This window comes from Arthrobacter sp. Leaf337 (genome assembly GCF_001423745.1).
In the GTDB taxonomy this organism is placed as follows: Bacteria; Actinomycetota; Actinomycetes; order Actinomycetales; family Micrococcaceae; genus Arthrobacter.
The window spans coordinates 57,672-115,342 of record NZ_LMPC01000005.1 but is presented as its reverse complement, the minus strand read 5'-3'; the positions used below and the strand labels follow the sequence as shown (position 1 = coordinate 115,342).

The window sequence follows — 57,671 nt, the reverse complement described above, 5'->3', positions numbered from 1 at the left end:
GTAGCCTCGGATCGTGGAGGACCAGCTGCTCTGGCGCCAGACATTCTTGCCCGCATCGTTGCGTCCAGAGCCACCGAATTCAGCATCGCTAGCTCACGGTTCACCACAGTATCTGCCGCCGCCGCCCCCGCAGAAAGTGGCCTCCACACAAATGGCCTCAATGATGAGGCCCATAGTCCTCTGGATGATTTGTTGCGTTGGGATGACTCCATGGAACCCGAGGCGCTCCCGAACCTGCAACGGGCCAAGGACTTAGCCGAGCAATGCGCGATGATGGACTACCTCACCCTCGAACAACTCGACCAACTCTCTGATGACGTTGCCCGGCGAATCCACCATCCGTTCGGTCTGACGGAAACTGATGGACATGCCGCCATGCTCACCGCCTTCTATCTGTACACAGGAGAGGCTCCATACGCGGCCATGCAGCAAGCTTGGACATACGCGAGCGCATCCGACGCTGCCCAGCATTTCCGGTCTAGCAGGTACGGGCCGTTGATGGACACTCTCCAGTCGGCTCTGGTCAAAGCAATACAGAAAAGCCCTGTGCGTTGGATGGGAAGGGTGGATGTGCGGCCGTCGGTCATGGATATGTTGCGGCTCCTGGCCGCAACAGTCTTCACCGCTCGCACAGAAAGCCCTCAAGAGCCGGTGTGGCCCAAGGGTTTGCTGGATGCAGTTCTTCATCGCTATGGGGTCAGCGACGAAGATGTTCCCGGCGCGGCCAGGCTGTTGGAGGGATCTTTCTCCCTCGAGCGTTCTCTTGCCGGGGAAATACAATGGTGGGAACCTTCGCAGAAATGGAACACAGTCGGTTGCCGCGTCTTGGAGCGCGTCGCCACGTTTGACTACAACATGACTGGCGGGGATCTGGAGGACCTCAGAGCGCGGGCCAGTTACGTCCTCCCCGCCCAAAGGCTCTCTGAGCTACGCGACAACCTTGTTCGGGCCGAAACAGAGTTTCCCCAGACTGTCCGAGAGGGAAAGAACCGGAGTCAATTCACGCATGGATCTGTCGAAGAAACCAACGCGTGGCTATGGAAATTCGGTCATCTGCAAGCAACCACATTCTTCAAGAAATTCAAGAACGAGAGAGAGAACGCTCACCGAGGGGTACGGGGCCTCGAAGGTGAACGAAACGGCACAGGCGTCAAGGCAGTTCCTACACCCCGTCAAAGGTCTGGAAAACTCCAAACACCGAACAACTGGTTCGTCCTCGCAACCAGCACATACGCAACCAGCATGCTGAGTAAAAGCAGTGGGTCATCAGCGAGCGCTCATCCAGGCATGAGCGCTGCTGAAACACGATCGGCAGCGGCCTCATTGCTAAACATCCTCGGTTACGCGAAAAACTACCCAGCCACGAGGCCTGATCCCAAGCAAGAGATACCTGAATGGATCAATGAACGGGTGGAAGAGTTCAATGCCCTCGAAGAGGACATCGAACAAGTCATTGACCCCTACGAAACGAATGTGATGGCCATCCTGTTGGAAGTTGCCGTCCGGCTTAGCATCGAAGAGGAGGCCGATGAATGACCACCGACCAGACGCAGGTACTGAGTCTCGAATCCAATCTTGACGCCTTCCGTGTGCAATGCTTTGAGCCTGGGGCCGCGCCCACCGTCAGCATCAGCGCCGGTGACAACATCACCGTCGAAATCGACATCACACGCCCCAGTGCGCCTGTGTCCGTCTCGGTCCACGACACCTATGCTGCCGCCGGCAGCCTCTACGAAATCTTCGGCGCCCCAACCGGCAGGGAGCTCATCCGACGAGCCAGGATACTAGCCGATGGCGATAACCAAGAAGGGCAAGCGAGTCCACCTCTTACGTTCACACCCGGCTCCGCCTGGAACGGTCTCCTAGCTGCCGCCTATCAGCAATGGACCCTTTACTGGAATCCTCTGCCGCTGGACAAGTCTCTGAACGCCCTCGACATCGTGGCCGCTGGCCACCTTAATCGTGCCTTCGATGGGGCCGAGACTGCGCGCCTCAACGCAGCTGAAGCGCTTCCGGCTGCTCGTGCTCTTCAGCGACTGTTGGACGCCGGCCTCATCGACGAAATTGCACTCAGCCCGGTGCGTGCAGCGCTCGACGCCCTTGATGAAATCCTTCCAACTGGAACGCCAGGAGGGGAAGACCCATACACTCTGCCTTTGCCCCTGTCCGAAATGGACCGGGACGCTATCCTCTACAACACCTCGGCGACATCAGCCATACAGGTCCCGGGTTTACTGCTGATCGGGTCCCCAGACTGGCGTCTCACCGGGCACGGTGAAGCGTCCACCGCAGAAGACACGATCCGCGTTGTTACGCACGCCCGCAACCCGCACGCCATTACTGTCACCGTTCCCACCCAAAGAACAACAGCAACTGATCCAACGGCCCACTACCATGCCATCGTCACAGAGCCGCACACCGGATCGTTGATCGCCCACGTCCCGCTCAAACCAGCCTCCGGAGACATCCTCGCCGGCCACAGTCTCCCCGCACGAGCAATTAGGCCAACCGATTATGTCGACATCCGTCACCGTGACATTCCCGGCTACCCGGAGCCGAGTCCCGAACAACGCCACATCGATCGCACCAAACGTGTTTCGGCCCGGAATCACATCCAGGACCGTCTCACGCTCAACCTTGTCAAGGGAGCACTGCCGGCCACTCTCACGGAACTAGCCCACGCCGGACGTCTCCTTATTCTCGAGGAAGCCCGAATCGACGACCTCGACCTCGCTTGGTTCAGGCTGGAGGCTTCGGATTCCATCGCGGTCAGAAGCAGGGGCGAGGTACGTCGCATCTTCAAGGCCAAAGATCCAGCCACACGTACTTCATTTACGATGATGTTGTTGCCCGACGGGCTCTGGCTGGTGGTCATCAGTCCTGGACCGCGCGTTAATTCCGCTGTACTCCGCTGGGAAACCAGATGGAGTACAGGTGAGATCACACGTCATGAATGCGCTTTGGACGAAACTGACTCAGTGAGGATCGTTGCTCCTATACTGGACGCCACGCCTGTCATGATCAGATCTGTCGATGAGTAGCCGTAGTTGCCTCGAAGGAAGGTGGATCCGGTGAGGTCAGCTGATATCCAACTTGCTAAGAGTCCTCGTCCCGGTCTGGCGCACCTTTGTGACGACCTTGGTCTTCAGCGGAGGTCTTTTGCCCTGAACGCAGTCCTCGAACGGGCAGCCCTCTACGCGTACGCGGATAAGAGGCTAGTGTTTGGGACTCAGCACATATTTGAGTCGATGCTAAACGCGGCGGACGAAGAACAATCACGTTTTCTTCCCACGGTCCACGCTTGTGGAATGGACCTGTCCTTTTTCAGTTTCAAAGGAGACGTAAACCGTCACGAGGCGTCGGAGCTTCAATTAGGGGAGCAGGAGCGATACCTGAAACCAGACCACGGCGCCAGTCGCGTTCTGCGTCTGGCCAAAACCCTCGCGTCCAAGTCAGGTGAACCGGCCATCGACACTGTGCATGTTTTCCGGGCAATGCTGGAGGACAAGGGTCATGGTGGGAGCAAGGAACTGAATCATTGGATGGATTCATCGAACGTTACACAGTCAGCGCTGATCGCCAGTTCACGTCGGCTGAACGCATGGCAGTGTTCCCTCGATACCTTGCCCATGACACAGCTGGGTCACGCTGGTCTACAGCGTGGCTTCCCTCCCCTGGCTATAAACGTCGGCGGTAAGACCGTAGACACAAAACGGATAGCCAAACAACGCCGCTTGGGCATCCTTGGCGGTGGATTTACACCTAAACTCGAACTCTTCACGCCGCTCGGTTTGGATGTCACCCGTTGGTACGTCCTCAGCCAGTGTTTTCAATTCTTCATCGGCATCGTACTTGTTCTCGGGGTAGTTGAAATTATTCGCAGCGGCCATCCATGGTGGGTGATTTTTGGCCTGATTCTCGCTGTTTGGGACACCACTTCGACTCACTGGAGTGTTACCTGGATATTCCGTTTAATCAGCTTGGTGGTTCTCTTTCTAGGCGGCCTGTATCCGTGGCTAGGTTTGGTTGCTGTTGTTCCCTGTTACTTTGCGCTAAATACGTGGCTGACTATTTTGATCCAGCGCAGAGAGACGAGAAATCCCGACTACGACCGCGAACTGATGGCCGAAGACCGATTGTGGGCGGCCTTAGGGTCTTTCCCAAGCAAGTCCCAGTAGGGGCAAAGGCATGCCGGGAGATCTACCTACAGATGTGGACATAGCTCTGCCAAACAGCCGGCGTGATCATTGCACCTCTTCTTTGATCGTCCAACGCCCTGAGCTGGGCATCGCGTAATGCCTCTGCTGGTTCTGCCGCGATCGTCATTCGCGTCGTGACCTCGTGGTCAAAGTCTGATGTTTCCTCGATGTCAGGCAATTCGAAAAGGGTGCAGATTACATCGTGGGCGCCAGCGAGAAGTACTCCGATGGCAAGGCCAAACCACTCGAATTGGCGATCCACGCCCTTCGTGTCGGTTGCTGTAACCCTGACACCGAGGCTGGAACAACCTGCTAGAACTACCCTTGAGGGCATGGGAAATTGTGCCGTGCCGTCTTCATCCCGTCGGAGCAGCTCACGCATTGTTAGACGTTCACCGTTGGCCAGCATTAGCCCAGAGCTCGCGGGCTCGAACAGCTCTCCCTGATGAACGTGTCCAGCGAAGTAGGCGGTGGCCGGACCTGTGATCGACTGAAGAAGTTCCTTTAGAACTTCCTGGTTTACGTAGCCGCGTCGGCGCTTGCGGGCATACGGCGGAAATCGTGCAGCATATGTCAGCCGGTCTTTGGGTGGAGTGTCCCTTGTCTCGTTGGGCGTGACGACCGCCAGTGACAACGGATATAGGGAGGAAAGCGACATCGGTGCATCGCGCCATGTGCTGGCCACCGCAGCGAAGGACGGCACATAGGAAATGAGTGCCCGCTCCACAAATCGCACGGACGATTTCGTGTCTAGCGGGAAGGCAGCGATTGGCAGGCTGGAGAGCCTTCCGCCCAAGCCGACAATTACGCGGAGAGGGTTCTCGCGTGTGCGGGCAAGAAGTTTTTCCCGAAGTTCGTCCGGGATCAGGGTCTTTGCTGCTTCCCCAAGAAGCAGATACTCATCCGTCTCATACTCGGGCGTCGCTTCTGTGACTGCACTCTTCTCGAAGAGAGGACTAGCTGCCTTACGTAGAGCAAATTTCTCTGCCCCCTCCGTTGAGGCTCTGTTGGGGATCGACTTCAACAGACGATCGACTGGGCGGGCAATGTCTTGGGTGGGGAAACGGTCGTAGTGGAACATGCCGTCACTTTCAAGGATGAACCACTGGAACCAGTCGCCGCATTCAATGCCTCCCCAGTAGATTTCCGAGGACGATGACCGGAAGTTGATCGCCCTTCGGAGTGGAAGGGGCTCAGTTGAGGCATCTGACACCCATGATGAATGCGCGACAGTGATGGAGGGGGCGGCATCCAGTAAGTCGGCCTTCTGTGCGTCCTTTGGTGCTGCAGCCAAGGTCCCGAGCAGGACGTCAAATATGTCAGCCGTGGCTGTGCCGGCGGCATCTCGGACCCGGGGTACAGCCTGGGCCTTTGCAGCTTCTATCAGTTCGACAAGCAGAAAGCATCGGCTGTCGGGGGAAACTTCCAGCCACGCCAGGTCGAAAGCCAGTGCGAAGGCCCTGCTTTGAATGAGTTCCCAGCTCCCGCGCCAAGCGGACGTGGGTAACTGGTAGCGGATACTTTGCATAGCTCGCAGTGAAGACAGGATGTAGGCCTGAGCATGCTTTGAGTCTCCGGCAAGGTGCAGAGCCCGCGCCATAGACAACTCGGCCAAGCACCTGGGAATGACGTATGTGCCCCCAACGAGCGACTGGACGGCTGACGTAAGCAGATCTGTAGCCCGTTCAATGTCGGATCGCGGGTCCACTTCCTTGACGTATTGGGCACTGAGCAGTTGTGGACCTGTACCAGTCTCATTAGCGTCGAGGAGGATGTTTGCTAGGAAGATCTGGCGTTCTGCGTGCTCGTCTTCACGCATGACGTCTCGATGACCTTCCATCCACATCGCCAAGGCTCTGGCCGTATCGCCTGCGTCAGACAACTCGCCCATGCCTACTCTGAGGCGGAGAAGCCATACTTCAGTCTCGTGAAGACGGGAAAGATCTGATGTCCTAATCGCCCTCCACCGATATTCAGCAATCATCTTTTGCAGATGGGCGTTATCGATCTCTAGAGCCATGGATAGGCGGATCCGAAGTGTCTCAGCGCGCCGCAGCCAGACCGCATCCGCCCTCCGGGAAAGTTTTGACTCAACCGCGTCGAGAAGTCGCAGGGCTTCTTCGGGGCGGCCAAGCGCAACCAGCACTTCAGCCCCTTGAAGACGGATCCATCCGTGGATACGCCGCCTACGCGTCTGTTGGCTCAGGGCCACTTCTAAGAGCTGCAGTGCCTCAGTGGAGTGCCCCGTGCGGGCGGCGACAAGTGCACGACAGATGGCAATGATGCCCGCACAATCCGTCGGTAGAATGCGTACACGGTCCAGAAAAAGGCTTGCAGAACTTGGATCATCGCCGATTGCTTTGTCAACGCCTATGAGAAAGTCAGTCAGGTGACGCTTTGCTAGGAGGCCGGCCACTCGGGAGATGCCCAGGAAGGTCATTGACCCCCTCATTGAGGAGAAGTTCATAAGCAGAAGGACCGTCCCCAGGCCCTTAGCCGTGAGGCCCGCCAGAACCGCGAGCGCTAGGGCCCAAACGCTTGAGTAGCCAAGAACGATGCTCAACACTGCGCTGGGTATTCCGATGGTGACCGGTGCTTGGAAGAAGGACCTGGCGGCCTTGTTTCGCGCGCTTGCCCGGAGACTGGCAACTGTTAGACCGCCGAATAGTGCAGGAATTATGCCCACCCCAATGGACAGGGCCACGAGAGTCGTCAGTGAGGAGGAGAAGCTTCGAACAATGAGGGGGTGCCACAGCATCCAGGCCACAAAAATTCGGTCTTGGTCAACAAGCCACTCTCCTGGGCTAGTTGAAGTCGAGCGAAGTGTTTTCATTCGCTTTCGTTGTGCCCACCAATCTGAGAGCAACAGGAATACATGGAGTCGTGGATGCGCGTTGCTGGTGGCGATGTTCAATATGTCAGACAGCAGCACAGGCGTCTCTACCGACCGATCATGCACTAGCGAATCTTCTTGAACCTGAATCGTGGGACTGTCAGGCACAAGTACCTACATTCCAGATTCGGTGAGTTTCGGTCCGAACCAAGCCGCCTTTTCGACGTCGTCCCCGATGTACTCAGCCCCGTAGGGGAAGTAGACAAACACCGGACTAAAGTATTCCGATAGCTCCCCCTTCGCAGGGTTTGGAAGCCGTTCGACGGCCAGCAGCTCCCGGACGTCAGTGGTAACCACGTCTGGCAGTTCAAGACGGAGATGGTGGGCAGCCATGCGCCGGACAATCGTCTGAGCCAAGGAACCTGAATCAAACGTCTTCTCGAACGTCAGCTCAACGTCGTGGAACCAGACACCCCCGTCCCCGTCGTCCATCGATTCCTGGAATTTCAGCTCCAACGTGCATTCATTGAGCAGGCTCTGCTTCGGCCTGAAACCTACCGACGTGATCCAGGGGAATCGAAGGTGGCCCACAATTTGGTGTCCCGCTGCCGGTGGTTTGTTCTGAACCAGGGCAACACGGGACTCCGTCACGAACATCTGAAAATGAAAAAGCCTATACACGGTCTCGCGATTACGCAGGGCCCGTCCAATGGCCTCAAAGGACTCCATATTGCCCGGAAATGCCGTCGTGTACTGGATATTGGCCCGTACTGGGAATGGACCGAGAACATCACCGTCTTCAGGTGAAGTCCATAGGCTCCCGTCAGCCCTGAGAGTCGGCCACTTCCGGTCGTAGTACTTTCCCTCGTTGCCATGCTCCCGGTCATTAAGTACTACGAAATATTGATCGTTTGCCATCACATGCCCCCATGCTCAAGGAACTACTGTATTTAGGAAGAGTGTATTTCAGGATTTCGACTACAAGCCCGAATCCACCAAACATGTCAGAACAACTGTGAATCTCAGCGCCACGAGGCCGTACGTCCTGACTGGGCTCATTTGGTTAGTGCGTGAGTTTGGCTGCGGATGGCATCGAGGACGGCTGGCTGTTCGGTGGCGACGTCGGAGGCGAATGTCTGGCGTGACGTGAACACGTCGCCAACGCATTGAACAGGACCCGCGAATCCGTTCCCACCACGCGTCCCGGGCCGCGGCGCCCGGAAGACGCGTCCGTGCCGCCGCCCTGCGGCGCAGTCAGCATTGCTCCCGCAGCATATCCAGCGATGCATCACGAGTCGCGGTCAGAGAATTCCCCTCTACTCAGGACCGGGCGATTCCAGCAGGAATCGTGATCGGAGGCTGGCCTGCAGTGTCGACTTCATCTCGCTCATTGCGGCTTCGATCGCTAGTTGTGGATCAATCATCGAGTCAGGATCACGGTCATAGACGACACCGGCAACCCGCCCTGCAGCCCAGCGCATCGCGGTGAAGTAGACCCGGCTGCTCTCATCCCACAGTCGTACCCAGGCCTCTGCGTCAAGGCCGGTGGAATGCGCCATGCGGACCCAGAGCAACCGCCCTGACATAAGCCGGAAAACATGGTCGGAGTGCGGGCCGTCCTCCGGTTGGAACGCGAGGTCGGAAAGCAACGACCGAGAGACAGTACTGTCCGCTCGTGCCCAACGAAACATACGCTTCGGCCAGTCACCTGCCCGCTCAGGCACATCTATGTTTTCCCACGGGTCAGCACGGATCTCTCTCAGAATTGATAGTGCGCCCTCGGCCGAAATCCGATCCTCGATGGGTGACAGTGCAGCCACGAGATCCGCAGAGTCCGGCCGGCCGGCCGCGGCCAACACGGCCGGGAGCAGCGTCCTCGTCAGCCAGTCGAGAACAGCGAACCCGGCTTCCCTCGGTGTCCGGGGGGGCGCCTGCGGCGGCCCTTCCCCCCAAACGGCCGGTCGCCAAAAGGAACGGACCAGTTCGTCGCGCAGCGGTGGGAGGACCAGCTCCTGGAGGGCATTGACGACGATGTCCCCCGGTTGAGGCGACCAGTCCCTTGACTCGCTCACAGCGGAAAGCAGGAGACCGGCCTCATTCGTGTTCCCTGTTGCGGCGGTGTGGAGCATCTCCCGCCTCATCGCCCTGCACCACGCCCCCATGGCCGAATGGGTCTCAGTCCATTGGTAACGGTAGGTTTTCCATTCCGAATCCAGATATGACACAGCGGAGCGCATCTCCGCCCGCCCCCGCCTAACAAGAACCTCGAAACGGAATTCGCCTTCTTCGACCAAGCCGTTCGTCAAACACCACTGCGCCGCCAGCTCCGCAGCCTCATCCGATCCCTCGGACGCGGCCTTACGGAACCACACGCCCGATTCCAGCTCGCCTTTATCCTGCAGCAGCGCCGCCAAACCGATCATGGCCTCGGCCCGGTGGGGCCACTGGTCCCGTCCGCCATTCCGGAGCGCGGACCTCAACACTTCCTCAACACCATTAAGGTCACCTTGGCCCTTCAAGCGGCGGCTCACCGATAGTGCCGCACCGGCGTCACCAGCCAGCGCCGAAACCCGCTCGCGTTCCCAATCGTCGGCATCTCCGGCGCCGAAAACCAGGTCCAGTTCCCAGTCCTCGGCACCAGCAGCCTTCGCCGCAGCCCGTTCGCGGTGCCGATCCTCGGCATCCCTCTTATCGAGCCGGGCAGGTGGCCTCCTCGATTCGGCCCGCACCCTACGTTCCTCGTTCTCGCGCAGCACCGACTGCAGGTGGAACGCCGCGTCCGCGTCCGCTGCCTCAAGACATCGGACAGCGAAGTCCCAGTCACCAGCAACGGCCTTCACCGCCGCCAACCGCACAGATGCCTCTGCGTCGCCCGCCGACGCCTGGCGTTCAAGCGCTTCGAATATCTCTGAATCCTCCACCGTTTCCCCCTGGGTTTCTGACGTGAACCTACCACCACAACCAATCTTGTTTAGCCCAACCGACGCACCACCTCCCTCGACGCACGATAGGAGTGGGACCAGGAACAGACGAGCCTGAGTGGTCTGGGCCGGCCTATTTTGGGGACGGTGGATGCTCGGCTTGCCCCGGTCTCCCGATCCACCGCCGTGCTTTGTCTAGGTCGGCGGTTGTCAGGCCATGCTGAGGCTGCGTGGTGACCAGCAAGAGCGGGAAGCGAGATGAAGCCGCCAGCTCGTGCGCATCTCGTCCGTGGACGTCGTCAATCCACACGACCATTACGACGTCGTCGGGAGATTCTGCGATGAATCGTGTGACCCACCGGGACAGCTGCCGCAGCTTAGGAGTCTCTGCGGCCGGATCACCGGATCCAAGCGGCATCCTCAGAGTAGTCCCTGCGATTCCCGTCTGCTGTTCGAGTTGCTCAGTCACGGATAAGCTGCAGCTCGTCCCCCATACGATTGTTCCCAATGTCGACGCCTCCGCGAGCAAGACCCGACGGTCATTGGGTAGTAACACTATGTGCTCTTGCTCGATGCTGTCCCACTTCCTCACGGGATTGAGCACTCCATCGACATCCATGAGAATAAGCACCTGCCTTCGCTCCATGGCCCGACCCTAACAGGGGGGCGGAACGTTTGGTCCCGCTATCGCTAGGGCAAATCTCGTCGCCCAATTCCCCCGCAGGCACTTTCCCCAGGAACCATCCGGGCAGGCCGCCCCCGACCGCAGCACCAGGGCCGACTGGCGGACTTAGTTCGGCGGGCTTGTCCTAGGTTCGGCGCCGCGCCCGGGCGCTGACGGCACGCCGTGACTTTTCTGTGGACGGCCGTCCCCCGCGCATCCACAACGAGCAACTGCTGCGGCACGGCCTCTGTGTAGATCGTGTGCACGGCCAAATCCTGGGCTTCCAGCCCGTCGCCCCGTTGTCCGACCTGTACCCCTACGATGGTCTCCCCCACGGAGAGGAGGGCAGGAGAATCATGGACGAACAACCGCGGCCACGCGCCAGCAGCTGGCAGATCGCCGGCGTCTGGATCTCCGCCGCTGCCCTGCTGATTGCTGCCGCCAGGGCAGCCATCGATCTATGGCAACTGCTCAGGTGAAGGCCCAGGCCGACCGCCCCTGCGAGGAGGCGGGCGTAGGGTGATTCCGGGAGGCTAGGAACAACAGGACTGGGGTCGGGGGTTATGCAGCTCACCATTCGGATTTACAGAGGCGTGAAACCGTTGGTGCCCTCGATGAAGTCCGATGTAGAGGGGTAGCCTGTGCCGTCGGCGGCAATGGTAAGTTCTTCGGCCGTTTTGGTCTCCACGGCGCTGCCGGCGACGATCTCGGTACCGGAAAACTTGACGCCGTCGGCCGGCGCGGAGTCCGTGGCCGACTGTTCGATGTTACCGGCGCCTGTTTCCGTTCCGTTCTCAGATGCCGGCTGGTTGAAATCGAATGTTTTCAGAAGGGGATTATCCGGCATCGGGATCTCGTCGTAGTTTCCGCCGGTACCCGAGGTGACGATATCCGCCTGCCCGTCGCCGTTACCGTCGAAGTAAGAGGTGGTCGTGCCGTTCGGATCGACGTGCTCGGTGTAGTTCGTCTGTCCGCTGCCGGTGAGGTCAATCGACACCGTATCAATGACCCTGTCCCCGTCCGTGTCTGCCGTGAAAGCGCCTGTCTCACCGTCAAGGGCCTCAAGCATCGGGGACGCATAACTTTGATCAACGGTCCCATCTATCGCACCGGGCCGAGGAGATACTCCTTCGCTGTCGGCCGGCATATCCAGGAACTCTTCCATGACTGCTCCAGAGATAGTCTTTTGTTAGTGGAGTCTCAGCAAACGTGAGTAATAACCGTGATATGCCCCCCTGACTATGTCAATCCTTTTTGGCCCCGGCAGGACGGTTATGTCTGGCCCCACCAAAAGTCCTCAAGCTCTGTTCCTGGACGAACCAGCGGAGTCACTGAGCCATAGGAGATGCAGGTAGCGGATCCCCGACACGTGTTGGTTAGAGAAGCGGACCTGCATGTCCGGCGACAAGCAGCCAGCCCTCTTCTTCATGAACCCATACTTGCGTCATAGGCATGCGGTAGGGCAGTGGCCCAAGCCCGCGCCACCAGGGACGAGGTGCGCCGGCTTATCGGTGGAGCCGGACCTCGTCGGCAGCTCATTGACTTGGAAGCGCAGGCCGGGGCCTGATCAGGCGGCGAGGGCGTAAGAACCAGACCGATATCGGGCGCGGATCGGTATTTCCAAGGTGTATCAAATGCAGCGCTATTGGTGATCGATTCGACGCATGAATCGGTCGAAGGGTGTACCGGAGGCGTGCCTTCTCTGGGCGGCGCAGTCCGCAGCAAGTGGGCAAAGCGTTACTAAAATCAGTCCTAGATCTCCTCGCGTCAACAACGCCGCTTCCATTCTCCGGACCACGAACTACCGGAATTGAGCCGAACCCGTAAGCTAACGTCATGACCGCGTCGAGCTTTCTTTTCCAGGACCGATCTTGGCGAACAATAGTGATCCCTTGGGGCACAGACTTCAACTCACGCTTGCGAAGTGCCGTCGCGGACGCGCCCCCTGAAATAGCTAATCCGGCAATCCCTTCGGAACTTGATAGATACCGGATCACGAACGATAGTTCGCTTAGCCTCCTGGACTCGCGTCAGGTCGAGCCGAACGGTCTGTTGCCCTTCCACATCTGCGCCACGGCGTTCCGAAGTTGGGCTCCCGCCGAGGAGGAACTCCTCGACTACCAGCGGCAGTGGATAACGCATCCCGAGGCCACCTTGGAATTTCGGCTAGTCGATAATTACCTTTACGCTCTCATCTGCGTTTACCAATTCAATCTGGCGAACCTCTCTCTGGTTGACGAGTCGAGCGACTTCTCCATGCTCCAAGGTGCCCTGTCGAGCATCCAGAGGGTCCGTGGCCTACTCCAGCAGGCGGTCCCATTCGAGGCGTCCCTAAGGGATGACCTCAACGGCTTTCCTTGCCCGACCGAGCAGGTTCGCAACGCCGTCGAGCGCGCCACCGCCACCCACGCCGCAAAGATATCAATACCGCCCTTTCCTCGGCTACCGCCCACTGCTCGGCTGCATCAATCTGCATCTCCTCTGGATAATTAAGTCCTATTCGGTTCAGTGGTCGTAGGCCGTCAGTGAGCGTTTTCGGGGGTTCGTTGGTTTCCGGCTGTGTCCATGGCGGTTCGGCGCACGAGCAGCCGGTCGGCCAAGCTCCAGAGCACGTAGGCGGGGCCGCTACAGTTGTCCAGTGAGACCCAGTGCACCAACCCCGACATGCACTATTGGTTTTGGCTGCCCATCGTTGTTACGTCGTCGGTGACGAGGCACGTAAGAACTGCCATGTCCCCGATCACCGTGATATCCGCCTGCTCAAGGGTTTGGGCGTGCCACGTGTTCTGGCCTTCTATGTTGGACCGAAGGTACGTCTCCCGATTGAACTGGTCTCCTTTATGGGATGTCCAGCAAAACTTGGGGTGCAAAAGCCGACTTAGCGTTTCTCCGTCACGTCGCGCCAGGGCATCTGCGCGCTTTAGTGCAGCACTCAACACTTCGTGATCGGTCATTGGTCCAGTCTGTCAGTTATTGCTGAACGCTGAACATCTGCCGCAGTGTCGAGTGCCCATACTTTCCCCAGGACGGTCGTAACCATGATCGACCGATTAGCTCGCGCTCTGTTGGGCGATGGTGTGGGCGAGCCGGTAGGAGTCCGTGCCGGTTTCGATGATCGTGCCATTGAAGGTCAGCCGGTCCACGATCGCGGCGCACAGGCGTGGGTCGCTGAAAGTTTTGGTCCAGCCGGAGAATGACTCGTTCGATGCGATTGCGATGGAATTCTTCTCCTCTCGTTCGGTCAGGACCTGGAACAGGAGTTCGGCGCCCCGGCGGTCCAGTTCCATGTAGCCAAGCTCGTCGATGCAAAGCAGGTCCACGCGGCCGTAGCGGGCGATGGTCTTGGCCAGGACCTTTTCATCGGCGGCTTCGACGAGTTCGTTTACGAGCCGGGTAGCGAGGGTGTACTTAACCCGATAACCCTTCTCCGCGGCGGCAGTACCGAGTCCGATGAGCAGGTGGGATTTGCCGGTTCCGGAGTCCCCAATCAGGCAGAGGGGTTGTCCTTTGCGGATCCATTCCCCGGTGGCCAAAGTGTGCATGGTGGCGGAATTGATGTTCGGGTTTGCATCGAAATCAAAGTCCCCGAGCCACTTATCCCGGGGAAAGTTCGCAGCTTTCACACGGCGGATGGACGAGCGCCGGTCCCGGTCGTCGCACTCCGCCAGCAACAGCTCGGCCAGAAATCCCTGGTAGGAGAGTTGTTCCTTCCCGGCGACGGTGAGGGCTTCGTCCAGAACCCCACGGATGGTGGGCAAGCGCAGCCGGCGGCAGGCCTGGTCCACGGCGGCAACCGCTGCCTGTTCGGTCAGGCCGCGGCGCCGGCGCAGAGTCGGGGTGATGGTGGTCGTCGGTGCGGTGGGGCTCATGAGATGTTCTCCTTCGACGCGGTTCCTGCAGGGTGTTCGGAACGTTTGGCCAGCAGCTCGTCATAGGCACTGACCGAGGGCAGGGGCCGGGCGTCAGGCGGGAGCCCGGCAATGACGGCGGCGGGGTCCATCAGCCGGCGCTGGGTGAGACTGACAACCCGTTGCACTTTCAATTCGCCGTGAGCACCGGGATGACAGTCGGAACTGGCCCCACCCCATGAAGATGCCGCGGCGTGTCTGCGGGCTTCGACCGCGACGACGTCGGCACTGACAGCACCCACCCCCAGCGCCGCAGTGATGCCTGCATGGATGTCTCCTGCGTCCATCGAGCGGTGCAGCAGCAGGACGTCGATGAGTTCACGGGTCCCCTCGGCGTCACCGTTGACCCGGCGAGAGGCAGCCCAGAAGGCCTCATGCGCGCTGGTGAACGCACCAGACTCCCGCGCCCTGGCCAAAGCAGTGGAGCCGGGAAGGGCGCCGGGTTTGGTCTTGAGTACTTCGAGATAGTGATCCAACTGGACCGATTGCCCGGACCGGGCAGCGACCCGCTGATGCCTGGCGGCCACGGTGCGGCCGTCGAAGACCACGAGCTCGGACGCCCGCAACGAGACCCGGACCCTCCGGCCGATGAGCCGGGCCGGGACGGAGTACTTCACCATCCGGACCGTGACCATCGAAGACCTATCAACTCGGGGTGTTAGCACCAGACCTGGATCAAATTCCCCCGCCGGCAACGAGGCCAAGAACGGCCGTTCAATCTCGAAGTCCTGACCGATGGTGCGGATCCTGTCATTGATCCGCCGGTGATCGTCCTGGGCTTCCCATCCCCGGATGCGGTCATTGAGCTCATCCAGGGAACCAACGACTGGCATGGGCGAGAGTCTGTTGCGCCGGAACCAGCCCACCTCGCCTTCAACTCCGCCCTTTGCATGGGCGCCTGCGATGCCAGGCTGGCAATAAAAGGGATCGAAGCCGTAGAACGAACGGAACAACACCCACCGGTCGTTCTCATGGCGCTGCCGGCCTTGCCCGAACACCACAGCGGTGACCGCGCTGGTGAGATTGTCGTATCGGATGTGTTTAGTCGGGATGCCGCCAAGAACGTTGAAGGCCTCGATGTGGCCCTCGAGAAAGGCTTCCTGGGCCTGAGTCGGGTAAATCCGGTGAATGGCTCTGCCCGAATGCGACAGCCGGAAGATGAACATGTGGCACTTCGTCTTCACCCCGTTCAGCACGACATAGACCTCGCCGAAGTCCACCTCGGCTTCGGCGCCCGGCGCGTGTTCCTGAGGAACAAACACCTCAACGCGGCGTCCGGCCTCCACATCAATCTGGGCCCGACGGACCCTTACGTAATCACGCACCGTGGAATACGAGAGCTCCTGCGCACCGTGCTCTTCGATGAGCCGGGCCAAAATCCTTCGTGCGGTATGACGCTGCTTCCGCGGAGCCGTTGTATCCTCGATCAGCATCGCGTCGATCGCGCCCTTGAACGGCTCCAGCCTCCAGGACACCCCTTGTCTCTGTTTGCGCTCCGGAGGGGCAGCTGAATCCAGTGCCTGCCTCACAGTTCTTCTGTGGACTCCGTACCGGGCGGCCAACGCACGAACCGACAGGCCCTCAACCCGGGCGTCCCTTCGGATCCGCGCGAACAACTCCACTCTCGACTCCATTCAGACCAGCCTTCCGCCGCATCCATCCACTGATGAATCCAACGTTGAAGGTGGGGCCACAAATAACCGTCACAAGGTGCCCGGCGAGTCATGAAGTGGGGCCAGATATATCCGTCCTACCGGGGCCATCCAAATCTGTCACAGCCACCCCCCACAGATGGCACGTCAACAGCCTTTAATTTGCTCGGACGGTGCCGTGTAGACCAGGCGCAAATCACGGGACATTTCGTCCCAGTACTGCCTGGCCGCGTAGCGGAAGGTGTTGCGGATCAGGTGCACGATGCAGGTCTGGACCACCGCCAGCGCCCAGACCGTGTTGATGGCCTCGGGGAGTCCCTTGAGCCCGTCGCAGACGGTGATGCAGACGCCCTCCACGCCGCGGTTCTTGATTTCTGTCAGCACTGAAAGCCAGAACTTCGCCCCTTCACCGCCGTCCCCGGCCCACAGCGTTCGCCGTTGACGCTGACGCTGACGCCGATAGCGACGTAGACCGGCCGGTTGGTGACCTGCCCGTCACGGACCTTGACATAGATCGCGTCGATGAACATCACCGGGTAGACCCGGTCCAGGGGCCGGGTCTGCCATTCGGTCATCTCCCCGATGACCTTCTCCGTGATGCGCGAAATGGTGTCTTTGGAGACTCTGGCGCCGAACACCTCCGCGAAGTGGGCCGCGATCTCCCCGGTTGTGAACCCTTTTGCACTCAGTGACAACACGATCTCTTCAACACCGGTCAGCCGGCGCTGCCGCTTGCGCACGATCTGCGGATCGAATGTTGAGCCGGTGTCCCGCGGCACATCGAGCTCCACGGGACCGATCTCGGTCAGCACGGTTTTCGTGCGGGTGCCGTTGCGGGAGTTCCCGCGCCCGGACACGTCGTGCTTTTCGTATCCGAGGTGTTCGTCCATTTCCCCTTCCAACGCGGTCTCCAGAACGTTTTTCGTCAGCCGGTTCAACAGCCCGTCCGGACCGACGAGGTCGATGCCCTGTTCCCTGGCCTGGGCCAGGAGCTGCTGCGCTAACTCTTGCTGATCCACATCAGTCGCCATGGGATCCATAGTTCCGCTCATGATCAGTCCTCCGCCAGGCAACGCCCGGAGTCTCAGGCCAACCCCGAATCCACCGTTATTCAGACACTCCCCATGGGGACTCCAAGGGTTGTGCAGTCACCCTCTAGCGGAGGAAGATGAACTCCACGCAGTAACGATTGTGTACACCGAGCCCCGACGGAATCCGAACACTGGAGAAATGCCAGTCAGAGTTCTATGGCCCTCTGCCGAGGTTTCTGCATTGTGCCAGATCAATTCTCGATGCTGTCTTTGGGAGATCGGGGGAGCGGTAAGTGACCGATTACATTCTGACGCTTCGGGCACACGATGACGCGGCCGGGGATGATCCGCCGATAACACTGCGCGAGCTTGGCAGGGCCGATCCTATCGCAACCCACGACAGCGGCTTCGACACTACTAAGCCGTTCCTCGAGGATGGCGTCCCCATCGACCTTGCCTCATGCCTCACGGCAGCTGGTCTGCTGAACAAACCACGAAACGAGTTCGTGGGCACAAGTCTTTGGGAACGGATCACCCCAGGCGAAATAGGGTGCAAACTGAAACCGCATCCCACCAACTCACGACTCTATCTAGATCTTCGCTCGCATGCCCTTGCCGCGTACCCGTGGGAGCTACTGCGTCACTCCGTCTGGGTTTTGTCTACTGACACGCGGATGTGTATCGGTCAGCCTGGTCGATCCGCGAAAGAGTATTCAGGCGACCCGCCCGCGATGGATCATCCCTTGCGCGTACTCGTCGTTATGGGCAACGACCCCGCCGACAAAAAGATCCAGGCTGAAGAGGAATTGGTCGCGATTGAAGCGGCAGCCCAGACCAAGAACGACGAGGTTCTCCTACGAGCTCTGATACGCCCCACCCCCGCTGACATCGAGGAAGCTCTCCTGAAATTCCGTCCGCATGTTCTCCACTTCATTGGCCACGGCGTACGGCCGGCCGCGAACGTCGAGCCGGAAATCTATGTTTACGGCACTCTCACTCGTCAGAACGAAGCCTGGGGGGCCGACCGGATCCGGGGCGTATTCAGGCAGATGCCCCCGAGGCTTGTCGTGCTCAACGCTTGTCTGACCGGGGACGCGCCGACGGCCTCTACATCGTTGGTTGAGGCCTTCCTTGATGCCGGCTGCATAGCGGTCATTGCCATGATGGGTGAGATAAGGGGCGATTCATCCCTTGCCTTCAGCAAGCGTTTCTATGCCGAGCTATTTGCTGGCACAACTGTCGACGCAGCGGTCGCAACCGCTCGGCATGAAGTCAGAAATCTCGCAATAGGTCAGGGGGCGCAGCCAAACGCTCCTGCGCTGCGGTCCAATTGGCCGTTGCCGCGGCTTACGGTCCGCGGCAATATTGAGACGGCGATCACGATGACGAAATCCAACAGCCACGCCGTTCGCCGCTGGCTCATTGATGACTTCGTTGTTCGCTGGGACGAGCGTTGGCGTGTTTGGCAGCTATTGGACAGCACAGACACGCGCCTCGCCCTTGTCAGCGGTCAGGAGCAAGCAGGAAAGACCGAGTTGCTCAATACATTGGCGGAGATTTGTGCCCGCCACGGTGAGAGCGTCATCAGGGTAGACCTCAGCGGCAAGACGACAGGTAATAGCTGGCATGATGTCCTAACAAAGATCGCCACTGAAATCGACGCCGAAGGACTGCCGTCCAATCGACTGAAGGAAATCGCCTTGGAAGAGGGGATGAGCGGTCCGGTAATCAAGAACTTCCGAGACGAACTAGCGAGGTGCGTGGGCCAAGGAAACAGCCTGTTGCTCGTCCTCGACGGGCTGAGTGACTGGCAGGACAACATAGTTCGCGATACATTGCTTCCCGAGCTGTTTGTACCATATCTCATGCCAGCCCTAGGGGGGACCGTCGCACCCATCGGCGGCGACGTTCGCATACTTCTTGCCACGAGCAAGGACTGGAGCGATGCTTGGCAGGCTCGGGCTAGGCCCTTCGGCTGGCAGCCCATCGAAATCGGCCCCTTCCCTGCCGATGAATGGGATCGCGCAATAACGCACTTTACGACCCACTGGATAAGTCAAGTACCCGAAGGGAATCATGAGAGCTTTCGCACCATGATGGAACTGCTTCGCACGGGCAAGAAAAATGGGTACACGCTGAATCTCATTCGCGGAATCGTCCCTAGCTTCCAGTAGAGGTGCAAGAAATGACTACCGAACACCCCGCCTCCCACCCGAGTTCACTGGAAGCCATCGTGGTCAGTGTGCTGCCCGACGACGAGCGGCAACTACTCCGGTCCGGCGCAGTCTTGAGATACATCACGCGCGACCTAGCCAAATTGGCCACCGGCACAGCCGAAAGGGCCCAGCAACTCATGGAGCATCCATTGGTTCAGGGCGGCACCGGCGGACGCCAAGAAGGAATTTGGACAATACCGGAGCCGCTCCGACGCGAGCTCATCCGCGACTGGAGGCTAGATGCGGAGAAGACCTGGGAACGGATCAGCACGTCAAGCGATGAGCTCGAAGCGATCTACGCGTTGCTAGCGGTCGACCGGACTAGGTCAGAGGGCCTGCGACGTCTCGAGAGCGAATTTGAACGGGCTATCAATTCACCATCCATCGCTGTAGGTGACGCCCACGACTTACTCCGAATGCTCGACGAATGGCCGGTGCGCGAGCATGCCGAGGCACAGCAGCTTCGCGACAGGCTGTCACCTCGACTGCGGCGGTACGCACGTGCCCTCCGAGATCGCGAGGCCAGCGAGGGTTACTTCGAGCGTGACTTCGAGCACGACGTGAAAGAACTCCTCCTCGGAGAGAGCGACCAATGGATGCTCCAGCTCCACGCACCAGGTGGTCGCGGCAAGTCGATGTTCCTAAAGAACCTTCTTGGCCGGACCTGCCCATCTCTCGACATTCCGGTGGCGTGGATCGACTTCGACCACATCGACCGCCTCGGGATAAGTACCACCCAACCCTGGCGCCTCCTATTAACTATCGCTCACCAGCTTGACCAACAGCTGCCGCACTCGCCATTTTCATTAATACTCGATTCCTACAGTCATCTCCGCGCGGCCATACATACTCAAGCGCTTCCGCGAATCGGGTCGACAGCGAAAAGCGATGACACGTCCACCGACGAGGAGGTCGTGGCGCAGGCCGCAGACGAAGTGCCACGGAAGTTTCGCACCCAGCTCACGGAGGCGCTCGGCGATGGCATCGTGGTCATCGCCGTCGACACGGTCGAGAATGTGCAGCACGCAGACGGAGCTGAGATCGACCCAGTCCTTGCCGCGCTCGCCGACGTTCGGCACGGCAGTGGAAGCAAAAGTGACCGCGGGGTCCCCGGATTTCGAGTCATCGTCAGCGGACGATTTGATCTTGAGAATAGCCGAATCCGTCTAGACGGATCGCAGCAGCCGCGCTCGGCGGAGTTTCATCACCGCTTGCTGGGGCCGGATGTCTTAAGCAAAGCCCTTAAGGACACTGTGTTACGGATTGGGCAGCAGGCCATTTCGGTCGAAGTCCCACGGTTCTCCGACGACGAAGCTCGCCGTTTCCTAACGAGATCGCCCATGAGTCTCAATATTGTGGATGCCATCGTCTCGAGAAGCAGCGGAAACCCGATGAAGCTTGCCCTCTTCGCCGAGTACGTTGAGCAGAACCCCAGCACCACAGCCTCCGAGATCGATACGTTCCAGTCGGTGGAGTTGGCCTACCTCGTAACGCGTGTAGTCGACCGCATCTCCAACGGACTCGTCCAGTGGCTGCTGCGCTGGGGGGCACTAATGAAGATCCTCACCAAAGAGACGGTTGACCAGATCATCTGGCCTGCCCTCGAGGAGCTTGTCGTGCGAGGTGCCGGCTACGACGACGTCACCACCGACAAGACGCCGAAGCCCGCTCCGGGCGTCGTTCGGTGGCAGCCTCCAACGGTCGATGAGGTGCGTCGACAGAAAGCTGCGGACTTCACCTGGGACGAGCTGCTGACGTACGCTGCCAGTTCTTCGTGGGTCTCGACGCTGGAGGACGCCCATGACGCCGTGCAGTTTCACCCAGAAGTTCGCGATCCGCTCCGCAACCTTCTGCGGTCGGAGGGGAATCCAGTTTTCAACGATATCCATCGCCGTGCATTGCGGTACTGGCAGGGCGTAGCATCCGAAGCGAACGGACAGTCACGGTCCGCAGCAATGCGTTGCGTCGTCTTCCACGCTTACGAAGTATACGACGATGCAACCGTAGCCGACGGGATCTGGTATTCCCTGTTGAATAGCGGCGGCATTAGTCGCATCGATCGCGCCGAGATCGCCGATGAGCTCCTAGCCGTTTCTGCTCGGCTTCGCGAAAGTAACCGACTATTGCCATCACCAGATGTTGTTGGCCTCGCCCACCTTGAGCGAGGTGAAGCGCTCGTGCACCAGGCAAGTACGACAGGGCAAGCGGTCGACGAAGGTGGATTGTCGTGGCACCGGCACGGAATCAACCAGAGTGTCCGTACCACGCAGCTTCGGCGAACCACCTTCCTCGACGCGGTGATGGATTTGGCACTTGAGTCCGTCGACAAGGCGTGGCAGCAGGTCCATTCCGCACTTCGGTACCCTGCACCAGCCAATGAGGAAAACCTAGCGAGCCTTGAGCTGATCGTCGAGTGGGCGCAAGGGCTCACCCCTCCGCGTAGCGCGCTCGAAACCGCCCACCTCCTTCACCGCACGGCCTTGGGAACCCCATTTGCCAAGTTATCCGCCAGACCCCTCGCCCGCGCTCTACTAGGAGCCGAGCGGTGGACGTCCGCCCTTGACGTCGCCCGAAGCGCCGATTCCGCTGATCTAATCGCACAGGCGCTCTTGGGCCTAGGCCAGGCTGATGAGGTGTTGGGCAACCGCTCGTACCCGGCCGAGGCGAGAGCGGCCGCTGCGCTGCTCAAACTGGATACTGTCAGCGCGCTGCGCGAACTCCAAGTCGTGCCCGTTGAGGGGAGCTCCGGCCCAAGCCCATCCGCGATGCTTCTTAGGGGGAAAGCACACGCGTTGCGGCGCGAGAACGAACTAGCGCGGTCCGCGCTCAGCCAGGCTGCATCAGGGTCCGACTATGTCGTCGCGTTTGAGGCCAACCTACTGCTCTCGCGGCTCATGTCGATTAGCGGTGACTGGGAACTGTCCCTCTCGAACCTCAACCGCACCCTTCAGAGACAGGACCTCGTTGCGAACAGTCGAGCTGAAGCGCTCAACGCTGTTGTCGCCAGTAAGATCAAAGGACCGTATAGCGCCGATCAGGTTCGCGTGGCCTACGCGTCGGCGGCTAAGGTCGAGTGGATCGAGCCATCCGTGCAGGTGGAGTTAGAGTGCGCACGCCTGGCTGTGCTCGGCCCCACCAACGATCTGCTCGAAGACCTAGCCGATGCGCTTGCTCGGGTCGATGGCCCGGCCGCCCGTCTCCAGTCACTTCAGTGGCTCGTCGAAGTCCCTGCGACAAACGCACTCGTTCCGCCATCACTTGCTAGGAGACTGCGGACTCTTACGGATGTCCGGATCAGCCAGTTCAATGCACCGGCCTCGCTAGTACTCGCGTACGCCGAGCTCGAACGCATCCTCGGCAACGCCGATCGGGCGAGTGAGGTGCTCGACGCCCTCACCAAGTACGAAACCAACGACCCAGCCACACTTGAGCTGTCGTTGGATGACGCCAGACATCGCTTGGATGAGGAAAAAACGGGATGGCGTTCCTTTGCCCAGCATTCTCGCGAAACCAAAAGCGCAGGCTCCCTCAAAGAAGAGCACGAAACCCGCATGGTACAGATTTCGAGCGTTAGGGGCGGTACCGCCATCATGGTTGAAAGGACTGTGGATGACGCTAACCTGGCTGGAGCCGGGGAGCAGATCGAGATACCCGCTGACGTCCTCAAGGATGGGCCATTCTCGCTCGCTGCCGAGCCAGAGGCGGTCTTCGAAGCTCTCGGCCATGGCCTCACCTTCGTGGAGCCGATGACCGATTCGACACTCACGCTTGACATAAGCGACGAAGCGGCTGCGCGCTGGCCTTGGGAGCTCGCCCGTCTGTGGAGCTCGATGACCAAAAGCGGCCCCGTCATACGGACGGACGGGCGGGCCACCCTTCATTCGTCGGAAAGCCCAGTATTCTCCCCGGAGATCTACGCGGCCGTCCTGAATGAGCGTAAGGATCGAGGACTCCTCACGGATCTGCTGGAGGATTTCTACGGAAGCTCCGCAAAGTATTTGCACGGCGACGCCCGCGGTCTCCTGGACGGAGAGATAGCGGGGGTCCGGCAGGAAGTCCGCATCGTGCACCTCGTGGTCGAACCGATAGAACGTCGCCGAGCACCCGCGCTCCAGCTGGCGGGCGAAGATCACCTCACTCCCGAAAGCCTGACCAGCGCGATCAAACAACGGCGGCCGACGTTGCTGATTCTAGACCTGATGTTGCAGGAATCAGACTCCTCAGCGGCTGAGCAGCTGATGCTTGCCAACGCATTTTGCTGGCACGTGGTTCGCAACTCAGTGGACCTGTCTGTACTGTGCGGAGTCTTCTGCGGCGCCAGCGACCGAGTCGATCATCTCCGGCTGCTAGTCGACGGCTTACGTGATGGCCTATCTCTAGGTGATTTGGTTGGGAGGCTTCAAAGACATCAAGCCCGGCTCCCCGGGGTGCGGCACCCATTACGCGACTTCGTGTCGCTCAGCTCGGGCGCATCCAGGCGCCAATTTCAGCTTGGAAGCCCCTGAACGTGTTGCTCTATGACAGCGCCATCGAAGGCTTGCGCGCACAGCGGGCCGGGCTTGAAGCTGACCTTGAGCTATGGGAGAAGCGGGCATCGAAGAACGGTGACCTCCCACTGCACCAGAGTCAGGTAAGCCGCCTCAAACTTCAGATCTCTTCTGCCCTATCGTCGGCACTGGAAGGAACACCCCTGGACGGCAACTCGGTCGCACCCTTTGAAGGGACTGTGGCGGACCTGCCCGAGCTCCGGCGTGCGATGGGTACGGTCCACCTGTTGTGGGACTTCTTCCGCGACAAGCTCGCCCAAAGGGACACGGCGGCGTATGTCAATTTCTTGGGGGTGGCCGATGATCTTGCGTGGTCATGTTATGAGCCATTCCTTGTAGCCGCAAGAGATGCGGGCACCGTTAATGAGTTGCAACTCAAAGAACCTCCCCTTGTCTTCCTCACCGCCGATCGCGCACCTTTTGCTCAAGCCCGCACGAAGGCGCTGCACCCGCCCGGGCTGGATTCGAAGGACCTCGAGCAGGTGGCCGAGGAAGTGCGCCGGTTGCCAGTGCCGGTGATCGGCGTGCCGTGGTCCGTAGTGAACAGGTTGTCCGAAGTGGTTCTCATCGGCCATGAAGCTGGTCATGTGATCGCCGAGGATCTGAAGTTTGCTGCAGAGGCTATCGAGGTCATCTCCGGTTTGGACCTCAAAGGAACCGACGCCGAAGAACGGAAGATCGTCTGGAGGGCTTGGAGTGATGAGATCTTTGCCGACATCATTGGTGTCCTCGCGACCGGCACAGCTTTCGTCAGCGGCCTAGCCGCAGAAATCGCTGGTGCACCGAGTGAGATCGGGCAAGCTCAGATTAAACTCCCCAGCCCGGGACGCTACCCAACCCCGATGCTACGCATGGCACTTTGTGGTGAAGTGCTTCGTTTGATGGGACTGGATCCACCGGGTGCTTGGTCCAGCACTTATCCAAGGATCGTCGGGGACTCCAGCGCGTTCAAAGGCGACATCGTATGCCTTACGTCTGGCCTGTTGGAACATGCCTGGACACCGATCGGCCACCGTAAGCTCACGGAGGTGCTGTCCTGGAGCCCCCGGATGGAAACTGACGCAATCAGAGTGGCGACCGCCATCCGCCGCAACGTCCAGGCTGAAGTGAACTTCAGTGTTCGTCTCTGGGTTGCGGCGGCGATGCACGCTGCGCTGGAGGAGCCAATGACCTTCAAGAAGCTGAATCTGGACGAGCTGTTGGCTTCTTTCATCATCGATCGACGAACGGATACTGTGCGATCTTCGCACCCGATCAGATCGGCAACGCTGGCCATGGCGCCTGATTCAACGCCGACTGGGCGGGAGGCGCGGTTGCAGTCGAGTGATCAAGATGCGGGTCGAGGAATCGCAGAGCGCTTGCATTTACATCCCTAGAGCCCTGCGCAGTACGCATAGCCACAGAGAGGAACCGATGTGATCACTACCGACGAACTAGCGAGCAAGATTGAGACGGAGTCCCCTAGATTAATCCTGCAGTGCCCACAACTCGGCATCGATACCGAGCGTTTCGTGGTCGAGGGCGACATTGGTCTCAAGAGTAATCGTGTGATTTCCTATGCCGCTCGGAGGATTGAGATCGCCAAGGCGCTCCAGGAAGATCCCGATGCCGAACGGCAGGGTCTACTCGGAATCGAACGAGACGGCAAGATACTACGGTGGCGCCGCGGAAAACAGCTCAGTTACTGCGTCTGGCGACCATCTTTTGGAACGGATGAGGAACATGCTGCCGTCGTGGAAGGAATGGCCGCTGCTTCATCAGACTGGGAAGGCATCTGCGGGGTCGAGTTCAAGCACGTCCAGAGCAAGGATCACGACGCCAATCTCACCTTTGGGGACGTCGACTTTCCCGTCCTTCGTCAGGCAGGCGGGGGAAGCACGATCGCGATGGCCTTTTTCCCGGATGATCTGGCTAACGAGCGATTGGTTTGGGTTTTCGACGGCTATTTCAACACCGCCCCGGGAAGCTTCGACCCCGTCGGAGTGATGCGACATGAACTCGGCCATGTCCTCGGTTTCCGCCACGAGCACATACGACCCGAGGCTCCAGATCTATTCAACCCTGAGTCCACTGAACATACCCTCGCGATTAGTGAATATGACCCGAAGTCCGTGATGCACTACGTGGCGCCGGGTGTGGGCGACCCCAAGCTCAGATTTACCAAGCTGGACAAGATGGGCGCACGGTCCGTTTACGGCGGAACTGACCTGGAGTTCTCGTTCGCAGATTGACGCTGCCAGTATCCACGTCCGAAGCCCCTTGTCTGGTTGGGCCCTCAAAGTCGCCGACATCGAACTACTATCCCGGCCGGTTCATCGCCCTCGATGACATCGCCCGCGCGACGGGTTCCAGTACAGCGCGGCTGCTGGACGCCGCGGAAGTCCACGCGCTGGAAAGTCTCGATGACGGCCTCTAAACCGGGCTCGTGGGGTGGATTGCCGCCGGGCCTTGTCCCCCCGCGAAAGTCACGCTGGCCCGGGCCGTTGCGAAGATGCCACAGGGCAACGCACTACCGGGGACATCGACTTTTGAACCCAAGTGGGACGGGTACCATCACCGCACTCTGTCAACCCGTTATCGCCGAGGCATGACGCTGATGCCAGGCTCTGCGTCACCTGAGGATTCTCCAGCGCCCTGGCGCTTCCTGCCGGTTTCATCCCTGGGCTCCGTGCGTACCACGGTTACGACTCGCTGCGGAGCATCTGGCCGGGCGCTGGCGAATACTCGGTGAGCAGGCCGTATCGGCCGGCGGTCGGGAACAGGGGTTCCACGCCCCCGGCGCTGAGCAGCAGGACGCCTCCCATGAGCGGCCTGTCCCGGTCCGAGTTCCACCTTCCGCGGTTCGCTGTCCGCGGGCCACGGGCAGCCCGCGGGGGTCCTAGATCCGTTGGGGCCGGTTACGACAACGTCCAGGTCACCCTCGACAAAGTTAAATCGCCCGCTGATATCGACGGGCCGCTCACCGCCGTTGGTCAATGTGACGATAGCGATCAGTACTTCATCCAGGGCACCCGATCTAAAACGCTGAGGCTGAGGCCTGGCAGGCTACTTCCGGGGCAGTCCGCGGAACCCGGAGTTCAAAATAACGCGGCAGTAACGCACGCCAAGACATCCTAGTCAAGATGCCTCTTGTCTAAAAATCAGCCTTTTCCGTCCTTCAGCGTCCATGGCGTCCTCCTCCCTAACGAGACTCGGTCGCCCCGACCAGGACAAGTCCTCAAAGATAGGTAAGCAAGTGGAGAACCTGTTTCGTTTGATGCTCGTGCGGCCGGCCGTGAGTCAGGACCCGGAGCAGCCATCAATACCACTAGACCAGGAGTCCGATTACCAGGATGCGCTGCGTGCCGCGGTCGCGTCCGGCGAAGGCAGGCAGGCCATCGAAGCCGCGTCTGCCCAGTTCGCCGCCTCCGAGGGTTTCGTCCACAGCGTCGACGAAGCCCCGCTCGGCCCACAGCTCAACGAGCTAGCAGAGCGCCTCGACGCCCTTGAGGCGAAGGGAACCGTTTCGTGGCAAAAGATTCGAACGGTAGTCCAGGATGTCTTCGGTAGTCCCGCAGCCGACGTCGTGAACACAGGGCCCTACCGAGAAACCGTGCGCCGACTCCGCGACACCTTGATCGCAATCAAGGCGCTCCAGCAGTTACACGGCAGCCCGATCGAGGGACTGGCCCGCCAGCTGCGGACCGCCGAGCTGATCGTCGACGCGGTGGCCGGGCACAAGCCAGGTTCGGCGGAGCGACGCCGGCGCCGATCACTCCGCCTGCCCGTCGAGCTAGAGCTGAACTCCCGACTATCCACTCGAGATGCCCAGAAGGAGCTACAGAAACAGCGCCAAAAGCTTATTGAGCAGCGGCAGCAGCGGATCAGCGAGCTGCTCACCGAGCATGAGACACTCCGTGGTGCCGTGACCGAGCTGGCGTCCTTGGCCTCCACCCACTTCCGCACCTCCGAGGTCGTCGCGAGCGACGCCACCACCTCTCCAGACGTCACGAGGCTAACGAACGCAGTCAGCAGTGCCGCCACATACACCCGGCTCCTCCGCGAGCAGCACCTAAACACCGAGCCCGGACCCGAACGAGTTCTGCGGGAGGGCTCCGACCCAGAAACAGCCGCGGGGGCCGAATTCCTGCGGTTCGACACACCCTTCGCCGAGCTGGCCCAGACCCTCGTTCAGGCACCAGACGTCGTCCTGCCCGCGCGGGCCAGCTTTAAGCCGGTCGGCCTCTCCGAGATCGGGTTCGTACTCAAACCGACGGCGGATGCCCTCCTCTCGAGGACAACCCAGTCCGTGCTCAAGGACCGCGGCATCGACCTCACCACCACACCGCTCGACAAAATCACGCACCAGCTCCAAGGCGATCTCGCGACCACGGTCGGCGAGCTCGAGGCGGTCGCCGGGCATCCCGAAAAACGCTCGTTCATGCGCGTTGGCGACGCCTTGATCGCGGTCTCCACGCCGATCACTGCCGGTTGGGGCGCGTTAGGCACCGGCGGCCTACTAGGCTTCCCGCCGCTACCGATGACCGGCAGCGTGCCACAAACCAAAGGCGTCGTCGCACCGGCCGGCATCGCCGACCTCCTCCTGGTCAAGCAGCAGCTCACAGGGTACGAGGCAGTCGACGTCGCACACATCGAGAACGTGCTCAAAGGCGAGCTCAAGTCGCGTGAGCACACCCGCCGCGAGGAGAGCGAGATCATCACGCTCACCGAGACCGAAAACAGCACGAGCGAGGAACACGAACTAGAGACCACCGACCGCTTCGAGATGACCCGCGAGACCAACGACACCATCAAAGAGGACGTCGCCCTCAAAGCCGGTCTGAACATCTCCGGAAGCTACGGCCCGACCGTCGAGTTCGCGGCGAGCGCGGAGGGGTCGTTCTCGCGGTCCAAAGAGGAGGCAACGAAGGCGGCCAGCACCTTCTCGCAAGACGTCACCGAGCGGAGTTCGCGTAAGATCGCCGAGCGGATGCTTCAGCGCACTACAGTGCGCACTCTGACCGAGACGATCGAAAAAAACGTCCACGAACTGAACAACACGGGCGGCACCGGCCATATCTCCGGCGTCTACCAATGGGTGAACAAGGTTTATCAGGCCCAGATGTTCAACTACGGCCTGCGGGTGATGTTCGATTTCATGGTCCCGGAACCCGGAGCGTTTCTCATCGCCGCACTCGACCAGAGCCACAACAGTGCGCTGACCCTCACCAAACCCCCGGACTTCAACCTGACGCCCAGCCAGATCACCGAGAGCAACTACGCGTACTGGGTCAAAGTGTGCGGAGCGACCGACGTCGCCCCGCCGCCAGAGCTCTACCGCACGAAGTCAGCCGACTTCAAAGGCGGCGGCGGCGACAGCAAGACTAACTACAACCACTCCGGCCAGATCACCATCGACGACGGCTACCGCGCGGTGTTCGGCAGCGTCGGCCGGGTCTCTAACACATGGGAGTCCGACATGAGTGTCGACGTCGTACTCGGGCGGCGCACCCAACGGATGGGTAACGGCCAATGGCTCTGGACAACCACCCTCGACGACGAGCGCGACTCGATCCCACTCGCGATCGACAGTTTCCACGTCTCGCAGGTCGCCGTCGCCATCGAGGTGAAATGTCAGCGCACCGACCGAGCCCTCGAGAAGTGGCGGCTGGAGACATATGCCAAACTCCGCACAGCCCACAGAGCCCAAGTATCGGACTACGAAGAGAAACTCGCGCAACTAAAGCTGCAGGCCGGGGTCGCCATCCGCGGCCGCAACCCCGCGAAAAACCAGGTAATCATCCGCCGCGAGCTCCAGAAAAACTGCCTCAGCATCCTCACCGACCAACACTTCGACCTGTTCGATGCGGTGGTGGATTCACCGGTCAACGGACTGCCGCAGATCGACGTCGCCGAGGCGGCCGCCGAGGGCGCCTACGTCCGCTTCTTCGAGCAGGCCTTCGAATGGGAGCACATGTCCTGGGTCACCTACCCTTACTTCTGGGGCAGCAAGGACCAGTGGGACGAACGGCTCGGCTATGACGACCCCGACCCCGCCTTCACCGACTTCCTGCAGGCCGGGTTCTGTCGAGCAACGGTACCCGCCCGGCGCGGGTTCGAGGGCGCTATCGACCACTTCCTCACATTCGGCGAGATCTGGAACGGCGGTCCGCTGCCAACCATCTCCAACCCGCTCTACCTGCCGATCGCCGACGAGATCGCCGAGCGCCTCACCCGGCCAGGTGACGAAGTGCCACAGGGCGCCCCCTGGACGGTCCGCGTACCGACCAACCTCGTCAAACTCCGAACCGACGACGCACTACCCCGGTGGGATCAAAACGCAGCCGGCGAGTGGGTAGAGGCCGGCGGGGCATGACAGGAACCACACGGACCACGATCGGAGCCCAGACCAGCGATGGGTGACATCTCACGGCACCGCGACATCTTCCTGTTCACCAAGGACGCCGTCCCGCCACAACTACTCAACGGCGCCGGGCTCACAGCGGACGACATGACCTACCTCGAGCTGGGCAACTACCTCACAGATGTCTCCCAGTTCCGCGACCCTGTCACATACATCTTTGCCAAACAACGGATCTGGCGCGATTTCGTCATCCCGACCACCAGAGACAAAACACAACTGCTCCGGGGAATCTCGGCGCTCGTGGCCGGCGCCGCGCTCGCGGGCTCGCAGGTCGTCAAGGAGCTGTTGTCGGGCACCGCGGAGGACGTCGCCGAGGGAGCTGCTTTTGGGCTGGCCGCTTTGGGCGGGATCCTGGCGGCTCTGCCCTCGGACACGTACGCCGACCTGGCCGGTGCAGACACCTGGATCGATACTCTCCTCGGGACCCCGATCGAGCGCACCTCGCTGGACAAGACGCCGGGCGCGCAGGCACGGCGGGACGTGAAGCACTACGGTTACCTCGGCGATTTCTTTCGCCTCTTTATCGAGGGCACCACCCACTTTCTCTTCGCCCAGGACGTGCAGAAGCGCACCGACGGCAACTGGGGGAAGGTCAACCCGATCCCCGAGTCGCGGGTGGAGGAGGTGTTCAACGAGTTCTTCACGCAGTACTATCCCCACGAGCACACCGACCAGCCGCCGTACATCTGGGACGCGAGCAAGCGGCCGTCCCACCCCAACATGTACGGCCCCGGCCGTCGCCAAGCGAACCTGCGCGACGGCGACATAGGTGTGATGAACGCGGTCGACGTGTACTACGTGGCCTACCTGGCAGAGGCGCTGGCCACGGTCGAGCGGGACTGGCGGGCGCTCAAGCGTGACGACCAGGCAGGGCGACAGCGGCTGCTGGTGCGGATGGGCAAGCTACTGCACGGCGTCGAGGACTGGTTCTTCCATTCCAATGTCGTCGAGTTGCTCGAGCTGCGCAGCTTCCGGCCCGAGCAGCTTGCGGAAGAGAGCGACGAGGAATTCCTGAAGCGGTTTGTCTCAGGTGTTGCCAAGCGCCGTCCGGAGTTCGTCGCTGCCGATGCGACCGAGCGGCTCAGGCTGAAGCGCCGTCTCTATCGTCGCCTCCGCTTTCCGGCGTACGACTCAGGCACTAAGACGCAGAGCGCTGGCCGGTTGAGCAGCACCAGGATGTCCATCCCGAGTCTTCGGCACGCCTACCCGGCGTTCCCGTCGTCGCAGGACACCTCCCACACCCTGCTGCACGCCCTTGAGAATCTCGAGCACAAGGCCGCCGGTGAGCCCGGCGAGTTGCCGGCGTGGGTGACGAGCGTGCTCGAGCAGCGCGGGCTTGAGATTCTCGAAGGGCTCGGCAAGCTGGGGCGGCCGTTGGTGGTGGCCGGTGTCGAGCGCGAACTCCGGGAGTGGGTGCCGCTGATCCTCACACTGCTGAGCGAGAACGAGCGGCAGCGGCTGGCCGCCAACGTGGCGCCAGAGAACTGGCCGCTCACTCCGGGATCGGCCCGCCCTCCCCGCACTGTGAAGGAGACGGAGGTCGAACTCCAGACCAAGCGCCACGCAGCAGCCCTGGAGCCCCACAAGGCGAAGGACGGCCGCACGGAGAACAACTACGAGCAGTTCGTTCGGTACCTTGCCGCGCGCGGCCACCTGAACGAACGCGGCAAAAAGGCGATGGTCGCCGCATTCGAGATCGACCGCAAGGCCGAGCAACTCCCGACGGACGCACCCGGGTGCGGTGGTTTTCTGATGCAGTTCGCCGTCCAGCTGCAGGAGCTCCTCGACGCGGGCGACGCAGCGACCGAGGCGCTGAACAAGCGCCCGGACTCGGTGCATGGCCAGGAGTCCGACAACGGCGCCTTCAGCGAGATCGTCGGTTCCCACTCGCTGATGTCGAAGGACACCCTGACGTCCGTGCCGTTCTTCAACGATGCGCGGGTGCTCGCCAGCGTTGCCTCCTCGTCGGTGTTCACGATCATGCTGCAGCAGGTGGGTGCGCCGGTCGCGGGACGCCTGCTGTCGTGGGATGAGGTGCTGCACCACCTCATCCGGTTCCCGCCGTCGAGCGGCGGCTGGGAAAGGCGCGCCCTGGCCATGTTCGGCGAGAAACAGCAGATCCCCGCCTTCTCTGACCTTCCCGAACTCGCGCGGCTGGTCAAGCAGTCCGTGCGGCCCGCGGCCCCGCCGGCGGCCAAGCCACGGCAATCGAAGCTTGAGGAGCTCGAGGAGCGGTACCTGCGGCTCGAGGCCGAGGTGTCGAAGTATAGATACCCGTAAAACGCTGGGCGATGCGGCCTGCTGGGGCTTCAAGCCGCCCAATTGTGGCAAAGGGTTTTCGCGACGGCCATATGACAGGGGCGCCCGGCTCTCCTTTGGGGGGTCACTATCCAGGGTTCCCAGTCCAGAGCGGGAGACTGCCGCAGGGACGGGTTCGGCTGCGGCGTTACGGGCTTTTCATCGTCGATGAGATCGGAGGCGCCCCGTTGGAACAGGCCGTAGGGAACCTTCCAGTCGTCTCCTCACGCTACGAGCACGCCTCACTGATCAGAGCTTTGCCGTTGAAATTTCAACCCCGCAAACGGCTCCGTTTTCGACTATTACTGACAGAAGGTTGTCCCGTCCATGCTAATCGGTACTGGTCAGGATAATTCGAGCAACGAGTCTTCGATTGCTTTTCCCGCGGCGCGAGGAGCAGGCTGATCCCATGGCACCGTTTCAGATAATCCGCCTCATTTTCCCCTTCATTTACCATTTGCGACGCATGATCGGTGTTCCCGACAAGGGGGAAATAGCATTATTGGGGGCCGAAGACCATCCTCTGCTTCAGTCGTGGTGTGTCCAAATAGTCGCCGATGGCACGACCCAACCCACAGCGTTTGACCTCCCGAAGCTTAAAGGTCATGTCGATGTGAAAATCCTGCCACATCAGAATCCTGTACATGGTTCGTGGAAGCAGTCTCACCAAGATGCAGGCAAGGAGGGGTGTGCTCCTGCCTACAGCCCCAAATGGTTCCTGCTTGCCAAAGGTCATTCACGCGTGGTCGAGCCATTCATAAAACAGGAAATTTATCCGCCAACGGATTCGCCGGGCTGGCAGTCCAGCATCCTACGTCTCAGGCTCGGTGATGAGCGCCTAGCCCAGCCCAGTGGGAAGAATGTGTTTACGACAGAAGCCGCGGCGGCTTTAGGCCCGGCCCTTGGAGACATGCCCGCGGCCGTCTATTCAGAGCTCGGCAGCCAGATCCGACTATTAACAGATGTCCGTTTCAGACTCCTGACAATCGTCCCTACGGTCAGTGGTCTGGCTCTCACCATTCTCCTGACGCAACCAGTGCGGGACGCATCCCCTCTCCTCGTCTTCCTAGCCTCAATCTTCGGCTTCGGCGTCACTCTCGGCATTCGAATTTACGACGTGCGCAACTCCCAGCTCTACGACGATCTCATCAGCCGGGCCCGGTCCCTCGAAGCGCTCTTCGGGGTCGAACGGGGCCCCTACATGCGCAGAAGTAGGAGCCTGTGGCCCATCGAGCATGATTTCGGGTTGTTCGTCGTATACGCCCTAGTGCTGAGCGCTTGGTTGATCGGTGCAGTTGTTTCCCTATCGATGGCTGTGTCCAAGGTGGTTGCTGGTTAGCAATGCCAATCTCCAGGGAGTAGTTGTGCGCCACTTCTAAATCCCGTGGTTCGATGTTCCCGGAGGTTGCTCCGCGCCGAGGCCGGAGTTCGAGTGGAGAAGACACACCAGCGCAGAGGACCTTCCGCGAAAGCCGTCCAGGCTGGAGAAACCATGGGGGGGGTAGGCACCCGGCAGACGCGAGGTCGTATCGGGGACGCGTTGCAAACAGGTACCTAGGAGTTCCTTTGCCGCGTCAAGCCGAGTTTCAGACCCTCGACTGGCTCTTGATGCCTCCTGTTCGGTCAGGGGGTGAACTATGTGCCCAGCAAGTACATTCCCGAGGCGCCACCCCGAGGAGACGAGGGCCAAAATCGCGGTGAAGCTGCGAGGGCGCAATGGCACTCCGGAGGTCAGTCCGCGTCAAGGCTCGTACCGACCGCGCACAACGCCCGGGTCCAAGATGCCGGCTACATCGAAGAAACTCAACGGCGAAATCCCGGAAGTACTCATCCCACACAGCAAACTTGTCCTTCGACTTCGACGTCAGGGCAGCTGGGTGGTCACCCGAACCCCGCGGCCTGAATGCCCGGTGATCCGGCGCGCCCTGAGACCGTGCCCCAGCTGCTCCAGATAGTGCTTCATGGATCAGTCAGACGCACCATGAGTCCCGGATGGCCGTGTCAGGGGTGACGGACCAACTTTTATCCCTGGCAGCGGCCTCGTTGAGCATGACCGTGGGTGTTCCCATGCAGGCTGTAGCGGGCGTATTGTTGCCCACGAGGAGGCCGGGGATGGACGAGAAAGTCGTTGATGTGGCCCGAATAGTCCGGTCCTACCTGCCCGAGCTAGTCGGCGACAAGGCGAGTGTCTACGACGGGCAGCTGCGCATCTTGCTTGATCGCGCGATCGAAGGACAGGACGTCGAGGATGAGCTCTACTCAGTGCTGACCCGGTCACCGGCTGTCCATGCCTGGGTTGCACAGGTGCTCCAGAATGACGAACATCTACCCCCGGAGCTACAGCCTGTCACGGAGTTGGCGTATCAGGCACTGGCGGGCCGAGGCGTTCCTCCCGACGCCCAGCGTTATGTGTGCCCTGTGGACGGCAACTGGGTCTGGTTTCGGCCCTTCGTCGGCGTGCAGATTCCCCAGTGTGTGGACCACGCGGTGGTCCTCGTGCCTGGCTGAGGCTGGAGGTAATGCTGACTAAGTTCTGGGAAGCGATGGGCGGCAAGCTCGCTGACCGGTGGCTCACGGTCTCCGTACCTGCCCTCGTTTTCTGGTTTGGCGGCGCACTGGCATGGCTTGCTGGCGCCGACGACTGGGTCATGGCGCTCTCAGAACTGACACGCTGGATGGAGTCACTGTCGGTGTTCGGGCAACTCATGATGCTCTTCCTGGGACTCCTCGGAATTGGAGCCAGCGGGGTGGTCGTCGCGCGTGCCACGGCACCAGCACTGCGTCTGATTGAGGGCTACTGGCCCCGGGTGATGCGTCCGTTGGCCCGTCTCTTTGCCAGCAAGGTTGAGGAGCGGATGAAGAACTCGGTGACCCGCTTCTCGGAGCTGGAACGGAAGAGCCACGAGGGCAGGGTGTCGGAGGACGAGGTCAAAGAGCACGCCCGTCTCGACGAAGAGATGCGCCGACGGCCGGCCCGTCCGCCGTATCTGCCCACCAGTGTGGGCAACACGCTGCGCGCAGCGGAACGCCGGCCTGAGGACAAATACGGGCTGGATGCTGTCACCGTGTGGCCGCATCTGTGGCAGGTCATGCCGGAAACATCGCGCAAAGAGGTAGGCGCGGCCAGGGCTGCCTTAGACAGCTCGGTGGGCGCGGTCTGCTGGGGCCTTCTCTTCCTCGTATTTACGCCGTTGACGTGGTGGTCATTGCCGATCGGGCTCGCGGTGAGCGCCTCCGCCCTGTTCATCTGGGTGCCCAGCCGTGCGCAGGTCTACGCCGATCAGGTCGAAGCGTTGTTTGACCTGTACCGCCGGCAGTTGTACGAGGCGCTTCGTTGGCCGCTTCCCCGTGACCCGGATCATGAGCGGGAACAAGGGCGCCTCCTGACGACCTACCTGTGGCGTGGTCTCGGAGGACCCGAGCCTCGCTTCACCGACGCGTCGCCCAAACGGCAGGAACCACATAATGGGACCTAAGAGACTGAGATCGCTCGCCGAAGCTGTAGCCGTCGCACAAAGCGCCGGGGGTGACCTTGCCGCTGCTGCCTGGGACGACGTCCTTGCGCACCCTCTGTTCCCGCAGGTTGCGAAGCAGGAGCGCGCCGGGTTACTGCTTCGGGCAGGTTCCGCGCACCTGGAACGTTTCTGGTCTCACGAGGAACGCGAGGACGCCGACGCTGCCGTACGGATCTTTGGGGCAGCGGCCGATGTGCTTCCAACCAATGATGAACACGGGCCGGCATATCACCATAACCTTGGCTTGGCATTGCAGACACGGTTCGAACTCTACGGCGACGGCGATGACATCGCCGCAGCAATCGAGGCATTTCGCCGTGCGCTCAGCCACCCAAATGCAGCCCACTACGGACCTGCAATCCGGCCGCACCTGGCCCAGGCTCTCCGGCAGTTGGCTGCCGCGGTGAATGAGCCCGTCCATCTTGACGAAGCTGTCGATCTTCTAGAGCCGCCAGCCGGAGCATCTGAGGCAGCCGATGAGGACGGCTATGCGGATCTTCATCAGCTTGGCCGTGCCCTGCTGGATCGCTACACGTGGAGCAAAGACGCATCCGACCTGGACCGGGCCGTGCTGCATCTGCGGCATCTGACGGAGCTCGCCGACCCCCAATTTAGGGACTGGCCGGCATATGCCGACCACGCGGCTGCGGCGTTGCAACGGCGCTTCGAGGCTAAGGGGGACAGCGCCGACATGGACGCTGCGGTGGAATTGTCGGAAGCCGCGGCCGACGCGGCCAGATCGCACCCCGACCGGGTCCGGCTTCTCGCCAACCTGGCCCAGGCATTGTGGCAGCAGGCGCTCGGGAAGGAGAACCATGACGAACTGACCCGGGCTATCAACCTCATGGACAGACTCCTCGGGGAGCCAAACACCGCGCCCGAAAACCGGCCCGGACTTCTCGGGAACCTCAGCGGCATGCTTCTGGACCGTTACGAGCGCACAGGAGCGCTCCGCGATCTCGACCGCGCAGTCGAGGCCGGCCAGGACGCTGTGGCCGCCACGGCACGGAATGACTCCGGATGGGCCGGGAGGTGCCACAACCTTGCCGTCGCCCTGCGCACCCGGCACATCCGATACGGGAGAGCCGACGATCTGAACGAGGCGATCCGGCTGCACGAGCAGGCGTTGTCCGCTCCCGTGACGGACGCTATCGACCGGCCGGCACTCCTGACAAGCTTGGCGAACTCCCTGCGTTCCCGGCATGACGCTGCCGTCAACGCCGAGGACCTGAGGAGCGCTCGGACTTTATACGTCCAAGCCCTGGACTTGCTCACTCCGGACACACCTGAGCGGGCAGGCGTGATGAACAACCTGGCAGCCGTCCTCGCCCAGCTCGGCGTCGAGACCGACGAGGACACGCTCATCGACGAGGCTGCCGAATGGGCCTCCCTCGCGGTACAGAGCTCGGCCCCCGGCACGCTGGAGCACGCACGTGCGCAGATCAACCTTGGCAACGCACTGTCCGACAAATCGCAGCGCACCCAGAACCTGGAGGCGGGCGCTCGGGCGGCCGCGGCCTACCGAAGCGTGCTGACCTCCCCGCTGGTGGCCCAGATAGGCCCCGAAGCGGTGCTGCAGGCCGCCGTTAACGCCGGTGAGTGGGCTGCCGGGACCGGGGACTGGGCGGAGGCAGACAGGGCCTACGACCGGGCCACCGACGCGGTCGACATGCTGCTGAGCGCCCAGCTGCTCCGCGGGGAGAAGGAGTCCTGGCTTCGCCCGGCGCAAGGTCTCGCGGCCCGGGCCGGATTTGTCAAAGCCAGACTGGGCCAACCGCAGCTCGCCATCACGGTAATCGAGCGGGGAATCGCCGTCCTGCTCGCCGAGTCAGTTGAACTCACCCGACTGCAACTGCCCAGGCTCACGGCTGCCGGCCGTGATGACCTGCGCCGACAGTTGGAAGCCGCCATCGTCACTGCGCGGCGGGCAGAGCAAGGAAATGCCACACAGGTCACTCTGGCCGGTTCACGCCCGGAAGGCACAGCCATCAGGGCATCACGGCCACAGTCCAGCCGCCCGACCGGCGTCACGGACGCCTACGCCCACCTGAACGACCTGCTCGTCCAGGTACGGCAGGTTCCAGGCTTCGAAGACTTCCTGAGGCAACCGGAGACGGCCCCGAGCGCGGACATCACGTCCCTGACGTATTTACTCGCCTCGCCCTGGGGCGGCGCAGCCCTGCAATCATCCAAGGACGGCATACAGGTAATCGACCTGCCCCGGTTGACCAAGGACGCAGTCCGTGAACACGTCACAGCACTCCTGACCACCCATAGCCGGCGGGCGGAAGATCGCCGAGCCTGGCTTGCCACCCTGGATGCGGTCTGCCGCTGGGAATGGGAGATCCTCGAGCCGCTGGCAGCAGAACTGACGGCCGACCAGGATACCTCTCTTACCATCGTGCCTGTGGGACAGCTCGGCCTGCTCCCCTTACACGCAGCCTGGGCACCGGACGAGGCAACAGCCCTGGGCAGACGCTACCTCTGCGACCGGTTCTGCCTGCGCTACACACCAAGCGCCCGTGCCCTCTCCATACCGCCACCCGACGACCTTCCCCGGAGCGTGCGGCTGCTCGTCGGCCCTGATCTGGGCGGGGACGTCGCGGAGCACATCTCGGCACTCGCGGACCTGCTCCCGGTCCTGGCCGCTCCCGAACTGGCCACGACCGCCGACACCCTCCATGCATTGTCCGCACCCGGAGTGGTGCATCTGGACTGCCACGGCCTAGCCCAGCCCGACCGGCCACTGGACAGCGCCCTGCACCTGGCCGACGGTGCGCTGACAATAAGGGACGTCCTGGAAGCAGACGTCCGATCACGGATGGTTGTGCTCGCCGCGTGCGAGACAGCGATGAGCGGCACCGACCTGCCCGACGAGGCAGTCAGCCTTCCATCCAGCCTCCTGCAGGCTGGAGCCACAGCAGCACTGGGCTCTCTGTGGGCTGTGCCGGCCCAAAGCACGGCGCTGCTCATGCGTTTCTTCTACTCCGCCTGGCGCGATCATGGTGTGGAGCCGGCCGTCGCGCTGCGCCGTGCCCAGTGCCAGCTGCGTGACGCCACGAATGACGAGCTAATCGCACTGGCACCCTCACTCATGACCACACCCGAGGGGCAAAGTGCTCTAGCACGACGCCTCTGGGCAGGCGGGCGCCCTTTCTCAGGACCGGAGCACTGGGCTGGTTTCGTCTGCGTCGGACTGTAGAACGACTGCACGGAACATCAGGATCTGCCGCCACCACTGTGGGCCAACGCGGTCCGCCCGGTCCGGCGGAACGGCGATGAACAGAATGTGTCGAATGGTAACGGCGATCGGAACCATGAACCACCCGACCCGTGTGATCCGCGCAGCATGCAGAAGGTGATCCATTGGCCGTTTCGGATGCACGGAGTAGACCACCTTTCGTACACACAACGCTAAAACCGTCATGCGACGTTCTTCAACGGCGGCAAGCACGAACGGATCGTGAACAACCGCGTAAAGATGCCAGACGGATGCGAGGTCAAGGTGGTCATTCAATCTGGCGGCAGAAAATCAGCAGCATGCACGATACTGTCATCACAAAGCCCGCGGACACACCCCATCAACGCGACTGTAGTACAAGGCCGATCCATCTTTTTGCCCGCGTAGTTCCCTGATCAGATCCTGAGCGTAGTAACCGAAGCCCGTATTGGGATTGCTGGCCAGTTGGCCCCCGCCGACGTATTCGCCCACTATTCGGCAATCGCCAGCAGCGGCTACCGGTCTTTGGAAGAACAAGAACGTCGCTGTGTCGGACCGTATTACCGTTGCCCCATATGCTCTACATTAGAGCTTTCTTGAACGGTTATAACTAAAGTTGGCATTTTGCGGCTAAGGTTATTTGACACATAACCCGGTTAGGTCTAAAGAAAGATCCCGACGATGGAACAGGAGATGATCCTGTCACAGGCCATGCTGCTGTTGCGCGCGGCAGATGTCCGAATCTCCGGTGGCAACCTTGACGCACTCTCCTTGACTCTGCCCGACAGCAGCATCGTGGAGGTAAAGGTACAGATTACCGACACTCCCCCGACGCCAAGCAAACTCGAGGCTATCCTCGAACGCAAAGTCCGGACGCTCATCGTCACGTCGAGACCTACGCCGGCGCTCTCCGACGCGGCGGCCCTGGACAAAGTGGACCTCATCACCGTCGCGCCGGCCTCAGTCACGATCGGCGGTGTTCAGCGTTTGGAACCGCGCCCGAAACCCGCTCCCCCTGCTGAGAAAACCCACGGACGCACACCCTGGGGCCGCTGGGCTCTGCTCCGTGCGTTCGCCCTCGCAGACGGCCCATGGACCCAGCAGGAGCTGGCGACCGTCGTCGGGATCAGCCAGCCGGCCGTGAACAAGCATCTGAAGGTGCTCACCTCATTCGTCGACCGCGACCAGTCAGGCTGGAAGGCCCACGATGTTTCCGCCATTGTTTCTTGGCTGACAGAGCACTACCCGGGCCCCCGCGGTGTCTCCTCATACTGGTATAGCCTGAAGTCCCCGGCCGAACAGGCGGAGACGGCAGCAGAGTTCGCCAAGGAAATAGGAGCATCGCCGTTGGTCTCCGGCGACGCGGCCGCCGACATCTACGCCCCCTGGCGGCTGCCGGACAGTGTCCATCTTTACCTGCGCGAAGCCGTGGACTTCACCGACGCCGGGTTCAGTCCGGCCAGCAAAGAAGAGGCCACTCTTATCACCACTGTGCCGGAGGACCCCACGCTGTGGGCGACGGCATTGCTGGTGCACTCCCACGGCAGCCTCCCATTGGCCGACCCGATCGTGACCCTCCGCGACGTCCTGGCCGGTGACGCCGTTGACAGCGACGAGGCCGCCGAGCACCTCCGTGAAGCCATCGTCGCAGGGTCCGCCCGATGACGGCCATCAACGTCATCTCCATGTCCAATGCCGCCGACCTGGGTTACCGCGCACTGGCCGACGTCGCCGCCGCGTCCGAGGGGATCCCCGTCACGGACTACCGGATCGTCGGCGGTCACATGGTCCAGATGCTCATCCACGCGTACCCAACCCCGGGGGCAACGGAGCGGAGCACCGCCGACGCGGACGCGGGCATCAGAGAAGCAGTTGCGGCAGGCCAGAACCTCCACAACCAGCTTCTGGAGCGCGGGTACGAGACGACCAATGGCAACCATTACATCCGTACGAACGAGGACGGAGCTCTCATCGAAGTGGACCTGCTGATCCCCCATCACGGTATAGGCAGACCAATGAGAAGGCCGACAGAGGTAAACGGCCGCGGCTTCGACGCAATTCCCGGTCTCGGGTTCGCCTTGAACGCCACGCCTCTTCTGGTCGACGTGAAGGTCCTGCTTCGCGGCGACAAGGAAGATCTGGTCTTCACTGTCCCGGTGCCGGACGTTGAAGCAGCCTTGATCCTCAAGTCCCTGGCATGGAAGTCACGCACGGCCGACAAGGACCTCGCCGACATCTCCTCTCTGTTGGAGATCGTCCAACTGCATAAGGATTCGCTGACGAACTGGGGGTACAGCGACGAACGTCTGGCCGCCAAGGGGCAGCGACTAGACGCCGCGAGGGTCTTGCATCAGCTTGTTGATCTGTCCGGCCGCGGCCGGATCAAGCCCCTGAATGGCCTATCATCCCCGGCCAGGCTGGCCGCCCTGATCCGCGAACATATCCCGGCGCCGCCCAAGTAACCGCCGGACGGCGGCGCAGACGTCTGAGCAAGCATGATCACGCTCCGGGCCCGCTTCCTGGCGTCGAGGAAGGCTCGATGGGCCGCTGATCGGGAAGCTTGGGAGCCCTAACCGCCGAATACCACCGGCGTCCGCTGATGCGGCCAGTATCGGGTCTGTCCCTCGTATGGTTCGGCTTCCCACTCTGGTTATGGCATGACTTACCGCCTTATCTAGGTACGGGCCATGCCCAGGCGATGTCCAGATCGCACGGCGGGCCGGTGTCTGCGGGCGGTTCGAACAGCCAATAGGGGTAGGTCTCGTCAGGAAGAACGATTCTTCCGGGAGGCTGCCTGTTCTCCAGCCAGGCATGCCAGATCCTCCGCTGCCGGGTGTAGAGGCCCTGCTGCTGCATGACAGTTTCGATAACCCCCAAAAGTTCTGCGCATGTCTTAAGACTCGCGGTGCCAAGAACCCAGCCTTCGACGGTCCACCTTGCCAGACCCCAGGACGCCAAAGTCTCAAGAGCTTCATGAACCGTTGACCTGCCAATCCCTGTAGCGCCGATGATTTCGGGTACACGGAGGGCCTCTCGTGCCTGTTCCAACGACTCGTATACAAAAGCCGCAGGAAGCCCTAGTTCGCGAAACGCAGGGCGAACCGCGTGAACTCTATGGCGTGGCCGTGATCTCACGGGTTGTTGCTCAGGGAGGATCAGCTGATACGTGTCCGCTTCCCGACCCCGGGCTGCGGCCGTTTTTCGGATTAGGGCACCATCCATGGCCGCCAACGTCTGAAGCTGCGCTGCGGCCGTCGACTGATGAGTGCCAGTGGCCAGCGCCAGGGCTCGCACACCAAAACTCAATTCACGGGCCCCTGTCTTTGCTGAGGCCTCCTCGAGGGCCCTCAGCATCATCCGCAACCCCAGACCTTCCCTGAGACCTTGGAAGCGCAACTCCATTTGAGCGCGTACTTCTGACCAGGCCTTCAGGAAGGCACTGTTTTCGGTGGCTCCCCCCTGTGACTTTATTCTGCTTGTGTCTGATCTATGGACGCTCCTCAACGTCATCTGACTGCCGGGTTTGAGAGGTTCCTCGCCTACTAACTGACGTGCCCTGCTCCACTCTTTTGCGAGGGTAGTAGCTCTGCTCTGGGGTGTGTACTTCGCATACAGTCCAGCAAGTGCCGGCCACGCCCCACTGAGCATCTTCTGCTGGATGTCAGCGACCGTGAGTCCGGCGCGCGTGGCGCCGGCGACGACCGCCATTCGCGCTTCAGAGGGGGTGCGGTAACGGGACGGGTCATAGATTCCGTCCCTGGCGATGCGCAACACGCGTGCGGAAAGACCCGCGGTCTGTTCTGGATCCATCGGCGAACTCTCAGCACCGGCAACCTCGTCCCGCCGGATGGCACGCAGATCCGCGATATCTTTCCAAAGGGCCGCCCAGATGGAACGGGGATTCCTTTCCGACACGGCCTGGAAGGCTTCGCCGATGACGTGGGTGAGTTGTTGGACTCCACCGGAGCGATGAGTGCTCCCGGGAACCCTGCAGCAGCCCGAGGCTACTGACCTGTGTGGGGAGGGATCCAAAGAAGGGAATCGGAGGGCCAAAGCTTCCACAAAGTCGCGGGCTTCATGGAAGGGGATCTCCTCGACCAGCGGGACGTACAAGTGTCGTCCGCCACTTGGCGAGATGTCCTCAACCCACTGTGCGCCGTGCTGACTGAGCCATGAGCGGAGGCCCTCCGCTTCACGGCTGACCGTGTCTACGCCGCCTGCGCCGGTGTCGAGGTCGAGAAAAATGGTTGACGCCATGCCTGTGAGTGAATAGACCATTACAGCTGCTGGGGCACTGGGGCGACGGGTAGGCAGGTCCCGTTCCGCGCGGGCGGGATAGTTTTTTCCACGATCGCGGGAGACGCGGACGCGGTTTCGGCCAGCGAGGGCCGGGGCCAGAAGCGCCCACGCATAATCTTCCGGCGACACGCCCGAATCGCATGTCTCCCGCGTGGGTGCTTCTTTAAGCGGCCGAAGTCCGCTTATACTCAAAACATCTCCTTACGGTAGTTCGTGAGGGCATGACGAAGCCCCCTAGTGGGTTTGTTCTTGAAAATGCACCTGGGTGGTGTTGAAGATTTGGATCTGAACGGTTGGCGCCGATTCAGTTCACAAGGTGGGCTAGCCGCTTGGCGGTACAGCTAACCAAATACTTAGAGGGCGTAGGATCTTGGCGGATCCGGCGCCCTCACTCTTTAAGTTCCGGTGATGGGCAGAGCCTCCTGATAGATCGGAGATGCGGGATCAATCCACCAGTCCGGTAGCCCATAAGGGTCAATTCGGGTCTGAGAGATGAACTCGTTCATGACCTGCGCCATGGATGTGGATCCACCGTTCAGTTTGCCCAAGCGCTTGAGCTTGGCTTTACGGGACGGGGAAATCAATCCTGTGAGGATTGCATCCCCTGAGTGGTCCTTGGTTCTATATTTGGCAGGATCTCCGAACGTGCCGGGAGCAATGGTTTCAGGCATGTGATCGATGATTGCTTCGATCATCCTGGAAAGAGTGACTTGGGCTGCGTCGGCCATTCGGTCTGTCTTATGCTTGGCAGCGCCGTCTATGTAAACGAGGAAAGGCTTGTTTCCGATGCCGGTGCCCCGCTCTCGTTTCATTCGTTTCTGCTCCATGACCCGAATCTACCCGCAGCGGTCTCCCTTTTAACCTATTAAGTGGGGGGCGTGTCGCCTCGCGGGAATTCCAAATAGCAGATTGACGAGTCCCAGCGCATTCATTGTCCAGGCCGGCGAAGGTCTTGTGAAATCCGATATTGCCGTTCGTGAAGCAGGCGATCCCTGTCTCATTTACGGGCCCGTCCATGGCGTAGTAGGCGGATCCGTCGCTGTGCCCGTCCAACCGCGTTGTTCTGGTGAGATCCGCATTCAGGAGGATGGCCTCCTTGCAGATCCTGCATGGCTTCAATCCTTCGCATCAGTTCAGGGCTGGCCCAGGATTGATCCTCTGGTGTCAGCTGCAGGCGGACCGATTCGCCATTGAACGGCTGACGATCAGCTGGCCGGAGTACATCAGCCGGCGCTCCTTGCTGCCTCGCCCACTCCTGCACCTTTCCCGGAGGGAGTCCGTTGAGGAAGCCTACGAATTCCTGTTGGGCCGGTTGATCACGTGCCCAGGCAATGATCTGCTTCTTTGCGGCCCGGTTTTCCCGTCGCCTTGCATTGTGCGCATTCCTTGCCGCCGCCCCGGTGCAGCCCGGGCAACGACGGTCTCCGGCCGCCTTCGCTCGGCACATCGACTTTCTCCCTCCACCTCGCCCATGGTCCGCGGGTCATCACAAGGTGTAGGTATGCACCGGGCGGGAATTGCCATGACCAGCTGCCGGCGATAAAAGGGAAGGGCCTCGGAAACCACTGATGGTTCCCGAAGCCCGTGGTACGTCCCCCTTGTTGATCGCCTACTCAGCGCCTTTTCGGCGGACGATGAAGACCACGCAGGCCAGTATGCCGACGGCCGCGGCTGTGGCTATGGCTAGGCGGGGTAGATCGAAGCCTGCCCCCGTTCCAGGGAGTTCGACCATTGCCTGGGCAGCCGGGACCAGCACGTGGCTTTCCATTAACCATGCCTTGACCGGATCAAACATGGTTCCGAACGGGATAAGGCCCATAGACACTGCAAGGAAAGCGATCGCCGCCAGTGCCATTTGGTCCGGTGTCAGCTCGTCGCCGCCTCCGTTGTTGCTCATACTCTGCTTCTTAGTCGATGGTGGATGGACGTCGTGTCGTCAGGGATGAACCGGAACTGAGGGTGATTGTTTCCGGCTCGCCGGACTCGAAGTCCCTGTAGTCAACGGTGAGCGCGGCGTCGTCCCTGAAATCGGGTTCAACGGACTCCACGACTCCCCATTGGCCGAGATTCTCGTCGACCAGGATCAGATCACCTGCAGTCAGATCTTCAGGGCCGGCATAGGATTCTGGCTGATATCCCTGGAAGGGATCCTCGGGATCAGATTCCGTAGAGTCTTCCGTCTCGGCGGGCGCCTCTGATGGCGGGAGCGCCTTGGTGCTCAGGCCCGGGTTCTTACGATCGTTGTCAGGGATGCGGGCATGGAGCTTTTCGTACTCGGCGTCGTATTCAATGATTTCGGCGGCGGCGTAGTCATCGAAGGTCAATGGGATGGTTTCCCCATCGATGTCTTCTTTGGCTTCTAGAACCTCGATCATCTTCCTGAAGTACAGCGTGGCCTTGGGCCGAACTGAGTTGACGAAATCCTGGTCATAGCCTGGTGAGTTGGGATCCGGGTTGGGGGCGAAAAAAGTCTGCGCTTCGACAGGCCGGGATTGGCCGTTAAGGCAGATGGCCCGGCCTCTGGCCGTCCGCGGGATTGAAACGCCGATGGCGGCGGAGTCCCACATCATCATCGCGCCCTGGGGTGAGAGCCGGCCCATAGAGACACGGGCTCCGAAGTTGTCGCGCATTTCACCTCCGACGAATTCGACGTCCGGACGCTGGAGCCCGACGATCATGTGGATTTTGGCGGAGCGTCCCAGACGGGCGATATCAGCGATAAGTTCGAGCACCGGTGGTTTGACCGGAGCGCCCTTTGGCTTGACCTTTTTCCACCAACGTTCGGCTCGTTTGAGGAAGGTGGTGAGTTCGTCGATGACGAGCAGCAGCGGCTCGAAGTCGGCAAGGCTGGCCTCGCCAACTTCGACGCGGCTGTATCGCTCCTCCATGAGCTCGTGGGCTGCGAGGACAGCCCGTACTTGGTGTTCGATTCTCGCGGCGACGATCTCCACATTTGGCCAGCCGCGGAAGCCAATGAACTCGATGCGTTTGCCGTCGATAACCCAGGTGCGCCAGCCGGCTTGGGTGACGCGTTGGGTGGCTCCGTGGAGGAGTACGGTCTTTCCGGATCCGGTGCCGCCAACGACCATGAGGTGGGCCTGGACTGCAACCCACCATTCAAGGAGTTCTTCTTCTTCTGCCATAGCAAGGGGGACTTTGAAGTCTTTGTAGACTTCGTGATCGAGTGCGATCGGCGAGTGTTCCTGTGGTGGCCTGATCATGGTGGGCAGCGGTTTCCGGCGTTGGAACTCGACTCGGTCATGTTCGAGATCCCAGTTGGCTTTGAGGCGGCCGGGCATACTGGCAGCGATGACCCGTTCGACCCCGGAACGCCGGGAGCCGATGGAAAGCTTTGCGCTGGGTATGCCGGTGACCTCGATGGACTTGATGCCGTCTGCGTCTTCGGTGGTGTCCACCTTGGTGTCTTTGCCCAGCAGATCCTGGATCACGTTCTGGGCCCTGAGGCCTTCAGCGGTTTTTGCGGACTCCTTCTTCATCTCCTCTACGTCGAGTCGGAGCTTCAGGTGCTTGCGGCGGCGGTCGTGGACATCGACCTTGTATGTGCCGTCAAAGTTTCGGGCCGCGGTGTCGACGACTTTCGCACGCCAGACGCCATCATGGTCGTTGATGGTCCGTCCGTAGCGGATGGAGACCATTTGAGGGTATCCGGTGAATCCTCCCCTCCATCTGGCGGCCGTGACCAGGCTCCGGGCTACATTCCTGACGCCGAGGAGCGGCGCGAGTGCTTCGACGGCGTTATCTATGATGAGCTGCCGACGGGCGTGTCTTGCCGAGGCGATGGCTGCTGCGGCCGTCCCGAGCCCGCTGGCAGTGCCGGCAAAGATGGCGGGGAGAGTGCTCTCCTGAATCCAAAGCAGGCAGGAGCCGATGACGCCAAGAACGGCGCAGGCGAGAATGACCATGCTCCACGGGTTCGAAGGCCTGGACAGCTGTGTCCCCGGTGGTTCGGTGCTTTGAGTGCGCATGAACGTTGACGTCATCGCTTGTCCCGGAAAGCTACGGTCGGGGAAACAGCCTGGAGTCGGACCGGGTAGTTGACGTCATCGGCGAAGGCCGCCTGTCCGGTTGATGACCTGATCTTGAGGTTCCCTTCCCTGGCAGGGTTCCAGAGGGCCGGGCGAGCCTGTGTTCCCGAGACGAAGCTGCAGGGGTGCTGGGTCTGGGATTTGGTGGGGGCATTGGTCATGAGGATTTGTCCTGTCGCTGGTTGCCGGCTAGATGAGGGCGAGGGATCCGCCGCGCCTGGGCGTGTATCTGCTGCCGATCAGCTCCTTGAGCCAAGCTCGGACGTGTTCGGGTTCGTCTGGATCGATAGTGATGGTCGGTTCGATCTCGGAGGCCTGAGGCGGACGCAGCCTTGCAATGGCAGCTGCATTGAGAAAGAGCGTTGACTCCGGGCAGGGGGTCAGTTCATGGATCCGCAAAGCTCCAGTGATGAACGTTCCTGTTCCAACGGCGAGGATCCGGCCGGTGCTGAGTTCGTCATAGGGAAGACCACGATTGGGCCACGGGCCAAAGTATTGAGATGCCCAGCGGTTGTCATCGAGCTGCTGGGCATCGGGCAGCGCACGGGCAGGTGTCTGGGCCAGAGGAAGCCGACCCTGGCAGCTGACCTTGGGAGCCGTAAGCATCCACCGGATTTGAGCAAGGGCGGTATGTCCCCTTGCGATATAGCCGGCGTCCTCCAGACGATCCACAAGGCTTGGCCCCAGCTCCAGGGCCCGCGTGAGTTCACTCCGCGTTAGCGTCCACTGGCTGCCGGCGCCTGGTGCCAGATGTTTGATGCTGGGCGTACTTCGCCGATGGTCTAGCAGTTCCACTGATCCCATGGGTCCCCTTGTATTCGCGGTTGCACGTGTACAAGGGGTAGGTGATGCGTGGTGCCGGATTGCAACTCAAGCGGTATTTCGTTGTTTCGAAATCCGCCGATTCCATTTGGTCCCAAGTTTTATCCTCGACTGTAGGACGGAGTCGTATGGGCGAGGATAAAACTCGAGACCCCGAATCTAGAGAAGTGATCCAGACTGTTGATCCCCCCATCTGGTCTTCCAATAGGACGAACATCTTTCCTTCCTTCAGCTCTCACTGCCTGGTTTCCTTCAGGGATTACGGCCCTACGTGGTGCCTGGCTTCCTTCAGGGTTTATGGCTTTATGGCTTCCCGCCTCAGCTTCGGTAATCATGTGGCTGGCCTTACCATTTCCGGCGGATCGAACCAGTTGCGGACGCACACGATTGTGGGCCGCTTTCCAATGGGCCGAGCCGGGTGCTCCGAATCTCGCAGGGGCACCGCTTCTAGGGCGGCAGGATTCGATGCCGCTAAGCCGTGGGCTCGCCTGAGAGGTTGGCTATGGCCGACACTTTCCACTGGTCGTCGGTTCTGACGAGGTCTACGGTTCTGACAAAGGTGGTGTCCGACGCGGCTACCATCGGATCTTCGCTTCGGGTCGAAACGGTGTAGTCAACGATCAACGTGGCCTGTCCCTTTGCAACGTGCTTGGTATGCGAAGGTGTCGTGCGCCGGATGCTTGCCGCTGTCGTGGATCGTCCCTCGACGAACCGGCTCCACTGGAGTCCCCCGTCGCTGGAGAATTTCGTCTTCAGTTCGTGAGCCATCTCTGGCGTGCAGTATTCGGTGGCGTCGGCCAGCCATGTTGTCGCTTCCGGGTCGTCAAAAGACCGACGGTGGTAGGAAGTCACAAAGGCCTTGGCTGCGCTTTCCAGCTCCCGGGCCTGTGTAGCGCTCAGCCCGCCATCAGGGGCTGCCAAAGTGTCTGGATCATCATCATCATCCCCTTGTGATTCCGGGGATTTTGGCGCGGCCGAGGGAGTCGCTGAACGTAGCACGGAAGATGGTCGATCCAGATGGTCAGCAGACTCACTCGTGCCCTGTTGCGGAGTCTGGATCAGCCATATTCCCAACATCGCGAGAGCTATGGCGGCGATGAGGATGCATGCTGTGATGAGGTGCTGTCTGGTCATGGGGTGCCTTACTTGAGGAGCTTGAAGTATTCGGTGTCGCTTTCCCAAGTTGTGGTGTGGAGGAGCGTGCGGTCCTTGGGGTTAAGTGCGCTGTACATTTGGCCGTTGCCGGCGTAGATGCCAACGTGCTCCCAATGCTCGGGGCCGCTGCGTTGGACGACCAGGTCGCCTGGCTGGGGGGTGGTTGTTTTGATCCCGACAGTCCACTGGCTGACTCTGGGGAGTTTGATGCCGGCTTGGTTATAGATCCATTGGACGTAGCCGGAGCAATCCCAGGCGTGGAAGGTTGTTCCACCCCAGATATAGGATCCGCCGACACCTTGCTTGGCTGCCTCAATGATTTTGCTGCGGGTCTCGGCGTTGTCGGTGGCGGTAATGGGCTGATCGGCACCCGGGGTGCACTGGGCTGGGATGGCGCCGCCCGCTGAGTCCAGAAGTTGCTGGGCGGTGTTTTGCCATTTTTCATAGGCGTCGGGAAATGCTGAGACTTGGACGTTTTGGCCCGCTTCGCCGAGGTTCATCTGTTCCCAACCTGGGATATCCAGGAGCCCGCGCGGTGAACCCTGGTTCGGGCCTTCCTTGCCACCGTAGAAAGCCTGGGCGGCATAGATTGGGTCCATCAGTTCTTTGACGCTGCCCCAGCCGGCTGCGGGCCGCTGTTGGAAGGCGTTGACCGAGTCGTGGTCACTGCCGACCTTGATGTGCGGGTATTTGAGTGAGTCGGGAACCGTGGCGTTGGCGTAGGTGTTGATGCCGGATTCTTGGAGGGCAACCATGAGGGCGATGAGCAGCCCGTTGGTGGGTACGCCTGCTCGCTTCCCTTCGCTGACGATTGTCGCGACCAGGCTCATCTGTTCAGTGCTGAAAGTGATGGCTGTTCCGTTGGGGCCTTTGACTGCGAGGGCTCCCTGGTTGGCCGCCGCGGAGGATTCGTTGCGGGATGCCCCTAGAGCGTTGGAGGTGCCACCCACGCCAACTGTGATGCCGCGTTCTTTCATGTAGGCGAGTGGATCGACAGGCTGGCCCTGGACGTGGATTTCGAAGTGGAGGTGCGGAGCGGTTGAGGCGCCGGTAGAACCGACGCCAGCGAGCTCATCACCGGCTTTGATGGTCTGCCCGGCTTTGACTTTGGACGTGCCATCGGCCGCGTGCCAGTACCAGAATTCGGTGTTGTTACCGGCGTCGACGATGATGCCGTTACCACCAGCCGTGCCGCCGTAATTTACCTTGCGTACAGTCCCGCCGCTGGCGGCGAAGAAGGGTGTCCGTTCCGGAACACCTGCGATGTCCTGCCCTGCGTGGAACGTGAGCTCTGATTCGTCCGTGAACCCGTCTGGTATTACTCCTGTGCCGAAGGGGTTGGGGCGTGGGCCAAAGCCGGATGTGAGTTGGCCGACCAAGGGATTCGCATATCCACCTGAGACGGCAGGAGACACGCACAGTTTGGAGTCGGATCCAGCTCCCCCTCGAGCGAGGACGGCACCGGAGCCGGACATGAAGAACATCCCCCCGCTAAGAAGGACGAAGACAAGGAAGAATGCTGCCGCAGCCGCTCCTACGGCGAGGGCTCGCCTCCTCACTTTCTAATGACCGCCGCTGAGCGAAGCGTGGCGAGCTTTTCGGTCAGCTCAGCATTACGGATGCTTCGGGCTGCCGGCGGTGCTGGCGGCGGCGCGTCGATGATGGTGCCTTCCAGCGGCCGCGCTACAGAGCCTCGGCCTCGGGAATCCACGGTGATGCGCTGGGGTGCCGTGGGTTGTGGATGGGGTGCTGGAGCTGAAGCCGCCTTGGCCTGCGCCGCGGCAGATCCGATCTTGGCGGCAGTCGCGACCGCCTTGCCTGAAGGATGCGGAATGAACTGGGCTGCAGTGCCGACGAGGTTGAGGCCTGACGCTACTTTGGCCGCGGTGGATCCGCCGGACTCAGGGCTGTTGTCCCCTCCCCCGGGTCCTGGTGCAGGGCTGCCCGGGTCGACATCCGGGCCGGGGCCTCTACCGGATGTCAGTGCAGGCAGGACGCGCGAACCGAGGGCCAGAGCAGGGCTCTTGGTCGTGAAACGTTCACCAAGGTCTGTGAAAGCAGACTGATTTGGCATGGAGACCGGGGACGGGAATCCACGCTGCGGCTGGGAACGTGTCTTAAAGGCTTTGGTCAGGCGGGCATCGCGCCAGGCATCACGGACCCAGGGCTCTGCCCGCTCGGCGAGCTTGCGAATCGGTTGGCTCTTGGGCTGGTCGGCCGCGTTGCCTATGCCGAGCTTGCCCAGTCGCTGGGCAAGGGTCTCACCTGACTCTTTGGCTTTTCGGTGCATTCTCCAGAGGGCGACGAGGAATATCAGGACGGAGATGTTGACGAATGACATCTGGAGGACGATGCCGAAACGGCTCGTGACGGCGGTGATGGAGACTAGGACTTTCAGGTAGCCGGCCAAGAGGACCAACGCGCCGATGACCATGACACAGGCTGAATACATGCCGATAATGGCCCGCCAGAGGCCTGTCCGCGAGGTGGCTGGCAGTACCGCCACCAGCGACATGAACATAGCCTTGAGACCGTTCCACAGCGACGAGAAGACTGAGCTGATTATGTAGAAAGACAGCCCGTAGATCAGTACGGTCATGAAGAAGCTGCCGAGTTGGATATGGGCCATCACCCCAACTTTGGTGATCACTGGGGACTGGACGTATTCCTTGGCATCCTTGTCGCATGCACCGACCCTGTCGCGAACATTGGTTTCTGCAACATTGACTGGGTTGCGTTCACCGAAGTTCTTGTCGAACACCTTGTCGCAATCACCGGTCAGGACATGACCGAAAGTCACGGTCTGGGCTGGGATGCGCACATAGGTATCCACCAGCTGGGCAATGACGTTCTCGGCCAGCACTTTATCAGCGGACATCGCGGCGTCCGGCCTCGTGCCGGGGTCTGTGGTGATGGCGACGGCGATCTCCCCGCCCCAAGTCTTGGCACTGTTAAGGAATCCTTCCGGGCCCGTGATCGTGGCGACGGGGTTGGCCAGGACGCCGGTGGCGGCGATGGCGATGAAGACGGCCATCACGCATTCGATCAGTCCTGATGAGAATTTGCCGCGAAGCATGTAAATGCCTGCGGCGAACGCTGTCACCATGAGTGCGAATGGAATCCAGTGGAACTGGGTCACGACGGCTTGGAAGGAGACGGCGATGCCATTGAGTGGCGTGGCGATGAAGTCCACCCATTCAAAGGCCAACAGGAACTTCACGAGGGCAAAGAGCACCGCCACATAGAAGATGTGGCCCACCCAGAGGATGTCCAGCATGGAGGTCACCCACATCTTTTGCGGCGTCCAAACGTCGCCGCGGTCCAGAGGAAGGGACATGTACTTCTCGATCCCGATGCCGTGGGTGTCGTGGATTCCCGTGGTGGGTATAAACAAACCCGATGTTTGTCCTGTGCCGTCGGCGGCGAAGGCTGCTGTAGCGCCTGCATAAAGGAGGACAAACCAAAGGAAGAACACACTGGCGGTGCGGCGAAGCGCAGGATGCTGATAGAGCCAGAACCGGATCTCTGCGCCGATCAGGGCGAAGAGACTTACCCGGAACACGGCTGGGCGGCGAAGCAGTGCCTGGAACGGCGACCGGGTCATGAAACGAGCTCCTCACGACGGCTGACCTTCGGCGGTGTCGTCAAGACAGCCTTGGCCCGATGAGATTCTCGGGGCACCTGTACCTTGATGGTGGCGATCCGGTTCTGGGCGTCGCGCATGAGGCATTCACCGCGGCGTTCGCGTGGCACGCCTGCGGCCCCTTGGGGTGAGAGGTGTTTGGTCACCGTTTCGACCCATTCGTCGGTGTCCATCGAGGCAAACCATTTGAGGTTGTTTCTGGCCAGCTGTTCATCACGGTTCCTGAATACGAAACGTTGCGGTATCAGCCCGCGAAGCACCTCTGATCCGAAGTCGTGTGTTGCGTCGTGGCTGCCCAATCCGAGCGCGGCCTTGTGCTTACGGCCATAGCGGATGAAATCCACTAGTTCTCGTTCCCCTTCCGGGGATCCGGTCATGTGGTGGCATTCGTCGACGATCATCAGGGCCTCGCGTGAATCATCGGCGAAGCAGATGGTCTTTCCTATGCCGGCCAGAAGCGCATACATGGCGCGGCCGAATATTTTCTCCAGGCTCAGCTCTTTCTTCAGGGACTCGTTGAAGAGCTCGTCCTTCGAGGGCATGTCCAAACCGTGCGTGCAGAACACGACGGCTTGTGAATCCATGGAGAGGACGGGCAGATCTTCGTTGAACAGAACCTCGCCCAGGTCGATGCTGGAGATGTTGTTGAGCCGCCTGGCCATCCGCTGGCAGACGTCTTTATTTCCGGCGGGGATGCCCGTGCTGCCCTGCATGTGAGCCATGAGTTTCGGGAGCGAGGACAGCCCATGCTGGACCGTATATTGGGGATCAAGGATCGACCCGACGATAGATCCGTCATCGCTCATGGTCTCGATGCCAAACAGCACCGCAAAGAGGGATTTGACCATCCTCGATCCGATCCTTGGGCCGAACATGCGCAGCGGATCCAGGGAGTACTTGGGCTCCATGAGGTCGACGACGGATGTCCGGTCCTGATTCAGGGACCGGGCGAAGGTGGCCCACTCCTGATTGTCGGAGCGGTCGATGACAACCAGGAGGCCATCACGGTCGAAGGTGTGCCCTGCCACTGTCTTGAGGAACGTCGACTTGCCGGAGCCGTTCTCCCCCGTGGCACCAAATGAACCGGAGATATCCCGCTCCATGTTGCCGCCTATGTTCATCAGTACCGGAGACCGGCGGCCGGAGGAAATGTTGTAGCCGAGCAGGAAGCCGTTGGCTTCCCCCACTGCGTTTGAGACGACGGGCACACCCATGGCGAATTCGCGTCCGGTGGTGATCTGGGCGAGTTCGTTGACCAGTCTTGAAGCGGGGATCCCCGGGAGCATCGCCCACCACAGTTCTTCCTGGCCGCCCAGCGGGGCTTCGAATTTGAATTCTTTCCGCTTGTAGAAATCTGTGATGAATTTGGCCTTTGCCTTGGCATCGCCAGGGTTGTCCGCGCCGACGGCGATGATCGTTGTTGCTTGGACTTCGACTTCGCTTTCGGATTGGTTGAGTGAGGCTTGGTATTCACCGAGGATCCGGGCGATATCGTCCAGATCATTGGTGCTGCCGGTAATTGGGTTGCTCTGCCCGCTTTGCTGGTCGTACTGGTCGTTGAGAGTGGACTCAGCCCGGGCGTTGCGCTGCTTGGCTCTCTCTGCCTTCTGGATCGTCATGCGGATTCCAAAGTCGGCGTCAACGGGAAGGTCGTCGATGGTCTTGATGAACTCAACGCCGGGGAACATGAATCCGCCCTGGGGTGTGCCTGTCATCGCGAGAAGCACCTGGTAGGAGTCGGTCTCGCTTTCGACGTGACCGACTTTTACGTACCGGCGCTTGAAAGGCATCAACCGGGTTGCGGCGCTGGTCTGGTCTGATTGCCCGCCTTCATCGATCCACGGTTCGGAGAGCAGCGATCCAGACACTATGTGGGTGGATTTCTCTGCTGATTTAGGCTCCGGAACGGCGACGTCGAGGCTTAAGCCGCGACGCTGCATATGGTCATTGATCCAGTTAAGTTCCTCAGGTGTTGCCGGCTGCGCATGGAATTCACGGGGAATGGCGTTCGCGATCTGCTGCGCCGCGGCGAGGGCGTGCACGATTTCCTTGTGCCCGGGCACCCGTCGTGGAAGCGCCAGCTGGTTGCGGAGCGTAGCGTCTGCGGCGTGCAGTCTCGTCGCGATCGTTTGTTTGAGGCCCAGATCCGCGATGGGGGCTGCCAGCCAGAATGCGCGGGTGCCCATGGGGCTGTGTTCGAGCTCGAGAAGGTTTAGTTCAACTTCGGTGAGGTATTCGGGGCAGCGGTCCATTGGCACGCCGTCCATCATTTGTTCGATGACGACAGCGGGATCGAGGTTGGCGCTGAGTCCTAAAAGCAGCGATTCGCCGGTGAGGGATTGGAACATGGCTTGGTGTACGGCTTTTACGAGCATTTTTGACTCGTCTTTGCCGTACCCGTAGGCAAGGGGGCTGAGGCGCCACATTGCCCAGATCACGCCGTGATTGGTCCACATCAGGTTGTCGGCCAGGGACGTGAATGGGATGCGGTGCATGCAGTTCCTCCTACTTGGTGTTCACCTGTGCCAGCAGTCGTTGAACGGCGGATCCGGACAGCTGCAGGCTGTCCGGTTTGGGTGTCTCGATGGCAGTCGTGGCTGCGGGCTCTACTGAGGTAGGTGGGATCGGATCAGGTTTTGCAACGTTTCGGACGGTTGTCCACGCCGTACGCGAGCAGCTGGCGGGACGTGGGCCGGGTTTCCGGATCTCCAGCGGCGCGCCCCGGTAGCGGCCCATGGCCGGCTTGAAGACGGCTCCGGAGGCGTCGACCAGGACAAGTGCCGGGTTGCGATTTGTCGAGGGAAGCCGACCCACAGCCCAGGCCACTCCCCACATCGCAAGGACGCCAAGGACGATGTCCGCAATGGACATTCGTGTCGTCCAGAGCCCGTTGGTGTTGAGCGCCAGAAATCCCGCAAAAACCCCGGCAGCACCCTGTGTCAGCGTGTAGGGGCCGCCGGGGATCTTGGATCCGTCATGGAGTTTGCCAAGCATCTTTTTGACCTTGCGGGCACGGGTATAGAACCGCCCTACTTCGGTGATGTCGGTGGAGGACACGGCTTTACTCCACTGTCAGGTAGCCAGGCGAAACGGTGTCGAGGGGAAGGTCGATGCCTTGGTCCGGTCCTGATGCGGACAGCTCGCCTTTCATCTGTCCTTCCCACCAGCCGATGCCGCTGAAGACGCCCCAGGCGAAGAGTCCGCCGGCCACGATGCCCAGGATGATGCCTGTCACCTTGAATTTTTTGAGGATCGCAATAACGAACACAGCAGCGACCGAGACTCCGCCGGCAGCCAGTTTGAGCAGGTTCGTCAGGTCCGTGATTTTCTGATTTGCGGTGTCGATAACCCCCGTTGGTGCGTGCATGTACGTGGCCGAATGGAGATCTGAGGCGGTCCCCAGAAGGTCAAGGGAAAGCTGAATGTCGAGCGTCATGGTGCGGGCCTTTCTGTAGGTATTGCGGTTGGTGATGTGGATTTTTCAACTTGGGGTACGGGGCTGAGGGAGCTGACTTCCCACCGCCCGGCTCGGGCGGTCAGTGCCATGGCATAGGTGGAGGAGCTGCCTTGGTCCTGGTCAGTTTCGAATCCCACCGCTGCGAGGATGTTGAGAGTTTCACCATCCTTCGGAGCGGAGGAAGGTACCTTGTCTGCGTTCAGGGAGCGGATTGTTGCCGTGGTGAATGGGACTGGAGAGATGGGCGTAATTGTGTTTCCTGGGGTGGTGTACCTGTCGAGGCCCCCGGCGCCGGTGGCATAGGCCGAGAGGAACGAGGTAGCAGTCGTGGCAACCTCCGAATTTGTCGATATGGATTCGGGGTAGCGAAGAGTGACATTTGAGCCTGCGGGGGCGGGCGCAGAGACTGGCGCGGGTAGCCCTACGGGGCTGAGTCCATCGTCGGTGTTGATCACGGCGCGGAAGTAGCGGCGCGGCCACGTTTCAACGGGCTTGCCATCAATCGTCTTGGTCTCTTTGACATTGGCCGCAACAGTGACTGCTGCCAACGTGGATCCTTCGGGTCTTTCTGTCCCGGACACGGCGATATCGCGGTAGAGCCAGCCCGTCTTGGGAAGAGAACCGGTACCCGAGGAGTCCAGGTAAGTATCCAGGGCAGCGTGATCGTTGCTTGATGCCGACAACCAGGACGCCACGAATGCTTCTGCGTAGGCACCGGCACCATCGTCCACCCGACTTTCGAATCCAGACGTCGTTGCTGCCTCAGATGGAACTTCCTTCATTACCGCCAGGGCAAGGGCCGTAAACGAAACCATCACGGTCAGCGCAATAATCACGTAGAA

Annotated in this window: 39 protein-coding genes and 1 pseudogene (2 of these 40 cut by a window edge); 17 read left to right on the top strand and 23 right to left on the bottom strand. The window is 60.8% G+C overall.

The window, feature by feature from the left end:
• The 3 genes from ASF98_RS06195 to ASF98_RS06185 all read left to right on the top strand — a co-directional run.
• Nucleotides 1-1,536 carry the 3' portion of a hypothetical protein gene (locus ASF98_RS06195; RefSeq protein WP_156372312.1) on the top strand. Its footprint begins 585 nt before the window's first position, so 1,536 of the gene's 2,121 nt are visible here — the last part of the coding sequence; its start codon lies beyond the left edge, outside the window; the stop codon is at nucleotides 1,534-1,536.
• Complete coding sequence (locus tag ASF98_RS06190; protein WP_055798998.1) at nucleotides 1,533-3,041, top strand: hypothetical protein; 1,509 nt, start codon at nucleotides 1,533-1,535, stop codon at nucleotides 3,039-3,041. Before ASF98_RS06195 ends, ASF98_RS06190 begins: the two co-directional genes overlap by 4 nt.
• A gap of 267 nt (nucleotides 3,042-3,308) precedes the next feature.
• Complete coding sequence (locus ASF98_RS06185; protein WP_156372311.1) at nucleotides 3,309-4,178, top strand: hypothetical protein; 870 nt, start codon at nucleotides 3,309-3,311, stop codon at nucleotides 4,176-4,178.
• 22 nt (nucleotides 4,179-4,200) lie between these two features.
• Here the strand turns inward: ASF98_RS06185 and ASF98_RS06180 are convergent, their stop codons facing one another.
• From ASF98_RS06180 to ASF98_RS25135, 4 genes are all read right to left on the bottom strand, one after another.
• The gene (locus ASF98_RS06180) at nucleotides 4,201-7,032 is read right to left on the bottom strand and encodes a CHAT domain-containing protein (RefSeq protein ID WP_082506736.1); all 2,832 of its coding nucleotides are present in this window, start codon (nucleotides 7,030-7,032) and stop codon (nucleotides 4,201-4,203) included.
• 174 nt (nucleotides 7,033-7,206) lie between these two features.
• Nucleotides 7,207-7,950 (bottom strand): hypothetical protein, encoded by a 744-nt coding sequence (locus ASF98_RS06175; RefSeq protein ID WP_055798987.1) that lies wholly within the window; start codon nucleotides 7,948-7,950, stop codon nucleotides 7,207-7,209.
• 398 nt (nucleotides 7,951-8,348) lie between these two features.
• The gene (locus tag ASF98_RS06170; RefSeq protein ID WP_055798984.1) at nucleotides 8,349-9,953 is read right to left on the bottom strand and encodes a hypothetical protein; all 1,605 of its coding nucleotides are present in this window, start codon (nucleotides 9,951-9,953) and stop codon (nucleotides 8,349-8,351) included.
• 133 nt (nucleotides 9,954-10,086) lie between these two features.
• Nucleotides 10,087-10,572, bottom strand: coding sequence for an HAD domain-containing protein (locus tag ASF98_RS25135; protein WP_442854029.1), 486 nt, complete (start codon nucleotides 10,570-10,572; stop codon nucleotides 10,087-10,089).
• Between the two features lie 401 nt (nucleotides 10,573-10,973).
• Here ASF98_RS25135 and ASF98_RS25000 point away from each other — a divergent pair, with 401 nt between their 5' ends.
• Nucleotides 10,974-11,096 carry a hypothetical protein gene (locus ASF98_RS25000; RefSeq protein WP_268760415.1) on the top strand — a complete coding sequence of 41 codons (123 nt, stop codon included), beginning with the start codon at nucleotides 10,974-10,976 and terminating at the stop codon, nucleotides 11,094-11,096.
• Between the two features lie 104 nt (nucleotides 11,097-11,200).
• Here ASF98_RS25000 and ASF98_RS06155 read toward each other — a convergent pair whose 3' ends face one another.
• From ASF98_RS06155 to ASF98_RS06130, 5 genes and pseudogenes are all read right to left on the bottom strand, one after another.
• Entirely contained in the window at nucleotides 11,201-11,782 is a 582-nt protein-coding gene (locus tag ASF98_RS06155; RefSeq protein ID WP_156372310.1) for a hypothetical protein, read from the bottom strand.
• A gap of 1,504 nt (nucleotides 11,783-13,286) precedes the next feature.
• Entirely contained in the window at nucleotides 13,287-13,571 is a 285-nt protein-coding gene (locus tag ASF98_RS06145) for a nuclear transport factor 2 family protein (RefSeq protein WP_082506735.1), read from the bottom strand.
• A gap of 96 nt (nucleotides 13,572-13,667) precedes the next feature.
• Complete coding sequence (gene istB / locus ASF98_RS06140; protein WP_055798967.1) at nucleotides 13,668-14,486, bottom strand: IS21-like element helper ATPase IstB; 819 nt, start codon at nucleotides 14,484-14,486, stop codon at nucleotides 13,668-13,670.
• The gene (istA, locus tag ASF98_RS06135; protein WP_055798966.1) at nucleotides 14,483-16,159 is read right to left on the bottom strand and encodes an IS21 family transposase; all 1,677 of its coding nucleotides are present in this window, start codon (nucleotides 16,157-16,159) and stop codon (nucleotides 14,483-14,485) included. Before istA ends, istB begins: the two co-directional genes overlap by 4 nt.
• 180 nt (nucleotides 16,160-16,339) lie before the next feature.
• A pseudogene (locus tag ASF98_RS06130) lies at nucleotides 16,340-17,217 on the bottom strand (IS256 family transposase); the annotation flags it as partial.
• A 284-nt stretch (nucleotides 17,218-17,501) separates the two neighbouring features.
• Between ASF98_RS06130 and ASF98_RS06125 the strand changes: the two are divergent.
• The 5 genes from ASF98_RS06125 to ASF98_RS24045 are packed head-to-tail and all read left to right on the top strand — an operon-like array spanning nucleotide 17,502 to nucleotide 26,387.
• Nucleotides 17,502-19,382 (top strand): CHAT domain-containing protein, encoded by a 1,881-nt coding sequence (locus ASF98_RS06125; protein ID WP_082506734.1) that lies wholly within the window; start codon nucleotides 17,502-17,504, stop codon nucleotides 19,380-19,382.
• Nucleotides 19,383-19,393: 11 nt separating this feature from the next.
• Nucleotides 19,394-23,929, top strand: a complete 4,536-nt coding sequence (locus ASF98_RS06120) for a hypothetical protein (protein ID WP_156372309.1) — start codon at nucleotides 19,394-19,396, stop codon at nucleotides 23,927-23,929.
• A gap of 2 nt (nucleotides 23,930-23,931) precedes the next feature.
• Nucleotides 23,932-25,347, top strand: coding sequence for a hypothetical protein (locus ASF98_RS06115; protein ID WP_055798958.1), 1,416 nt, complete (start codon nucleotides 23,932-23,934; stop codon nucleotides 25,345-25,347).
• A gap of 39 nt (nucleotides 25,348-25,386) precedes the next feature.
• Nucleotides 25,387-26,202 carry a matrixin family metalloprotease gene (locus tag ASF98_RS06110; RefSeq protein WP_055798954.1) on the top strand — a complete coding sequence of 272 codons (816 nt, stop codon included), beginning with the start codon at nucleotides 25,387-25,389 and terminating at the stop codon, nucleotides 26,200-26,202.
• Complete coding sequence (locus ASF98_RS24045; RefSeq protein ID WP_156372308.1) at nucleotides 26,199-26,387, top strand: hypothetical protein; 189 nt, start codon at nucleotides 26,199-26,201, stop codon at nucleotides 26,385-26,387. The genes ASF98_RS06110 and ASF98_RS24045 overlap by 4 nt, the downstream gene beginning before the upstream one ends.
• Before the next feature lie 265 nt (nucleotides 26,388-26,652).
• On the opposite strand, the gene ASF98_RS24995 is transcribed toward ASF98_RS24045, so the two are convergent.
• The gene (locus ASF98_RS24995; protein ID WP_268760414.1) at nucleotides 26,653-26,775 is read right to left on the bottom strand and encodes a hypothetical protein; all 123 of its coding nucleotides are present in this window, start codon (nucleotides 26,773-26,775) and stop codon (nucleotides 26,653-26,655) included.
• A 431-nt stretch (nucleotides 26,776-27,206) separates the two neighbouring features.
• Between ASF98_RS24995 and ASF98_RS06105 the strand changes: the two genes are divergently transcribed.
• The 8 genes from ASF98_RS06105 (at nucleotide 27,207) to ASF98_RS06065 (ending at nucleotide 41,869) form a co-directional block, all read left to right on the top strand.
• On the top strand, nucleotides 27,207-30,326 hold the full coding sequence (locus tag ASF98_RS06105; RefSeq protein WP_055798951.1) for a hypothetical protein: 3,120 nt from the start codon (nucleotides 27,207-27,209) through the stop codon (nucleotides 30,324-30,326).
• A gap of 39 nt (nucleotides 30,327-30,365) precedes the next feature.
• The gene (locus ASF98_RS06100) at nucleotides 30,366-32,654 is read left to right on the top strand and encodes a hypothetical protein (protein WP_055798948.1); all 2,289 of its coding nucleotides are present in this window, start codon (nucleotides 30,366-30,368) and stop codon (nucleotides 32,652-32,654) included.
• Between the two features lie 427 nt (nucleotides 32,655-33,081).
• Nucleotides 33,082-34,011, top strand: a complete 930-nt coding sequence (locus ASF98_RS24040; protein ID WP_156372307.1) for a hypothetical protein — start codon at nucleotides 33,082-33,084, stop codon at nucleotides 34,009-34,011.
• 773 nt (nucleotides 34,012-34,784) lie between these two features.
• The gene (locus tag ASF98_RS06085; protein WP_156372306.1) at nucleotides 34,785-35,180 is read left to right on the top strand and encodes a hypothetical protein; all 396 of its coding nucleotides are present in this window, start codon (nucleotides 34,785-34,787) and stop codon (nucleotides 35,178-35,180) included.
• Nucleotides 35,181-35,191: 11 nt separating this feature from the next.
• Entirely contained in the window at nucleotides 35,192-36,148 is a 957-nt protein-coding gene (locus tag ASF98_RS06080) for a hypothetical protein (protein ID WP_055798939.1), read from the top strand.
• On the top strand, nucleotides 36,138-39,389 hold the full coding sequence (locus ASF98_RS06075) for a CHAT domain-containing protein (RefSeq protein WP_055798937.1): 3,252 nt from the start codon (nucleotides 36,138-36,140) through the stop codon (nucleotides 39,387-39,389). Before ASF98_RS06080 ends, ASF98_RS06075 begins: the two co-directional genes overlap by 11 nt.
• A 711-nt stretch (nucleotides 39,390-40,100) precedes the next feature.
• The gene (locus ASF98_RS06070; protein ID WP_235505622.1) at nucleotides 40,101-41,072 is read left to right on the top strand and encodes an ArsR/SmtB family transcription factor; all 972 of its coding nucleotides are present in this window, start codon (nucleotides 40,101-40,103) and stop codon (nucleotides 41,070-41,072) included.
• Nucleotides 41,069-41,869, top strand: a complete 801-nt coding sequence (locus ASF98_RS06065) for a hypothetical protein (RefSeq protein WP_055798931.1) — start codon at nucleotides 41,069-41,071, stop codon at nucleotides 41,867-41,869. Before ASF98_RS06070 ends, ASF98_RS06065 begins: the two co-directional genes overlap by 4 nt.
• A gap of 208 nt (nucleotides 41,870-42,077) precedes the next feature.
• Here the strand turns inward: ASF98_RS06065 and ASF98_RS25130 are convergent, their stop codons facing one another.
• The 13 genes from ASF98_RS25130 to ASF98_RS06000 all read right to left on the bottom strand — a co-directional run.
• Nucleotides 42,078-42,629, bottom strand: coding sequence for a helix-turn-helix domain-containing protein (locus tag ASF98_RS25130; RefSeq protein WP_442854028.1), 552 nt, complete (start codon nucleotides 42,627-42,629; stop codon nucleotides 42,078-42,080).
• Between the two features lie 1,472 nt (nucleotides 42,630-44,101).
• The gene (locus ASF98_RS06055; RefSeq protein WP_156372305.1) at nucleotides 44,102-44,533 is read right to left on the bottom strand and encodes a hypothetical protein; all 432 of its coding nucleotides are present in this window, start codon (nucleotides 44,531-44,533) and stop codon (nucleotides 44,102-44,104) included.
• 782 nt (nucleotides 44,534-45,315) lie between these two features.
• Complete coding sequence (locus ASF98_RS06050; RefSeq protein WP_055798920.1) at nucleotides 45,316-45,603, bottom strand: hypothetical protein; 288 nt, start codon at nucleotides 45,601-45,603, stop codon at nucleotides 45,316-45,318.
• Nucleotides 45,604-45,613: 10 nt separating this feature from the next.
• Nucleotides 45,614-47,707 (bottom strand): type IV secretory system conjugative DNA transfer family protein, encoded by a 2,094-nt coding sequence (locus tag ASF98_RS06045; RefSeq protein ID WP_156372304.1) that lies wholly within the window; start codon nucleotides 47,705-47,707, stop codon nucleotides 45,614-45,616.
• Nucleotides 47,704-47,913, bottom strand: a complete 210-nt coding sequence (locus ASF98_RS06040; protein ID WP_055798914.1) for a hypothetical protein — start codon at nucleotides 47,911-47,913, stop codon at nucleotides 47,704-47,706. The genes ASF98_RS06045 and ASF98_RS06040 overlap by 4 nt, the downstream gene beginning before the upstream one ends.
• A 28-nt stretch (nucleotides 47,914-47,941) precedes the next feature.
• On the bottom strand, nucleotides 47,942-48,358 hold the full coding sequence (locus tag ASF98_RS24030; protein WP_156372303.1) for a hypothetical protein: 417 nt from the start codon (nucleotides 48,356-48,358) through the stop codon (nucleotides 47,942-47,944).
• Nucleotides 48,359-49,045: 687 nt separating this feature from the next.
• Nucleotides 49,046-49,708 (bottom strand): hypothetical protein, encoded by a 663-nt coding sequence (locus ASF98_RS06030; protein ID WP_156372302.1) that lies wholly within the window; start codon nucleotides 49,706-49,708, stop codon nucleotides 49,046-49,048.
• A gap of 8 nt (nucleotides 49,709-49,716) precedes the next feature.
• Nucleotides 49,717-51,108 (bottom strand): peptidoglycan DD-metalloendopeptidase family protein, encoded by a 1,392-nt coding sequence (locus tag ASF98_RS06025; protein ID WP_055798906.1) that lies wholly within the window; start codon nucleotides 51,106-51,108, stop codon nucleotides 49,717-49,719.
• A 176-nt stretch (nucleotides 51,109-51,284) separates the two neighbouring features.
• The gene (locus ASF98_RS06020) at nucleotides 51,285-53,333 is read right to left on the bottom strand and encodes a hypothetical protein (protein WP_055798903.1); all 2,049 of its coding nucleotides are present in this window, start codon (nucleotides 53,331-53,333) and stop codon (nucleotides 51,285-51,287) included.
• A complete protein-coding gene (locus ASF98_RS06015) occupies nucleotides 53,330-55,867 on the bottom strand; it encodes an ATP-binding protein (protein ID WP_055798900.1) in 2,538 nt (845 codons plus the stop codon). The genes ASF98_RS06020 and ASF98_RS06015 overlap by 4 nt, the downstream gene beginning before the upstream one ends.
• 10 nt (nucleotides 55,868-55,877) lie before the next feature.
• Complete coding sequence (locus ASF98_RS06010; protein WP_055798897.1) at nucleotides 55,878-56,429, bottom strand: hypothetical protein; 552 nt, start codon at nucleotides 56,427-56,429, stop codon at nucleotides 55,878-55,880.
• 4 nt (nucleotides 56,430-56,433) lie between these two features.
• Nucleotides 56,434-56,808 (bottom strand): hypothetical protein, encoded by a 375-nt coding sequence (locus ASF98_RS06005; protein ID WP_055798894.1) that lies wholly within the window; start codon nucleotides 56,806-56,808, stop codon nucleotides 56,434-56,436.
• Nucleotides 56,805-57,671, bottom strand: partial view of a conjugal transfer protein gene (locus ASF98_RS06000; protein ID WP_055798891.1) — the 3' portion only. The gene runs 123 nt beyond the window's last position; the window shows 867 of its 990 coding nt (coding positions 124-990); its start codon lies beyond the right edge, outside the window — the gene reads right to left on this strand; it ends in the stop codon at nucleotides 56,805-56,807. Before ASF98_RS06000 ends, ASF98_RS06005 begins: the two co-directional genes overlap by 4 nt.

Bases quoted from the DNA above. Each gene is read 5' to 3' on its own strand.
- ASF98_RS06015 (WP_055798900.1), bottom strand. From the start codon at position 55,867: ATGCACCGCATCCCATTCACGTCCCTGGCCGACAACCTGATGTGGACC.
- ASF98_RS06020 (WP_055798903.1), bottom strand. From the start codon at position 53,333: ATGACCCGGTCGCCGTTCCAGGCACTGCTTCGCCGCCCAGCCGTGTTC.
- istB (WP_055798967.1), bottom strand. From the start codon at position 14,486: ATGAGCCCCACCGCACCGACGACCACCATCACCCCGACTCTGCGCCGG.
- ASF98_RS06185 (WP_156372311.1), top strand. From the start codon at position 3,309: ATGGACCTGTCCTTTTTCAGTTTCAAAGGAGACGTAAACCGTCACGAG.
- ASF98_RS24995 (WP_268760414.1), bottom strand. From the start codon at position 26,775: ATGGGAGGCGTCCTGCTGCTCAGCGCCGGGGGCGTGGAACCCCTGTTC.
- ASF98_RS25135 (WP_442854029.1), bottom strand. From the start codon at position 10,572: ATGGATGTCGATGGAGTGCTCAATCCCGTGAGGAAGTGGGACAGCATC.
- ASF98_RS25130 (WP_442854028.1), bottom strand. From the start codon at position 42,629: ATGGATGGTGCCCTAATCCGAAAAACGGCCGCAGCCCGGGGTCGGGAA.
- ASF98_RS06145 (WP_082506735.1), bottom strand. From the start codon at position 13,571: ATGACCGATCACGAAGTGTTGAGTGCTGCACTAAAGCGCGCAGATGCC.
- ASF98_RS06005 (WP_055798894.1), bottom strand. From the start codon at position 56,808: ATGACGCTCGACATTCAGCTTTCCCTTGACCTTCTGGGGACCGCCTCA.
- ASF98_RS06045 (WP_156372304.1), bottom strand. From the start codon at position 47,707: ATGACGTCAACGTTCATGCGCACTCAAAGCACCGAACCACCGGGGACA.
- ASF98_RS24040 (WP_156372307.1), top strand. From the start codon at position 33,082: ATGGCACCGTTTCAGATAATCCGCCTCATTTTCCCCTTCATTTACCAT.
- ASF98_RS06040 (WP_055798914.1), bottom strand. From the start codon at position 47,913: ATGACCAATGCCCCCACCAAATCCCAGACCCAGCACCCCTGCAGCTTC.
- ASF98_RS06055 (WP_156372305.1), bottom strand. From the start codon at position 44,533: ATGGAGCAGAAACGAATGAAACGAGAGCGGGGCACCGGCATCGGAAAC.
- ASF98_RS06065 (WP_055798931.1), top strand. From the start codon at position 41,069: ATGACGGCCATCAACGTCATCTCCATGTCCAATGCCGCCGACCTGGGT.
- ASF98_RS06085 (WP_156372306.1), top strand. From the start codon at position 34,785: ATGGACGAGAAAGTCGTTGATGTGGCCCGAATAGTCCGGTCCTACCTG.
- ASF98_RS24030 (WP_156372303.1), bottom strand. From the start codon at position 48,358: ATGCTTACGGCTCCCAAGGTCAGCTGCCAGGGTCGGCTTCCTCTGGCC.
- ASF98_RS06050 (WP_055798920.1), bottom strand. From the start codon at position 45,603: ATGAGCAACAACGGAGGCGGCGACGAGCTGACACCGGACCAAATGGCA.
- ASF98_RS06075 (WP_055798937.1), top strand. From the start codon at position 36,138: ATGGGACCTAAGAGACTGAGATCGCTCGCCGAAGCTGTAGCCGTCGCA.
- ASF98_RS06180 (WP_082506736.1), bottom strand. From the start codon at position 7,032: ATGAAAACACTTCGCTCGACTTCAACTAGCCCAGGAGAGTGGCTTGTT.
- ASF98_RS25000 (WP_268760415.1), top strand. From the start codon at position 10,974: ATGGACGAACAACCGCGGCCACGCGCCAGCAGCTGGCAGATCGCCGGC.
- ASF98_RS06120 (WP_156372309.1), top strand. From the start codon at position 19,394: ATGACTACCGAACACCCCGCCTCCCACCCGAGTTCACTGGAAGCCATC.
- ASF98_RS06070 (WP_235505622.1), top strand. From the start codon at position 40,101: ATGATCCTGTCACAGGCCATGCTGCTGTTGCGCGCGGCAGATGTCCGA.
- ASF98_RS06175 (WP_055798987.1), bottom strand. From the start codon at position 7,950: ATGGCAAACGATCAATATTTCGTAGTACTTAATGACCGGGAGCATGGC.
- ASF98_RS06080 (WP_055798939.1), top strand. From the start codon at position 35,192: ATGCTGACTAAGTTCTGGGAAGCGATGGGCGGCAAGCTCGCTGACCGG.
- ASF98_RS06100 (WP_055798948.1), top strand. From the start codon at position 30,366: ATGGGTGACATCTCACGGCACCGCGACATCTTCCTGTTCACCAAGGAC.
- ASF98_RS06155 (WP_156372310.1), bottom strand. From the start codon at position 11,782: ATGGAAGAGTTCCTGGATATGCCGGCCGACAGCGAAGGAGTATCTCCT.
- ASF98_RS06030 (WP_156372302.1), bottom strand. From the start codon at position 49,708: ATGACCAGACAGCACCTCATCACAGCATGCATCCTCATCGCCGCCATA.
- ASF98_RS06190 (WP_055798998.1), top strand. From the start codon at position 1,533: ATGACCACCGACCAGACGCAGGTACTGAGTCTCGAATCCAATCTTGAC.
- istA (WP_055798966.1), bottom strand. From the start codon at position 16,159: ATGGAGTCGAGAGTGGAGTTGTTCGCGCGGATCCGAAGGGACGCCCGG.